The following is a 56399-nucleotide window of genomic DNA, read 5'->3' on the forward strand; positions in this document are numbered from 1 at the left end:
ACCTCGATCCGGACGTGGCGTGAGCTCGGCAGGATGTCGACGCGGACGCCGGGGTCGCGCGGGTGCGTGAAGATCTGTTCGTCCTCTTCGAACCAGTCGAAGGCGGCGAAGTCGAACCGGACGTGGCCCCGCAGCTCCTCGATGGGGGAATCCGGGTATTCCAGCGCGGCATCCACCGCCTCGGCTCGGTCACCCTTTATCGTCGACAGAACACCTTCTCCGCGGCTGGGCGAGTGCGACGTCCGCCCGGAGGGGGCGAGCACGCCGCTCACGACGTCCGCGCGCGGGAAGTAGTACGTGGGGTAGTACGGGACTTCCCACACCAGAAGGGGGTGCACGGTGTCCGCGACGACCTGCCCGCCGAGGAACACGCGTACCCGTTTCGCGCCTTGTGCCACGCGGACCCGGCCGCGTACCGGAGTGCTCATACCGCGGTCAACCGGTCCCGGAGCGGGCGTATTCCGGCGAAACCGGGGTGCGGGCGGCTAGCGTGGCAGGGAGAACGAGGACGACAGGAGGCGGGCACGGGTGGCCGGCGTAGATGCTCCAACGGTCGGGACCCCCGCCGGGATGCGCAAGATCAACCAGCGGGCGGTGCTCGACCTGCTGCGCCGCAGCGGCCCGGCGACCCGGCCGCAGGTCGCGAAGGACACCGGGCTGTCGAAGCCGACGGTCAGCCAGGCGTTGCTGGCCCTCGAAGCCGCCGGGCTGGCGCGCCCGACCGGGCACACGTCGACCGGCACCGGCCGCTCGGCGGTGCTGTACGAGGCCGACCCGACCGCGGGCTACGTGCTGGGCGTCGACATCGGCCGCGAGCACATCCGCGTCGCGGTGGCGGACCTCGGCGCCGCGATCGTGGCGCGCCGCGACGAGCGGAACTCGGCCCGCTCCGGCGCGGCGCTGGTCACGGCCGTCGGCAAGATCGCGGCCTCGGCCGTCGCGGACGCCCGGTTGACGGCCGCCGACATCGTTGTCCGCGTGGTCGGCTCCCCCGGTGTCGCCGACCCGGAGAAGCGCTGCTTCCGGCACGCGCCGAACCTGCCGGGCTGGGGCCGCGCCGGCCTGATCGACGACCTCGAAGCCGCGCTGGGCCCGGACCTGATGGTGGAGAACGACGCGAACCTGACGGCAGTCGGCGAAGGCGAAAGCGGCGCCGCGCGCGGAGCGTCGGTGTTCGGCTGCATCACGATCGGCACGGGCGTCGGCATGGGCCTGATGGTCGACGGCCGGGTGTTCCGCGGCGCCACGGGCGCGGCGGGCGAGATCGGCTACCTCCCGTACGGCCGCACGCGCTCGTCCTCCGAAGACGGCGCCCCACCGGCCCGCGGCCACCTCGAAGAGGCAACGGCGGCCCAGTCGGTGGTCCGCGGCGCCCGGGAACTCGGCCTGGGCACGGCCAAGTCGGCCCGCGAGGTCTTCCGCCTGGCCCGCGAAGGCGACGAACTCGCCCGCCGGGCCTTGGAGGCGGAGGCGGACCGCCTGGCGTACACGGTGGCCTCGGTGGCGGCGGTGATCGACCCGGAGCTGATCGTCCTGGGCGGCGGCATGGGCACGGCGGCCGACCTGCTGCTGGAGCCGATCGACCGGGCACTGAGGGCGTTCACGCCGTTGGTCCCGAAGGTGGTCCAGGGCGAGCTGGGCGAGGACGCGGTCCTGACGGGGGCGATCAGCGTGGGCCTGCGGGCGGCCGAGGGGCTGGTGTTCGACCGCCGCGTGGGTGCGGCCTGAGCCGCCCGCCAGGCTTCGCCGCCCGTCGATGAGGTGCTCCGCGACCTCAACGGGTTCGCCGTCTCCCTGGACCGCCTCAGTTGAGGAGGCGATCCTCGGCAGCTTCTTCGGCGACCCGGGTAGACCGCCGGGTCGTGCCCGGGATGGCGGTAGCCGAGCGGCGATCACGCCTGCGACCGTGGACTCCATGGATCCGGAGGCCGATCCGCCCGCGTTGTTCGCGCTGCCCGCGCGGCGCGAACCGTTGGCGGCGTTCCGAAGCCGGCTCACCCACCACCGCCCGGCCGACGGTCCGCCGGGGCCGCCGTCGGCTTGGCGTCAGGCCCACGCCGGCGAGCGGGGCCGCTCCCCCGCCGGAACCGTGCACCTCGTCACCGGCGAGTGGCTGCCCGCCTGCGGGGCCGGCCTGAACAGCTGGGACTACCGCGGGCTCCAGCCGACCGACGACGACGTGACCTGCGGCCGGTGCGCGGACCGCGCAGCCCGGACGCGGCCCCTTCGGGGACAGCTGCGCTTGTTCTAAGCGGCTCGCCAGGCTTCGCCGCCGGTCGATACTCGCCACGGCGTCAGCTTCAGCACCGTGATCTTCGGGTCACGGAAGTCTTCGCCGCCCAGGATTTTCGGGTCGTAGCCCACCGGCTCCGGTGCCGACGCGAAGCGGTCCCACAGGTACTTCCGCGTCGGTTCGTCGTCCCGCAGCTCCGCGCGGCACTCCGCCACCGCCACTTCGTGCCGCGGGTCCCAGTACGAGCACGACACGTACGGCGACGCCGCCAGGTGCGCCACCTTCAAGGGCGTCGGCCGCGTGAAGACCCAGCCCGTCAGGCCGGCCGGGGCCAGGTCCCAGATCGGGTGCACCACCCGGGACCGCGGGCGGCCCCGGCGGTCGACGGTCACCAGCGTGCACCACACCACGCGGTGCGCCACGCGCACGAACGCTTCGGCCAGCTCGGCCGGGACCCTGCTAGATTCCACAACCATGGTTGTGGATCCTAGCACTCTCGACCTCTCCCTCGTCACGCTCTTCGCGGGCTGGGCGATGACCGACGAGGTCCAGCGCCGGCTCACCGAAAACGACTTCGGCGACCTCCGGTTCAACGACGGCGTCGTCATCCAGCACGTCCTGGCCGCGCCGCTGTCCATCACCGCGCTCGCCGAGCGGATGGGTGTGACCCAGCAGGCCGCGTCGAAAGCCGTCGCGGACCTCGAACGCCGGGGACTGCTGAACCGCCGACCCGGCCCGGCCGACGCGCGCACGAAACTGCTGCACCTCACCGGGCACGCGCGGCGGGCCGTCGAGGCGACCCGGATTCTCCGCGAGGACCTCGAAACAGAACTGAAAGAGGAATTCGGCGCGGCACGCGTCGAGGAGACCAAAGAACTGCTGGCCGCCGTCATCGGGCGGTTCGGCGGCGACGAGGCCGTCCGCGCCCGGCGCGTCCGGCCGCCCCGCTGATCACCCGCGACGCGGCAGCCGCTCAGCGCGTGAGCACGCAGGTCCCCGACGCCGTCGCCAGCAGCTTGCCCTCGGCGTCGCGGATCTCCCCTTCGGCGAACGCGATCCGCGAGCCCTCCTTCACGACCCGCCCGGTGGCGCGGATTTCGCCGCGGCCCGCGTGGATGGCGCGCAGGTAGCTCACCTTCAGCTCCACCGACGAGTACCCGACGCCGGCCGGGAGCGTCGTGTGCACCGCGCAGCCGACGACCGAGTCCAGCATCGTGGCCGCCACGCCGCCGTGGACCATCCCGATCGGGTTGTACAGCGACTCGTCCGGCTCGGCGACCGCGACGACCTCGCCGTGCCCGATGTGCTCCCAGCGCATCCCGAAGTGCGCGGAAATCGGCGGCGCGGGCACGCGGCCCTCCGCGATGGCCGTCAGGTACTCGAAACCGGACATCGTGCCGCCGAGCCGCGCGGTCGGCAGCGGGTCCTGCCAGGTGATGGTCTTCGAGCGGGTCTGCGCGTCGGCGGCCACGTCGGTCATCTCGGCTCCTCGATTATGACGACTGTCTTAATCGCAGCCTCGCCCGGGAACCGGACGGCGTCAAGCGCGGCGTGACCCAGGCCACCGGACCCGGCACCCGAGGTGGAATCATCGCGGGGGTGGACATCGACCCCGGCCGCAAGCTCATCGACCCCGAACGGGTGGCCGCGGCGGTCGACGGGCTGGGCGACCGCGCCGTCATCGACGAGTGGGCGCAGCGGTTCTCCGTCGTCGCCGACCCGTCGCGGCTGGCCCTGCTGGTCTCCATCCACTACGCCCGCGAAATCAGCGTCACCGACCTCGCCGTGGTCACCGGCATGACGGACACCGCCGTTTCACAGGCCCTGCGGCTGCTGCGGGCGCACGGGCTCGTCACCACCCAACGCACCGGACGGGTGGTCCGGTACCGGCTCGCGGACGCGACGGTGCACGAACTCATCCATCGGGTGCGTCCCCACCGCGAACAGACCGCTGTGACAAGCGAGACCGCGCCTCGCGCCGGGGGCTCCGCCACCCGGACCCCCGCAAAGCCCGCGAACAAAGACGCCGACCGGTAGCCTGCGGCCCATGACGGGATTGCCCGAGACCATCACCGCCTGCCTGTTCGACCTCGACGGAGTGCTGACCGGCACGGCGGTTCTGCACCGCGAAGCCTGGAAACGGACGTTCGACGAGTTTCTTCGCGCCCGGGACGGGGCCGGCTTCCGCGAGTTCACCGACCAGGACTACGCGACCTATGTGGACGGCCGCCCGCGCGCCGACGGAGTCCGTGAATTCCTGCGCTCGCGCGGCATCGAGCTGCCCGAAGGCAGCCCCGACGACCCGCCGGACGCCCCGACGGTCAACGGCGTCGGCAACCGCAAGAACGATCTCGTCCTCAAGATCATCGACGAGCGCGGCGTGAACCCCTATCCGGGCTCGATCCGCTACCTCGAAGCGGTCAAGGCGGCCGGGCTGCGGATCGCCGTCGTGACGTCGTCGGCCAACGGCGCCAAGGTGCTCGACGCCGCCGGCCTCAGCAAGTACGTCGAGGCGCGCATCGACGGCATCGTGATCCGCGAGCGGCACCTGAAGGGCAAGCCGGCACCGGATTCCTTCCTCGCCGGCGCCGAGGCGCTCGGCGTCGAGCCCGCGCACGCCGCCGTGTTCGAGGACGCCCAGTCCGGCGTCCAGGCCGGGAAAGCCGGCCATTTCGGCTACGTGGTGGGCGTCAACCGCGCCGACCAGGCCGCCGAGCTCAAGGCCCACGGGGCCGACATCGTGGTCGACGACCTCGCCGACCTGCTGGAGGATCAATGACCGAAGAAGAACCCCGCGGCTACGAGTGCTCGCCGTGGGAGCTGCGCTGGCGCGGCATGGACGTCGACGCCCTGCAGCGCACCGAATCGGCGTTCGCCGTGTCGAACGGCCACATCGGCCTGCGCGGCACCCTCGAGGAGGCCGAGCCGCGCGGGCTGCCCGGCACCTACCTCAACGGCTTCTACGAGCAGCACGAACTGCCCTACGCCGAGGCGGGTTACGGCTACCCCGAAGAGGGCCAGACCGTCGTCAACGTGACCGACGGCAAGATCATCCGGCTGCTCGTCGAGGACGAGCCGCTGGACATGCGCTACGGCGCGGCCACCAAGCACGACCGGGTGCTCGACTTCCGCAAGGGCACGCTGTGCCGCAGCACCGAATGGTCGTCGCCGACCGGGCGGCGCGTGCGCGTGCGCACCGAGCGGCTGGTGTCGTTCACCCAGCGCGCGATCGCCGCGATCCGGTACGAGGTCGAGCCGCTCGACGAGGACCTGCAGCTGGTCGTCCAGTCCGACCTGCTGGCCAACGAGCCGATCGAGTCCGACACCAGCGACCCGCGGGTGGCCGCCGCGCTGAACTCGCCGCTGGTCGGCGAGTTCCACCGCGCGTCGGACTACAACGCCGTGCTCGTGCACCAGACGCGCCGGTCCGGGCTGCGGATGGCCGCGGCGATGGACCACAAGATCGAGGTGGACGACGGGATCCGCGCCCGCATCCACTCCGAGGAGGACCTCGCGCGGCTCACCGTCGCGGTCGACGTGCCCAAGGGCGGCCGGCTGCGCATCACGAAGTTCCTCGCCTACGGCTGGTCCGCGCAGCGCTCGGTGCCGGCCCTGCGGTCGCAGGTCGAGGCCGCGCTCGCGGGTGCGCGCCAGACCGGCTGGAAGGGCCTGGTCACCGAGCAGCGCCAGTTCCTCGACGACTTCTGGGCCACCTCGGACATCGAGATCGACGGCGATCCCGAGCTGCAGCAAGCGGTCCGCTTCGCGCTGTTCCACCTCCTGCAGGCCGGGGCCCGCGGCGAGAGCCGCGCGATCGCCGGCAAGGGGCTGACCGGCCCGGGCTACGACGGGCACGCCTTCTGGGACACCGAATCCTTCGTCCTGCCGGTGCTCACCTACACGATGCCGGACGCGGCGCGCGACGCCCTGCGCTGGCGTCACTCCACAATGGACAAAGCGCGGGAACGCGCGCACCAGCTGGGGTTGCGCGGCGCGGCGTTCCCGTGGCGGTCGATCAACGGCGCCGAGTGCTCGGCGTACTGGCCGGCGGGCACGGCGGCCTTCCACGTCAGCGCGGACATCGCCGACGCCGTGCTGCGCTACCTGAACGCCACGGGCGACGAGGAGTTCGAGCGCGACTACGGCGCCGAGCTGCTGGTGGAGACCGCGCGGCTGTGGGCGTCACTGGGCCACCACGACCGGCACGGCGCCTTCCGCATCGACGGCGTCACCGGGCCGGACGAGTATTCGGCGGTGGCCGACAACAACGTCTACACGAACCTGATGGCGCGGCGGAACCTGCTGGCCGCGGCGCAGTCGTGCGAGCGGTTCCCGGACGTGGCGGCACACCTGCAGGTCGACGCCGTCGAGCTGGACTCGTGGCGCGCGGCGGCCGAGGCGATGTTCTTGCCCTACGACGAAGAACTCGGCGTGCACCCCCAGTCGGAAGGCTTCCTCGACCACGACGAGTGGGACTACGAGCACACCGACATCGCGCACTACCCGCTGCTGCTGCACTTCCCGTACTTCGACCTCTACCGCAAGCAGGTCGTCAAGCAGGCGGACCTGGTGCTGGCGCTGCACCTGTGCGGGGACTCGTTCAGCCCGGAGGAGAAGGCGCGCAACTTCGCCTACTACGAAGCGAGGACCGTGCGCGACTCCTCGCTCTCGGCGGGAACGCAGTCGGTGGTCGCGGCCGAGGTGGGCCACCTCGAGCTGGCCTACGACTACCTCGCCGAAGCCGCGCTGACGGACCTGCACGACGTGCACAACAACGTCCGCAACGGCCTGCACATGGCTTCCCTGGCCGGGGCCTGGCAGGGCGCCGTGGCCGGCTTCGGCGGCCTGCGCGACCACGGCGGCACGCTGTCCTTCGCGCCGCGGCTGCCGCCGCAGCTGGACCGGATCACGTTCCGCCTGATGTTCCGCGGCACCCGGTTCCAGGTGGAGATCGACCGCGACCAGGCGACCTACCACGTGCTGGACGGCGAGCCCCTCGAAGTGCTGAACCACGGCGAGCGCGTCACGCTCACCGCGGAGCCCCAGCGGTTCGCGATCCCGAAGATCGACGCGGGCGACCCGCCGAAGCAGCCCCCGGGCCGCGCCCCGATGCGGCGCGACTCCGAAAAGGTGCGCCAGTACGCGGAACCGGCCAACCCGATCAGCGAGGTCTACACCACCCAGCCCGGCGTCACTCCGGTAGGTCGCTGACGGCGTCGCGCCCGGGCGGGGCCGGGATCTCCTCAGTCCCGCCCGGGCTCACGTCGGGGTCCGGCGCGGTCGGCACGTCGTGCGTCAGCCGGCCGGGGGTCGGCAGCTTGGGGAGCTCGTCGTCCTCGTCGTCGTGGGCGTGGATGCGCTGCTGTTCGCTCATGCCTTCCGGAATACCCGGTTTTCGCGGTGGCGACCAGGGGTCAGGCCGCGACGAACCCGTCGCCGGCCTTTTCCCGCGCCTTGTCCTGCAGCGCCAGCAGCAGGCCGTCCCGGGTCGACCACGGGCAGATCGCCACCTTGCCGCCCGCGACCGTCAGCAGCGCTTCCGCCACGATCGCGCCCGCCAGCGCCTGGTGCGCGCGGCTGCGCGAGATGCCCGGCAGTTCCGCGCGCTTCTGCGGCGGCAGCCCGGCGAGCCGAGGAATCCAGGCACGGAGGTCGTCGAGGCGCAGCTCCTTGCGCCGGTTCGGGCGGGCCCCGGCCAGCCGCGCGAGCTGCTGCAGCACCTTCGAACAGCCGACGACCCGCGGGTTGTCGACGTCCGCGGCGCCCAGCGTGGTGGTCACGACGTCGAGTGCGTGCGCGCGCAACGCCTTGACCTGCTTGTTCGACACGCGTTCGCTCGGCAGCCAGTCGCGGGTCATCGACCGCGCGCCCAGCGGCAGCGACCGCGCGAACGTGGCCTGGTCGCCGCAGCCGGCGGCCAGCTCGACCGTGCCACCGCCGATGTCGAGGACCAGCAGCGGCCCGGCCTCCGCGCCGTACCAGCGGCGGGCGGCGAGGTAGGTCAGCTCGGCTTCGCACCGGCCCGAGAGGAACCGCAGCTCTACCCCGGTTTCGCCGGCGACGTGGCGGACGACCTCCGTCGCATTGGCGGCGTCGCGGATGGAGGACGTCGCGAGCGGGTAGATGCCGCCGACGCCGTGGCGATACGCGGTGGTCATGCCCGCGGCGACGGCGGCCGTGACGGCGGCGATGCCCCGGCGGGAGAGGCGGCCGCGGACGTCGAGCTCGCGGTCGAGGCGCAGCCGCGTCTGGTGGTTCAGCACCGGCTCACGGGGCGAGCCGTCGACCGGAACCACCACCAACCGGGCGCTGAACGATCCGACGTCCAGTACGCCCACAGCGGGCTCTTCGATTTTTCGCACTGCTCGGCGCACCTCACTTCCACCTCGTGGATATCCCCAGTTCCACTAATCGAAACACATAATTATGCCCGAATTCATCAAAATTAGCCGGTCATTGACGTATTGGTCTCACCGGACGAACTTTTTTGACGCGAAGGTCACATTCAGGTGGCCCGTTCGAGTGAAGCACCCCACGCCTGGACACGATTCGGTAACGCCAGCTCTTCGGAGCCCGACCTTACCGGCATGGGGCAGGGGACGACCGAGCGGCGCTCGGAGCTCGTGCGGCCGGCCGCCGCGGTGCTCGCGGTGGTGGCCGGGCTCGGCTGCGTCCTGCTCGGCGTCACGACCGTGCTTGCCCCGGGCGTGTCGGTCACCCCCGGCGCCGCGGCCCAGGAGCGGCCCGTGACGGCCGGCGTCCTGCCCGCGTCGCTGTCGATCCCCGACCTGGACCTCACGCTCGGCCACGTGGTGGAGCTCGGCCACGTCGGCGGCCGCCGGGAGCAGCCGGGCACCGCGCTCGGCGTCGGCTGGTTCGCCGACGGACCGGCTCCCGGCGCCCCGGGGGTCGCCGTGCTGTCCGGGCACTCGGGCTTCGGTTACGCCGGCGGCGCGTTCGCCCACCTCGGCCGGCTCAAGCCGGGCGCGGCGGTCGTCGTGCGCGACGACCAAGGCCGCGAGGCCCGGTTCGCGGTCCGCAGGACGGCGACGTTCCTGCCCGGCGAGCCGGACAGCACGCTCGTCGCCCCGGAGGGCCCGGGCCCGCAGCTGCGGCTGATCACCAGCGACGGCACCCTCGACACCGCCGGGATGAACTCCCCGCGGGTCGCGGTCTACGCCACGCCCGGCTGAGGCACGCTCAGCCGAGCAGCTCCCGCAGCTGCGAGACCGCCGCGACGCGCGCCTCGCGGCCGGGCAGCAGCGGGTTGACCACCAGCGTCGTCGCACCCGCTTCGCGGAAGGCGGCCAGCCGCTCCTTCACGTACCCGGCGGGGCCGACCAGCGAGATCGAGCGCAGCAGCTCGAGCGGCACTGCTGCCGCGGCCTCTTCCTTCTTGCCGTCCAGGTAGAGGTCCTGGATCAGCTTCGCCTCGGCCTCGTAGCCGTAGCGGCAGGCGAGGTCGTTGTAGAAGTTCTTGCCCCGCGCGCCCATCCCGCCGACGTAGAGGGCGACGATCGGGCGCAGGTGGTCGAGCAGCGGCTCGACGTCGTCGCCGATCGCCAGCGCGGCGCTGACGAACGTGTCCAGCTCGCCCAGCGCCGGGTCGCGCTTGGCCTTGCCCGCGGCCAGGGACTCGCCCCAGACGTCGTTCGCCTTCTCCGGGTGGAAGAAGATCGGCTGCCAGCCCTCGGCGATCTCGGCGGTGAGCGCGACGTTCTTCGGGCCGAGCGAGGCCAGCAGCACCGGGATGCGCTCGCGCACCGGGTGGTTGATCAGCTTGAGCGGCTTGCCCAGGCCGGTGCCCTGCTCCGGCGGCAGCGGGATCGTGTAGTGCCTGCCGTCGTGCACCACGCGCTCACGGCGCCAGACCTGGCGGCAGATCTCGACGATCTCGCGGGTACGGCCCAGCGGCGCGTCGTACTTCACGCCGTGGAAGCCCTCGATGACCTGCGGGCCGGAGGCGCCGAGGCCGAGGATGAAGCGCCCGTCGGAGACGAAGTCGAGCCCCGCGGCGGTCATCGCGGTGAGGGTCGGCGTGCGGGTGTAGATCTGGAAGATGCCCGACGCGAGCTGGACGCGCTCGGTCTTCGCGGCCAGGTAGCCGAGCTGGCTGACGGCGTCGAACGAGTACGCCTCGGGCACGAAGGCGACGTCGAGACCGACCTTCTCCAGCTCGACGATGTCCGCGACGCTGTCGGCGAAGCCTCCGGCGTAGTTGATCGCGGTCCCGATCCGCATGTCCACCTCCGTTGCTGAGCAAGCGCTTAGTCGCGCATCTTAACGAGCCCGCGCGAGCCGTGCGGGACTATGTGCGCGCCGCCACTCAGCGGCCGGTGAGGGTGCGGACCACCAGCTCCGCCGAGGCGCCGGCGCCGAGCGTCGTGCCGGCGTAGCGGACGTCGGCGGCCAGCGTGCCCGGTGGGGGCTCGTCCCGGACCGTGATCCACACCGTGACCATCAGCAGCCAGCGGACCACCAGGTAGACGAACAGCAGCACGCCGACGAGCGTGCCGAACGCGGCGACCGCCGGCGAGCGGCCGAGCAGGTGCAGGTAGAGCCCGCCGGCCTGCTGGAGCGCGGCGAGCCCGACGGCGGCGGCCCCGGCCGGGCGCAGCGTCGAGCGCAGCGGCAGGGGCCGGCGCGGCAGGCGGGCCAGGCACCAGGCGATGACCAGCCAGTTCGCCGCGAGACCGAGCAGGAGCGAGCCAGCGACCAGCAGGAAGTGCGCGAACCCGCCGGTCAGCCCGGTCAGGCCGAGCAGCCAGGTCCCGGCCGCGCCGGTGAGCGCCGCCAGCCCGAACGACACGCTCATCGCGAGCCCGACCCCGGCTAGCGCGACGACGTCGGCGAGGATCCCGCGCAGCAGCGGCCGCGGCGTCCGGTCTTGGCCGAGCATCGCGGTGACGGCGTCGCGGACGTTGCTGATCCAGCTCCAGCCCGAGTACCCGGCGACCGCGAGGGCCAGCAGCCCGATCCGGCCGCGTTCGCCCACGACCGTGTGCACGATGTCGGTGACCCGCCCGGCGATCTCGGGCGGCAGCGCGCCGTCGATGACCCGGTCCAGCTCGGTCGCGAGCAGCCGGTCCCCCGCCAGCACGAACCCGATCACCGAGACCGTGACCATGATCAGCGGCACCAGCGCGAGCAGGCTGAAGAAGGTGACGGCGGCGGCGTAGTGGTCGCCGTCGCGTTCCCGGTACCGGGCGAGGGTGGCCCCGGCCCGCCGGAACGGCTTCCCCACGACGGCCTTCACCGCTCCACGTCCCACCGGCCGACCCTCTCATCCGCGCGTGTTCCCCGCAGTCCGGACACCCCGGCGGCCCGATCGTCACGGCCGGCCGCGGAACCCGCGGGTCAGCCGGGGACCACCGTGCCCCGGACGTCGCCGAACCCGATGCGGCTGCCGCCCGGGCCGGGGGCCGTCGCGCTGATCACCACCTCGTCGCCGTCCTCCAGGAACGTCCGCGTCTCGCCGCCCGGGAGCTCCAGCGGCTCGCGGCCGCCCCAGGACAGCTCGAGAAGCGAGCCTCGCTGGTCGGGCTCCGGGCCGGTCACCGTGCCGGAGGCGAACAGGTCGCCGGTGCGCAGGCTCGCGCCGTTGACGGTCAGGTGCGCGAGCTGCTGCGGCGCCGTCCAGTACTGGGTGGCGAACGGCGGGCTCGACACCAGGTGACCGTTGAGCCGGACCTCCATCGCCAGGTCCAGGCCCCACTTCCCGCCGCCGCGCAGGTACTCGAACGGCTCCGGGTCCTGCGGCGGGCCGTCGACGCGCGCGTGCTCCAGCGCCGCCAGCGGGACGATCCACGGCGACACCGACGTCGCGAACGACTTGCCGAGGAACGGGCCCAGCGGCTGGTACTCCCAGGCCTGGATGTCGCGCGCCGACCAGTCGTTGACCAGGCACACGCCGAAGACGTGGTCCGCGAAGTCCTCAGTGGGCACCCGCGTGCCCGGCGCGGACGGGACGCCGACGACGAACCCGACCTCCGCCTCGATGTCCAGCCGCTTCGACGGGCCGAACGACGGCGCGTCGGCGTTGCGCGGCTTCCGCTGGCCGTGCGGGCGGACGACCGGCGTGCCCGACGCCACCACCGTGCCCGCCCGGCCGTGGTAGGCGATCGGCAGGTGCTTCCAGTTCGGTGGCAGCTCGGTCGCGTCCGGCCGGAAGATCCGGCCGGCGTTGAGGGCGTGCTGCTCGCTCGAGTAGAAGTCGACGTAGTCGGCGACCTCGAACGCCAGGTGCGTGGTCACCTCGGCCCGCGGCACGAGGTGCGGGCGCAGCTGGTCGGCGTACCGGGGTTCGGTCAGCCACTCCCGGACGCTCTCCCGCACCTCCCGCCACGTGTCCGGCCCGGCCGCCAGCAGCGGGTTGAGCACCCCCGCGGTGAGCAGCGGGGCGAACGCCGCCGCGGTCCCGGCCGCGGCGGCGGTCAGGTCCAGCACCTCCGCGCCGACCGGCACGCCGATGCGGCGGTCCGGCGCGCCGCCCACGGAAACCACGCCGTAGGGCAGGTTGTCCAGGCCGAACGGCGTGTCGTCGGCGAGGTCGAGCCAGGTCACGGCCCCTCCTCGGCGCGGTGGTCCGAAGTGGACGGTGGACGGGTCATTCCGCACCCCGCGCGGCCACCCAGTCGGCCACCACGTCCGCCAGCACCGGGAGCGGCAGCGTGCCGCTGCCCAGCACCGTGTCGTGGAACTCGCGGATGTCGAACCGCTCGCCCAGCGCCGCCTCGGCCTCGGCCCGCAGCCGCTCGATCTCCAGCCGCCCGACCATGTAGCCGAGCGCCTGGCCGGGGTGCCCGGCGTAGCGGTCGATCTCCGCCTCGATCTCGATCTGCGCCATCGGCGTGTTCTCGACGAGGAAGTCCACCGCCCGCTGCCGGCTCCAGCCCAGCGCGTGCAACCCCGTGTCGACGACCAGCCGGGCCGCCCGCATCGAGTCCTGCGTCAGCAGGCCCAGCCGCGCCACGTCGTCGGAGTACAGGCCCATTTCGTCGGCCAGCCGCTCCGCGTACAGGCCCCAGCCCTCGGCGTAGGCGTTGAACATCGCGATCCGCCGCAGCAGCGGGACGCCGGTGAGCTGCTGCGCGAGTGTCAGCTGGAAGTGGTGCCCCGGCACGGCTTCGTGGAACGCGACCGACTCGCCGAGCGTCCGCTGCCGCTGGTCGGCCTCGTGCGTGTTGGCGTAGTACGTGCCCGGCCGCGAACCGTCGAGCGACGCGTCGATGTAGTACGCGATCGAGCCGCTCTCGGCTTCGGCGGCCGGCACCGGCGCGACCTCGCACTTCTGCTCCGGAACGCGGGAGAACCACTGCGGCGCAACCGCTTCGGCCCGGGCGATCGTCTGCCGGGCGGCGTCCAGGAGCTCGTCGCCGTCACGCCAGCGCAGCGCCGGATCGGTGCGGATCTTCTCGAAGATCCCGGCGAGATCGGTGGTGCCGAACACCTTCTGCCCGAGTTCGCGGTACTCCTCGGCGAGCTTCTCGATGATCGCCAGCCCGGTGTCGTGCAGGTCCTGGGCCGTGCGCTCGGTCGTCGTCTCGGCGCGGATCAGCGCCCGGTACCGGGCCGGCCCGCCGGGCAGGTCGCCGATGCCCGGCGACGTCTCCGGCCGCGCGACCGGGACCACCTCGTCGGCCAGGAAGTCGCGGTACCGCGCGTACGCGGGCCACACGACCTCGGCCAGCAACCGGTCGCGCTCGGCCTCGAGCCCCTGGACCGGCACCTTCAGCGGATCGGCGTCCGGGGCGGCCAGGTAGCGCTCGACATACCCGACGCCGATGCGCGCCAGGAACTCCGGCGGCGTGAGGCCTTCGGCCAGCGCCGCCCGCTGCCGCTCGATCACCTGGTCCAGGTACGTGCCCACGGCCGCGAGCCGGCTCAGGTAGCCGCGGGCCTTGGCCTCGTCGTCGACCACCGTCTGCGGCAGCAGCATCAGCAGCTCCAGCGCCGGCGCCGCGAGCCCGTCGCTCACCGCGATGTCGGCCCGGCCCGAGTCGAGCACGTCGATCATCGTGCGGGCCTGCCAGACCACGACGTCCCGCGTGACGCGCTCGGCCGAGGACAGCGGACCGAGCGCCTCGGCGCGCGTGATGAGGGCGCCGAACGCGGCGCGCTGCCGCGAGAGCGCTTCGGCGGACTGGTCGGCGAGCTTGTCGTGCGTGCCGGGCAGGCCGTAGAGCGACGGCAGCAGCGGCTGCGCCTCGAACATCAGCTCCAGGCACTCGTCGGCCAGCGCGTCGGGCGTGTCCGTGCCGGCCGCGACCCAGTCCGCGACGACCTTGGCCAGCGCCGGCAGCGGCAGCATGCCGTGGCCCAGCACGACTTCGTGGAAGTCCCGGATGTCGAACCGCTCGCCCAGGGCCGCCTCGGCCTCGGCCCGCAGCCGCTGGATCTCCAGCCGCCCCACCATGTAGCCCAGGGCCTGGCCCGGCCAGCCGGCGTACCGGTCGATCTCCGCCTCGATCTCCAGGCGCGCCATCGGCGTGTGGTCGACGAGGTAGTCGATCGCCTGCTGCCGGCTCCACCCGAGCGCGTGCATCCCGGTGTCGACGACGAGCCGGCCCGCCCGCATCGAATCCTGCGTCAGCATGCCCAGCCGCGCGACGTCGTCGGAGTACAGGCCCATCTCGTCGGCCAGCCGCTCCGCGTACAGGCCCCAGCCTTCCGCGTAGGCGTTGAACATGCCGATCCGCCGCAGCAGCGGCAGGTTCCGCAGCTCCTGGGCCAGGCTCAGCTGGAAGTGGTGCCCCGGCACGGCTTCGTGGAACGCGATCGCCTCGCTCGTGAACCGCGGGCGCTTGCCGGCCTCGTGCGTGTTGGCGTAGTAGGTGCCCGGCCGCGAACCGTCGAGCGACGGCTGCATGTAGTACGCGATCGTGCCGCTCGCCGCGTCGGCCTCGGGCACCGGCGCGACCTCGCACTTCTCCGCCGGGATGCGCGAAAACCACTGCGGGGCCACGGCTTCGGCGCGGGCGATGGCGTCGCGGGCCGCCGACAGCAGCTCCTCGCCGTCACGCCAGCGCAACGCCGGATCGGTGCGCAGGCGCTCGAAGATCTCGGCGAGATCGGTGGTGCCGAACACCTTCCGCCCCAGCTCGCGGTACTCCTCGCCGAGCTTCTCGATCAGCGCCAGCCCGGTGTCGTGCAGGTCCTGGGCCGTGCGCTCGGTCGTCGTCTCCGCGCGGATCAGCGCGGCGTACCGCTCCGCACCGCCCGGCACGTGCCCGATGCCGGGCGCGGTGTCGGGCCGGCCGGCCGGTTCGACCTCGGTGCGCAGGAAGTCGCGGTACCGGGCGTAGGCCGGGTGGACGACCTCGGCGAGCAGCCGATCGCGCTCGGCCTCGAAGCCCTCGACGTCGGCCGTCGTGCCGACCTTCAGCGGGTCGCTCTCCGGCGCGGCGAGGTAGCGCTCGACGTACTCGATGCCGACGCGGGCCAGGTACGCCGGCGGTACCAGGCCGTCGGCCAGGCTTTCGCGCTGGCGCTCGGTCAGGTCCGCCAGGAACGGCTCGATCGCGGCGAGCCGGGCGAGGTAGCCGCGGGCCTTCTTCTCGTCGTCGAGCTTGTAGAACGGCAGGAACAGCAGCAGACCCAGCGCGGGGGCGGTCAGCCCGTCGCTGACCGCGATGTCGGCGGACCGCGCCGCCAGCCGGTCGGCCTCGACCTCGGCGGCGGCGATCACGACCTCGCGCGTCACGGCCTCTTCCGGCGACAGGTCCCCGGCGGACAGCGCCCGGGCGCGGGCGGCGAGCGCCCGGTAGGCGGCGAGGAACCGCTCCTGCGCTTCCCGGGTCTGGTCGGCGAGCCGGTCGTGGTCGCCCGGCAGCCCGTGGATCGACGGTGCCACGGGCTCCTGCTCGAACGTCAGCTCGACGAGCTCCGCGGCCAGCCCGTTGACCGTGTCGCCGTGCCCGGCCACCCAGTCGTCGACGGCGGACGCGAGCGCCGACAGCGGCAGCGCGCCTCCGGCGAGCACGAGGTCGTGGAACGCGCGGATGTCGAACCGCGAGCCGAGGCGCTCTTCCGCGCCGGCGCGGATCCGCTGGATCTCCAGGCGCCCCACCATGTACGCCAAGGCCTGCCCCGGCCACGCGATGTAGCGGTCGGTCTCGGCCTCGATCTCGACGCGCGCCATCGGCGTGTGCTCGGCCAGGTAGTCGACCGCCTGCTGCCGGCTCCAGCCCAGCGCGTGCAGGCCCGTGTCGACGACCAGCCGGCCCGCCCGCATCGAGTCGGCGGTGAGCATGCCCAGCCGCGCGACGTCGTCGGAGTACAGGCCCATCTCGTCGGCCAGGCGCTCGCTGTAGAGGCCCCAGCCTTCGGTGTAGGCGGTGAAGCTGCCGATCCGGCGCAGCAGCGGCAGCTCGGTGAGCCCGGTCGCGACGCTGAGCTGGAAGTGGTGCCCCGGCACGGCTTCGTGGTAGGCCGTCGACTCGGCCGAGTGCCGGAACCGCTCGGTGGCCTCGTGGGTGTTCGCGAAGTAGATGCCGGGCCGGGAGCCGTCGGCGGCCGGGCGCAGGTAGTACGCCGGGGGCGCGCCGGGCGCGGCCTCCTCCGGCACCGGCTCGACCAGGCACGGCTGCGACGGCACGGTGCCGAACCACTTCGGGGCTTCGGCGGTCGCGCGGGCGACGGCCGTGCGGGCGGTCTCCAGCAGCTCCTCGGCGCTGGTCCACCGCAGCGCCGGGTCGGTGCGCAGGCGCCGGAAGATCTCCGCCAGGTCGTCCGTGCCGAACACCCGCTGCCCCAGCTCGCGGTACTCGGCGGCCAGCGAGTCGATGATGTCGAGCCCGGTCCGGTGCAGCTCTTCCGGGGTGCGGTCGGTGGTCGTGTGCACCTTCGCGAGCCGCGCGTACGTCTCTTCGCCGCCGGGCAGCCACTTCAGGCCGGGCCGGTCGGCGGGCCGCCCGTGCGGCTTCACCTCGGTGACGAGGAACTCGCGGTACTCGGCGAACGCCGGGCGCACGACGTCGGCCAGCAGTTCGTCGCGCCGGCGGCCGAACTCCTCGTCCGGCGCCGGCTGGCGGCGCAGCGGGTCGGCGGCCGGGTCGGCGAGGTAGCGGTCGAGGTGCGCGACCGCCGCGTCGACCAGGTGCGCCACCGGGACGAGCCCGCGCTCGATGCCCTCGGCGTGCCGCCGCGCGGCCTGGCGCAGGAACTCCGGGACCGCGGCGAGCCGGCCGAGCTGGGCCTCCGCGGCCTCCCCCGCCGTCACGGTCGTCATCGGGAGGGCGACGAGCAGGGAGGCCGCGGGCGCGACGAAGACGTCGGTGACCGTGAACTCGGCCATCCGGCTGTCGATGCCCGCGATGCGGTCTTCGGCCGTGGCGATCAGGACGTCGCGGGTGACGCGGTCCTCCGCCGACAGCCCGGCGGTGTCCAGTGCGCGGGCCCGCTCGGCGAACTCCGCGAGCCGCGCGCGGTGCGCGGCCTCGGCTTCGGCGGACAAGTCGGGCAGGCCGGGTTCCGCCGGCCGGATGCCCAGCAGGGCAGGCGTCAGCGGATCGGCGGCGAACAGCGCTTCGACGAACTCGTCGGCGAGTTCGGTGACCGCGGTCATGGGCAGGACCCCCAGCTTCGATGGTGTGCTCCCGGCCGACCCTAACGGAGATCACCGACAAGAACGGTGAAGCCGCGGACGGCCTCGGCACGGGCGTTCGGCGAGGCGGTAGCGTTCAGCAGGTGGCCGTGACCGATCCCGTGGATACCCGACTGCTCGCCGCGCTCGCCGACCTCGGCAAGGCCGCGGTGCACGAGCTGGCGGCCAAGGTCGGCATGGACCCGCGCGAGGTCGCCTACCGCCTGGTCGCGCTCTCCGGCAGCGGGCTGCCGCTGCTCGTGGGCGTCGAGAGCGACCCGAACGGCCTGCGCGCGGCCATCGCCGGCGCCCCGCCGTCGTGGGCGAACCGGCCGCAGTTCCCGCCCCCGCCGTCGCAGCCGGTCCCCCAGCAGTCCGCGCCGCCGATGCCGATGCCCGCGCCGCCCGTCCAGGGGACGCCGTCGGGCCCGCACAACGTGCCTTCGGGCCCCTACAACGTCCAGGGTGCGCCGTCCGGGCCGTACAACGTCCAGGGCACACCGTCCGGGCGGTACCCGGGCCCGCCGCCCCGGCCCCCGCAGCAGCGCCCGCCGCAGCCGCCGTTCCCGGCGCCGCCGCTCGACCCGGCCGTGAGCACGTGGGGCCTGCCGCAGACGGCGTCCTGGGCCCGCGGCGACGAGCAGGCCAAGCCCGCGGCCGCCCCCACGGGCAAGCGCGGCCGGCTCGGCGAGGTCCTGGAGACCCAGGGCCTCGAGGGCGAGCAGCTGTCGGTGCAGCTGCTGGAGGTCCAGGACCCGGCGGACTACCTGTTCAGCGCGGCGGGCTACCGCCTGGAGGACGGCGAACGCGCGGTCGTCGTGCACACGGAGATCACCAACCGCGGGCAGCTCCCGTTCGTCTCGCTGCCGGACAACTACCTCGAGCTCCTCGCCGCCGACGGCGCCGCGATCGGCAAGGCCCCGGTGTCGCTGACGTCCCGGCCCCCGCACAAGATCGGCGTCAACCCGGGCGAGACCCTGGGCGGCCACACGGTGTACGTCCTCCCGGAGGCCACGCGGGTGGTGTCGGTCCGCTGGAGCCCGCGGCCGGAGCCGGACGAGCGCACGCTGACCTGGTCGATCGAGGACTAATAGCTTTCCTCGCGCAGGATCTCCAGAGCCTTCGCCAGGTCGTCCGGGTACTCCGACTCGAACTCGACCCACCGGCCGTCCGCCGGGTGGGCGAACGCCAGCGTCTTGGCGTGCAGCCACTGGCGGCTCAGGCCGAGGTGGCGCGCGAGAACCGGGTCCGCACCGTAGGTCAGGTCGCCGACGCACGGGTGCCGCAGCGCCGAGAAGTGGACGCGGATCTGGTGCGTGCGCCCGGTTTCGAGCTTGATGTGCGCGAGCGACGCCGCGCGGAACGCCTCGACGACCTCGTAGTGCGTCACGCTCGGGCGGCCGCCCTGGACGACCGCGAACTTGTAGTCGTGGCGCGGGTGGCGGTCGATCGGGGCGTCGATCGTGCCGCGCGTCGGGTCCGGGTGGCCCTGGACGATCGCGTGGTAGCCCTTGTCGACCGTTCGTTCCTTGAAGGCACGCTTCAGCACGGTGTAGGCGTGCTCGCTCTTGGCCACCACCATCACGCCGGTGGTGCCCGCGTCGAGCCGGTGCACGACGCCCTGGCGCTCGGCCGCGCCCGACGTCGCGATCCGCAGGCCGGCCGCGGCGAGGCCGCCGACGACCGTCGGGCCGGTCCAGCCCGGGCTCGGGTGCACGGCGACGCCGACCGGCTTCGAGAGCACGACGATGTCGTCGTCGTCGTGCAGGATCTGCATGCCTGCGACGGGCTCGGCGACGACCTCGACGGGGTTCGCGGGCTCCGGCAGCGTGATCTCCAGGAGGCCGCCGCCGGAGAGCCGGTCGGACTTGCCCGCCGGACGGCCGTCGAGCAGCACGTCGCCGGCCTCGGCCAGCTCCGCGACGACTGTGCGCGACAGGCCGAGCAGCTTCGCGAGGCCGGCGTCGACGCGCATCCCGTCGAGCCCGTCGGGCACCGGGAGCATCCGCGCGCTCACGCCTGTTCCTCCTGCTGCTTCTTCTTGTCCTTGGTCGACGTACCGTCGTAGTCCTTGCCCAGCAGGGAAAGCAGCACGATCAGGGCACCGCCGACACAGATCGCCGAGTCGGCGATGTTGAAGATCGCGAAGCCCTTGCCGTTCGGCGCGAACGCCGAGATGAAGTCGACGACGTGGCCCTGCAGCCCGCCCGGCGCGCGGAAGATGCGGTCGGTCAGGTTGCCGGTGGCCCCGGCGAGCACGAGGCCGAGGCCGATGGCCCAGCCGATCGAGCGCAGCCGCCGCGACAGCCAGACGATCGCGATGACGACGGCCAGCGCGACCAGCGCGAGCACCCACGTCATGCCGGTGGCCATCGAGAAGGCCGCACCCGGGTTGCGGATCACCTGCAGGTAGATCAGCCCGCCGAGGATGCGGACCGGCTCCTTGCCCTCCAGGTTCGCGGTGACGAGGTTCTTCGTCACCAGGTCGATCACCCAGAACACGACCGCGACGGCGAACACCCAGCCGACCCGGCGCTTCGGCAGGGGCTTGGCCGGGGCTTCCGGCGTCTCCGGCCCGGCTTCGGGCGGCGCCTCGGCGGCGTCGGGTTCGGTGTCGGGTTCGGAGTGGCTGGGCTCGGTGCTCACGGCTCCATTGTCCACGGCCCTGGTCAGGGCGCCCCGGCAGTGTCGCGGGGACGCAGCAGAAGGGCGGCGAACGCGACGGCGAAGAGCACCCCCGCGGCGGCGAGCGCACCGGCGACCGGAGGCAGGAAAACGACGGTGAGCAGGGCGAACACCACGGCGACGGCCAGCAGGAGCAAGCTGCGCTCGAACCCGGCCAGCAGGACGAGCCCGAGCGTGGCGATCAGGGGCCCGCGCACGTCGCCGTCGAGCCGGAACTGCAGCGCGCCGACCAGGTCGAGCACGGGGACGGCGGCCAGGGCCCCGAGCGTCCCGAGCACGAACCGGCCGGTCCGCGGGGACGTGCCGGCACGGCGCAGGCTCAGCCAGTACCACCCCGCCGCGACGAGCACGACGGACGCGAGCCCGGCGAGCCAGCCGAGGGCGGCCGGGTGCACGGCCGTGGCAGTGGTGGCCGCGGACAGCCCGGTCCCGCCGACGCCGCCGGTGCCGTACAGCTGGTTGTCCGGGGTCATCGGGACCGCGTGCAAGGAGACGAACGAGCCGGTCACCGGGGTCTCCGGCACCAGCTCGACGACCACCATGACCAGCAGCGCGAAACCCAGTGCGGCCACCGGGAACCAGGACCGTCGGACATCCCCCATCGGGTCAGGGTATCGCCCGGGGCCGGAGCACGGCGGCGAAGGCGGCGGCAATCAGCACCGCCGCCGACAGCAGCGCACCCGCCAGGTCCGCCGACAGCACCACCGCGAGCACCGCGAACGCGACCGCGGTGAGCAGGACGAGCAGGCTGCGCTCGTACGCGGCGAGCACCAGCAGACCGAGCGTGGCCAGCAGCGGTCCGCGCAGCCCGTCGGCGAGCCGGAACTGCCACGACCCGACCAGGTCGAGCAGCGGGACGGCGAGCAGCGCGCCGGCCGTGCCGAGGACGAACCACCCGGTGCGGACGGGCCGCAGGACGACCGCGTACCAGACGGCCGTGCCGAGCACCGCCACGCCGAGCGCGACCTGCCACGCCGGCCCGGCCGGCAGCCCCGGCCCGGGGGTGAACAGCGGATCCTGGGTGAGGAACTGCAGGGCGCCGTACCCGGCCGGTTGCGGGCGGAGCAAGACGTCGGGGGACTGCCACTCGGCCGGGCTGCGGCGGGCCAGCAGCTGTGCCGCCACCATGCCGACCTGCGCGAACCCCAGCAACGCCACCGGAAACCAGTACCGCCCTCGCCCCATCCGCCTAGGTTAGCGCCTCAGCAGAAGGGCGGCAGCTCCCGCGGGTCGCCGACCGGGGCCCAGCGGCCGTCCACCTTCGCGTACTCCCAGCGGGCGCCGCGCGCGACGATCTGGCGCAGGGCCAGCACAACGCGGTCGACGTGCTCCTCGGTGCTGCCCAGCCCGAGGCTGACGCGGACCGCCTGCTGCCCCTCCCCGCCGGTGACGCCGATGAGGCGCTTCGCCGCGATGTGGGCGCAGAACGCGCCGTCGCGCACGCCGATGCCGTACTCGGCCGACAGCACGGCCGCCAGCCAGCCCGGGTCGAAGCCGTCGACGACGAAGCTGACCGTACCGACGCGGTCGACCGGCGCGTCGAACAGGCGCAGCTCGGCGCAGCCCGGGATACCCTCGAGTCCCTTGCGCAGCCGGGAAAGCAGGGCCTGTTCGTGCGCCACGACGGCGTCCCAGTTCTCGCTGAGGGTTTCGCACGCGACGCCGAGCGCGTACACGCCGACGGTGTTCGGCGAGCCCGCTTCGTGGCGCTCCGGACCGGTGTTCCAGACCACCGCGTCTTCGGTGACGAGCTTCGTCGCGCCGCCGCCGGCGAGGTACGGCCGGGCGGCGCGCAGCCAGTCGGCGCGGCCGATCAGCGCGCCCGCCCCGAAGGGCGCGTACAGCTTGTGGCCGGAGATGGCGACGTAGTCGACGTCCAGGTCCTTGACGGAGATCCGCCGGTGCGGGGCGAGCTGGGCGGCGTCGAGCGCGACGCGGGCGCCGTGCTTCCTTGCCACGGCGGCGATTTCGGCGACCGGGAGCAGCTCACCGGTCACATTGGACGCTCCGGTGACGACGACCAGCCGCGGCCCCTGCGGCGCGTCCGCGAGCGCTTCGTCCACAGCGGACACCGCGGCGAGACGCGTGCGCGGGGTCGGGATCCGCCGGACGTTCGGGCCCTGCCACGGCAGCAGCGCGGCGTGGTGCTCGGTGTCGAACACGATCACCGTGGTGTGGCGGGGAAGGCTGCGCGCGAGCAGGTTGAACGAGTCGGTGGTGTTGCGGGTGAACACGACCGTGTCCGTCCGGCGGGCGTCGACGAAGCGGCGCAGGACGTCGCGAGTGCGTTCGTAGAGCTTGGTGGAGACCTGCGACGCGAAGCCGGCGCCGCGGTGGACGCTGGCGTACCAGGGCAGGAACTCGTCGACCTTGGCGCGGACGGCGTCGAGGCACGGGGCGCTCGCGGCGTGGTCGAGGTTGGCGTAGCCGATGGTGTCCCCGGTGACGAGCGGGACCCGCAGCGCGGCGCCGGCGACGGCCGGGATGCCTTGCACGGCAGGGGTGATCGCGGTGGTGCGGTCGAGGGCGAGAGTCATCGGGGTGCCTCCTCGGCGGTCCGGGGGACCCCGGCGAGGGGCCCGCGCTTGCCCGTCGCACGACGCGACCGGCCCGGTCTTCACCCGGGGCACCCCACCGCGGTAGGAGGGTTGCCGGCCAGCAAGCCGGGGCTTCGCGCTGGCACTCATGACCTGGCACAGAAGGTAACCGAGAACGCGCCCGGCGGCCAACCCCCGGCTCACATTCTGAGACGCCGCTCACAGCCGACGCCGGGTGTTTCCCGCGTCGTTCGCGCTGGTCAGAGCTTCGCGCGGAAGTGCCCCGGCAGCTGCGTGACCGCATGGTCGGAGAGGTGCGTCGCGGTGCCCGCGTACTGCTCGGCACCCGCGGTGAACAGCCACCCGCCGATGGTCTTGCCGTCGACGGGCTCGCCGTGGGCCGCCGCCGAGGCGTCCGGCAGGGTCCAGAGCGTGAAGTGCACGTGGGCACCGGTGCTGCTGCCGCCGCAGGGCAGCGCGTTGCCGGTCGACCCGAGCACGGCGCCGGCCTCGACGTGCTCGCCGTCGCTGACCTTGATGCCTTCCATGTGGTAGTACCCGGTCCGCCAGCCGCCGGCGTGGTCGATGGTCACCCAGTCGCCACCCGCGCAGTGCTGCAGGCGGACGGTGCCGGCGAGCGGCGCGCGGACGGTCCGGTCGGCCGGGCTGAAGTCGATGGCGTTCTCGACGCCGGTGCTGCCGTCGTCGGAGTGGATACCGGCGGAGTAGACCTGCTGACCGGCCTTGAACGGCAGGGCGAGCGCGGGGAACGGCGCGACTTCGGCGGTCGCGGCCGGCGCCGAGACGAGCCCGAGGGCGGTCGTGACGGCGGCGACGAGGAGCGCCCCGCGAACATGCAGTTTCGTCACCCTGCGTACTCCTTTGGCCTAACGCTCACCCATTCGAACTAACCCGATCGAGCGCACAGTAGGCCAAAGGTTGGATCACTGGGAAGATCGCGTGAGATTTTCGTGAGGCGCCCCTCACCCTTGCGGGAAAAGATCACCAGGTCGGCACCGAGACCGGACAAGGACCGGACAAGCGCTGTTCACGGCCTTGCCCTGCCGAAAACGGCATCACGCGTGACGGGGCGGGCATCACGCGTGATTGGAGGGGCATCACGTGTGATTGGGGGGTCGGCACGAAGTCGTCCGACCGGTCACGCCGCGGGGGCGACCACGAACGGGCTAACGGCCCGACTCGCCCTTCCAGCGGGCCAGGCGGCCGGCGCGGTCCACCGCGCGGATCCGGCGCTCGGCGGCGTCGCGGACGCCGCTCGTCGTGACCACCAGCAGCTGGTCGTTCTCCTGCAGCCGGCTGGTCTTCTGCGGGGTGAAGCCGGCGCCTTCGCGCACGACCAGGCTGACCGTCGCGCCGGTCGGCAGGCGCAGCTCGGACAGGTACACGCCGTGCAGCTTCGACCCGGGCTGGATGCGGACCTGCAGCAGCTCGGCACCCAGCTCGTCCAGCGGCGCGGAGTCGACCTCGATCTCGTGCGCCTCGGACTTCTTGGCCAGCCCGAGCCGGCGCCCGAGCGGCCCGAGCGTCGCGCCCTGCACCAGCGTCAGCACGATGACCAGCACGAACACCGCGTCGACCAGCCGTTGCGCGCCGGGCACCCCCTCCGACAGCGGGATCATCGCGAGCACGATCGGGACCGCGCCGCGCAGCCCGGCCCACGACAGGAACGCCTGTTCCCGCCACGGCAGCCGGAACGGCAGCACCGAGAGCACGACGGAGATCGGCCGCGCCAGCAGCAGCACGACGGCCCCGGCGACCAGGCCCGGCACGATCGTCTCGAACAGCCGGCCGGGCGAGGCGAACAGCCCGAGCAGCACGAACAGCCCGATCTGCGCCAGCCAGCCGAGGCCTTCGGCGAACGACAGCGTGTCCGAGCGGTGCGGCAGCCGCGAATTGCCCAGCACCAGCGCGGCGACGTAGGTGGCGAGCAGCCCGGACGCGTGCAGCAGCTGGCCGGAGGAGTACGCCACGACGCACACCGCGACGGTGGCCAGCGGGTAGAGGCCGGTCGCCGGCAGCGCGGCCCGGCGCAGCGCGATGCCACCCAGCCAGCCGAACCCGAGCCCGATGGCCAGGCCCGCCGCGAGCTCGTAGACCACCAGCAGCGGCAGCGTCCAGTCCACAGTGGTGCCGGCGGCGAGCACGACGACGGCGATGTACGCCGGTGCGTCGTTGATGCCGGACTCCAGCTCCAGCGCGCCGACCAGGCGTTTCCCGATCCCGGCGGTGCGCAGCACGGAGAACACCGCGGCCGCGTCGGTCGAGGCGAGCACGGCGCCCCACAGCAGGGCGAACCGCCAGTCCAGGCCGAGCAGCCAGTGCAGGGCCGCGCCGGTGACCGCGACGCTCACCGCGACGGCCACTGTGGACAGTGCGATGCCGAGGCCCAGCGCGGGTTTCACGGCCGACCACCGCGTGGTCAGCCCGCCTTCGGCGAGGATCATGACGAGCGCGGCGAGCCCGAGCGACTGGGTCAGGCCGGGGTTGTCGAACCGGATGCCGAAGCCGGCTTCGCCGAGCACGACGCCGATCGCGAGGTACAGCAGCAGCGAGGGCAGGCCGAGCCGGATCGAGACGCGCACGGCGAGCACGGAGGCGAGGAGCACGACGCCGCCGACGCCGAGCAGGACCGGAAGCTGGTCCATGCCGCCTCCCTCCCGAGTGCCGTGGGGCACTCAGAATAGTGAAGCGGGTGGGTTAACTCGTTCGTGTACCGCTGCCGCGAGTCGGACAACCGGTGTGTTAAGGCGCACTCAGCGCGTCGAGATCGACACCGAGAGCGGCGAACGGCCGGGCGGCGGCCGGCAGGACCTTGACCGCGCGGTGGCCGTCCCGGCCGACCCAGCCCGCGTCGACCGCCCGCTCGAGCAGGGCCGCGGGCACCGCCCCGGCGAGGTGGTCTCGGCGTTCCGTCCAATCCAGACAGTCGCGCAGCAGCGGCCGCCGCGGCCCGGCGGCGACCGGCACGCCGAGACCGGCCAGCACTTCGCGGCCGCGCGCGGTCAGCGTCAGCCCGTCGGCGGTGTCGACCAGGCCGGTCGCGAGCATGCCGTCGCGGACGGCGACGCCGAGCGAGCCGGCGAGGTGGTCGTAGCAGGTCCGCGCGAAGCCGAGCCGCTTCACCCGCAGCGACGACTTCAGCCCGGTCACCGGCCGGTGCTCGGCGTGCTGGGCCAGGTGCTCGATCAGCTCGGCCACGCGCGGGTCGGCGATCCGGACGTAACTGGCCCGGCCCTGCTTCACCCGCGCGACGAACCCGGCGTCGACCAGCCGGGTGACGTGCTCACTGGCCGTGGAGAGGGCGATCCCGGCCGCCTTGGCCAGCTCGCCGACGGTCCACGCCCGCCCGTCGAGCAGGGCGAGGCACATGGTGGCGCGGCTCGGGTCGGCGAGCACCGCGGCCACCTCGGCGAGAGCGATCGTCTCCATGCGCCCACGGTACGACGGCCACGCTTCGCCCACGGCCGAACCGACACGGCCCTTTCCCGGGAAAGCGCCGCCGGTGCGGAGACTTCAGAGGGCCTTGAGGAACTGGGCGGCCAGGGTGACCGCCGGACCCGAGTCGTTCGAGTTCTCCAGGACCACCGCGAAGGCGACGTTCCCGCGGTAGCCGACGAACCAGCCCGTGGCGTTCGACCCGTCGCCGAACTGGGCCGTGCCCGTCTTGCCGAACACGTCGCCCGCGCTCGCGGCGCCACGCCCGGTCCCGCTCTGCACCACCGCGCGCATCATCTTCCGGACTTCGCCGAGCACCGACGCGGGCGGCGGCGAGTACCCCTTGACGACCTGCGTTTCCAGGTCGTGCCACAGCCGCGGCGTGATCGCCCTGCCGGACGCGACCGTCGCCGCCATCACGGCGCCACCGAGGCAGCTGGCCTGGATGCGGCCCTGGCCGAACCCGTCCTCGACCTGCTCGTCCTTGCTCGCCGCGGGCTCGACCTTGCCCAGCTCGGTGGGGATGCCCGGGATGTCGTAGTCGGCGTTGAGCCCCAGCTCGTTCGCCGCCTTCACCAGCCCGTCGGCGGGCAGGGCCAGCGCGAGCCGGCCGAACGTCGTGTTGCAGGACCGCGCGAACGCCGTCTGCAGGTTCGTCGCGCCCAGCTCGAAGCCTTCGTTCTTGACCGTCCGCGTGCCGATCGTCGCGACACCCGGGCAGTCGACCGGCGACGCCGACGTCAGTCCGCTCTGCTGGATCGCCGCCACCGACGTCGCGATCTTGAACGACGAGCCCGGCTCGTACAGGCCGTTGAGCGCCTTCGGCTGGTTCCCGGCGGCCGCGTTCTGCGCGACGGCCAAGATGTCCCCCGAACCCGTGTCGAGCGCGACCACCATGGCCGAGCCTCGGTAGCCGTCGACCGCTTTCTGCGCCGCGTTCTGCGCGGCCAGGCTCAGGCTCGACGTCAGCGGCTTGGCCTCGCCCGCGGCAGCCTTCCCGAAGAGCGTCTCGAGGCTCTTTCCGCTCGTGTCGACGCGCTCGACGGCGAACCCGGTGCCCGCCGCGGCCGTGACCTGCCCGGTGAGCGCGGACCGCAGCAGCGGCGCGGGATCGCCCTCGACCGGGCGCGTGCCGCCGGCCCCGCTGATGAGCAACGGCTTGCCGTCGCGGTCGACGACGGCCGTCGTGTCCCGCACCGCCGTGCTGACCACCAGCCGCTGCCCGGCCTCCAGTTTCGGGTGCAGCAGCGAAGGTGCCCAGTGGACCAGCCACTTGCCGTCGGCCTGGACCAGCTGGAACGGAACGTCGTAGGCCCACGGACCGCCCTTGAGCGACCACGACACGGCGAACGTCCCGCCGGTCGTCTTCGCCCCGGCCGGCGTCGGCTGCAGCACGGTCAGCTTGGCCGTCACCGACGACGGGTTGAGCGTGTTGCGCGCATCCCGCAGGGCGACGGCGGCCGCGGCGTTGTCGTCGGTCAGCCGGCCCGCCGCGTCGGGGTTGTTCTCGGACACGTCCTGCAGGTATTCGGTGATCGCCGAATGCGGGTCGATGGCCCCCGGGCTCTCGACGCTCGTGGCCCCGGCGGCCGCCTCGGGCGACGACCCGCCGTTCAGCACGAAGAACGCCGCCACCACGACCACGACGACCAGCAGCGCGCCGCCGATCAGGATCCCCCGTCTGCCGGCAGGACTCATTTCGCGTACCCCTCCCCCAAAGCACGCCACCCGCCAACGGAGGTGGCCAGTCGGTTCACACCATACTGGCCACCTCCGGCAGTCAGGCCTTTTCGACCGAGACGGTGACCTTCGTGCCGTCGCCGACCGTGCCGGCGGACCCGCCGTCCACCGGGCCGTAGGTCACCGACGTCGCCAGCGTCTCCGACGCCAGGAACTCCTGGTGCGTCCGGGCCGCGTCGACGACCTCGGCGGGCGCGTCGACGGTCAGCGAGATCCGGTCGGCCACGTCCAGCCCGGCGTCGCGGCGGGCCTGCTGCACGACCCGGACCAGGTCGCGGACCAGGCCTTCGGCCGCGAGTTCCGGCGTCACCTCGGTGTCGATGAGCACCAGCCCGGACCCGCCGGGCAGTTCCGCCGCCGCGCCGCCGCCCTTGGCGACCAGCCGCCGCTCGAACTCGCCTTCGCGCAGCGCGATCCCGGCCGCGACCACGGCGCCGCCCTGGAACGACCAGTCGCCCGCCTTGACGGCCTTGATCACGGTCTGGACGTCCTTGCCCAGGCGCGGGCCGGCGGCGCGGGCGTTGACCGCGACCTCGAACCCGCCGTGCGCGGCGACGTCGGTGGTCAGCTCGACCGCCTTGACGTTGACCTCGTCGCGCAGGATGTCGGCGAAGGGCGCCAGGGACTCGGCGTCCTCGGCCGCCACGACCAGCGACGACAGCGGCAGCCGCACGCGCAGCTTGTTCGCCTTCCGCAGCGACAGCGCCGACGACGCCACCTGCCGCACCCGGTCCATCGCGGTGACCAGCGCCGCGTCCGCGGGCAGGTCGTTCGCGTTCGGCCAGTCGGTCAGGTGCACCGAACGGCCGCCGGTGAGCCCGCGCCAGACGACCTCCGTGGTCAGCGGCAGCAGCGGCGCCGCGACCCGCGACGTCACCTCGAGCACGGTGTGCAGCGTGTCGATCGCGTCCCGGTCGCCCGCCCAGAAGCGGTCGCGCGAGCGCCGGACGTACCAGTTCGTGAGGACCTCGAGGAAGTCCCGCACGGTCTGGCACGCGCCCGCGACGTCGTAGTGGTCCATCGCGTACTCGACGTCGGTGACGAGCTCGTGCGTCTTCGCCAGCACGTACCGGTCGAGCACGTTCGGCGAATCCGTGCGCCACTTGCCGTCCACGCCCTCGGCGTTCGCATACAGGGCCAGGAAGTAGTACGAGTTCCACAGCGGCAGCACGGCCTGGCGGACGGCGTCGCGGATGCCCTTGTCGGTGACGACCAGGTTGCCGCCGCGCAGGATCGGGCTCGCCATCAGGTACCAGCGCATGGCGTCGGAGCCGTCGCGCTCGAAGACCTCGTTGACGTCCGGGTAGTTGCGCAGCGACTTGGACATCTTCGCGCCGTCGGAGCCCAGCACGATGCCGTGCGAGACGCAGGTGCGGAACGCCGGCCGGTCGAACAGCGCCGTCGCGAGCACGTGCAGCAGGTAGAACCAGCCGCGGGTCTGCCCGATGTACTCGACGATGAAGTCGCTCGGGTAGTGGTGCTCGAACCAGTCGGCGTTCTCGAACGGGTAGTGCACCTGGGCGTAGGGCATCGAGCCGGAGTCGAACCAGACGTCCAGGACGTCCTCGACGCGGCGCATCGTGGACTTGCCGGTCGGGTCGTCCGGGTTCGGCCGGGTCAGCTCGTCGATGTAGGGCCGGTGCAGGTTGTCCAGCCGCACGCCGAAGTCCGCCTCCAGCTCGTCGAGCGAGCCGTAGACGTCGATGCGCGGGTACTCCGGGTTGTCGCTGCGCCACACCGGGATCGGCGTGCCCCAGTAGCGGTTGCGCGAGACCGACCAGTCGCGCGCGTTCTCCAGCCACTTGCCGAACTGGCCGTCCTTGACGTTCTCCGGGTACCAGGTGATCTGCTGGTTGAGCTCGACCATCCGGTCCTTGAACTGCGTCACCGCGACGAACCACGACGACACCGCGCGGTAGATCAGCGGGTTGCGGCAGCGCCAGCAGTGCGGGTACGGGTGGTCGTAGGTCTCGTGGCGCAGCAGCAACGCGCCCTGCTCGGCCGCGGATCCGGTGCCGTTCTTGAGGTCGCGGATGATGTTCGGGTTGGCGTCGAACACCTGCTGCCCGGCGTAGTCCGGCACGGTCGCGTCGAACTTGCCCTGCGCGTCGACCGGCGTCACCGGCGTGATGCCGGCGGCGTCGGTGACGACCTTGTCCTCTTCACCGTAGGCGGGCGCGATGTGCACGACGCCGGTGCCGTCTTCGGTGGTGACGTAGTCCGCGGCCAGCACGCGGTGCGCGTTCTCGGTGCCGGTGAAGTACGGGAACGGCGGCGCGTAACGGGTTCCGAGCAGCTCGGCACCGGTGTAGTGCGCGACGACCGCCGGCTCTTCGCCGAGTTCACGCGCGTACGCGCCGACGCGCGCTTCGGCGAGCAGGAACCGCTTGCCCGGGAAGTTCTCGCTCTCCACGACGACGTACTGCACCTCGGGGTGCACGGCGGTCGCGAGGTTCGACGGCAGCGTCCACGGCGTCGTCGTCCAGATCAGCAGGTAGGTGCCGTCGAGGTCGTTGTCGTTGTCCTGCAAGCGGAACCCGACCGTGACGGCCGGGTCCTGGCGGGTGGCGTAGACGTCGTCGTCCATCCGCAGCTCGTGGTTGGACAGCGGCGTCTCGTCGCGCCAGCAGTACGGCAGGACGCGGTAGCCCTCGTAGACGAGTCCCTTGTCCCACAGGCGCTTGAACGCCCAGAGCACCGACTCCATGTACGTGACGTCGAGCGTCTTGTAGTCGTTGTCGAAGTCGACCCAGCGGGCCTGGCGGGTGACGTAGTCGCGCCACTCGTTGGTGTAGCGCAGGACGGACTCGCGCGAAGCCTCGTTGAACTTCGCGATGCCCATCTCTTCGATCTCGGACTTCTCCGTGATCCCGAGCTGGCGCATGGCTTCGAGCTCGGCGGGCAGGCCGTGGGTGTCCCAGCCGAAGCGGCGCTCGACCTTGCGGCCCTTCATCGTCTGGTAGCGCGGCACCAGGTCCTTGACGTACCCGGTGAGGAGGTGACCGTAGTGCGGCAGGCCGTTGGCGAAGGGCGGGCCGTCGTAGAAGACGTACTCGTTGTCGCCGTGCTCGCCCGCCGGGCGGGCGTCGATGGTCGCCTGGAACGTCCGGTCCGTCTCCCAGTAGGCGAGGACCTGCTTCTCCAGCGCGGGGAAGGACGGCTGCGACGGAACTCCCGCGCCGTCGTCCAGTTGGGCCTGGGGGTACATCCCGGTGCTCCTCGGTTCGTCGCTCTCGTACGGACGACCGGGTTCCCGGTCACCCACACGGGGACGAGACGCCTTGACGGCGTACCGCGGTACCACCCCGCTTGCCCGCTCGCGCAGGCCGCTTCGTTGACGGCTGTCACGGGCCGCACCCGTCCGGTTCTACTGAGAGCGGTGACGCTCGGTTCTTCCGGAGGCTCCCCGGTGATGGCCGGATCGACGCCGTGTTGCCTACCAGATTAACGGGCCCGCGCAACCGGGTTGTCACGAGGGGCACGTACCCCGGCCAGCGTCACGCCGATGGCCGTCAGCCACAACGCCGCCGCGATGACACCCACCGTCGGCAGCCCCGCACCCGAGACCGCGCCGAGCACGGCCACCCCGAGCGCGCCGCCGGCCTGGCGGGCGGTGTTGTTGATGCCGCTGGCGACGCCCGCCCGCTCGGCCGGGATGTCGCTGACCGCCGCCGTCACGACTGCCGTCGTCAGCAGGCCCATCCCGACGCCGAGGCCGAGCAGCGTCGGCAGGAGGGCCGGGTAACCGCTGGTTTCGTTGATCAGCACCAGGTTCAGCATCCCGAGCACGCCGAGGGCGAGCCCGGACACCATCAGCGGCCGCGGCCCGAACCGGGCGACGAGCCGGCCGGTGACCGGCGCCAGCACCGACAGCGGCCCGAACAACGGCAGGACTTCGAGCCCGGCCTGCAACGGCGTCGCGTGCCGGACGCCCTGCAGGTAGAGCGTCAGCACGAGGATCGAGCCGATGCCGACGAAGTTCATCGCGGCCGAGACGAAGTTCGCGGGCAGGGTCCGCCGGGCGACGTCGAGGGGCAGCATCGGGTGCGCCGACCGGCGTTCGACGACCAGGAACGCCCCCAGCAGGACGACCGCGAGCACCCCGGCGACGACACTGCCGCCGATGACCGCGTAGACCGCGGCGCCGAGCGCGGGCGCGGCCGTCGCGATGCCGGCGAAGTCGACCCTCCCGGGCCTGCGGTCGCCGCGCGGCACGAGCCGCCGGGTCGCCAGGGCGGCCACCAGCACGACGGGGACGTTGAGCCAGAACACCGGCCGCCAGCCCGCCGCGGTGACGAGTGCGCCACCGAGGACCGGGCCCGCCGCCAGCGCCAGGGCCGACACCCCCGCCCAGACGCCGAGGGCCCGGGCACGCTCGGCGCGTCCCGGGTAGGCGCCGGTGATCACGGCGAGCGTCCCGGGCAGCAGCAACGCGGCGCCCAGGCCCTGGCCGGCGCGGGCGGCGACGAGCCACGGCGCGGCGCCGGCGAGCCCGCACGCGGCCGAAGCCGCGCCGAAGAGCGTGAAGCCCGTGACGACGACCCGGCGGTGTCCGAGGAGGTCACCGAGAGCGCCGCCGGTGAGCAGGAACGCCGCCAGGACGACCGCGTAGCCGTCGACCACCCACTGCAGCGCGGTGAGGTCCGCGCCGAGGTCGGTGCCGATGGCGGGCAGCGCGACGTTGACGACCGTCACGTCGAGCTGCACCAGGAACATCCCGGCGCACATGGTCAGCAGGAGCATGCCCCCAGTGCACCGCGCGGACGCTTCCGTCGCGGTGGAAGTGTGCCGGGGGCATCCTGGGGGCATGGAAGGCGACGCCGACATCGCCCGCACGGCCGCGCTGTTCGCCGACCCGGCGCGCGTCCGCGTGCTGCTCGCGCTGGGCGACGGCCGGGCGCTGGCGGCGTCCGTGCTGGCCGCCGAGGCCCGGCTGTCCGCCCAGGGCGTCAGCGCGCACCTGGCGAAGCTGCGGGACGCCGGCCTGGTCGTCGCGGAGAAGTCGGGGCGGCACCGGTTCTACCGCCTGGCCGGTCCGGACACCGCGGAGCTGCTGGAGACGCTGGCGCGGTTCTCCCCTTCGCAGCCCGTGACGTCCCTGCGGGAGGGCACGCGTGCGGAGGCGCTGCGCACGGCGCGCACCTGTTACGACCACCTCGCCGGACGGCTCGGCGTTGCGGTCACCTCGGCACTGCTGGCGCGGGGTGCGCTGACCGGGGCCTCCGACACGCGACGACGTCCGGGCGACCGGATTTCGGCTCCGTTGAGCGAACACCCGTACACGCTGGGTCCCGCGGCCCGCGAGGTGTTCGGCGAACTGGGCGTGGACGTCGACGCGGCCGCGGCCGGCCGCCGTCCGCTGCTGAAGTTCTGCCTGGACTGGAGTGAGCAGCGCCACCACCTGGCGGGCGCCCTGGGCGCGGCGGTCGCGACCCGGTTCGTGGACGCGGGCTGGGTGCGGCGGCGCGGCCAAGCCCACCGCGCGCTGCGGCTCACCCCGGAAGGAGCCGACGCCGTGTCGTCCCTTCAATCACGCGTGTCGTCGCTCTGATCACGCGTGTCGTCCCTCCCGCACGGCCTCACACGTGATTGAAGCGGCATCTCGCGTGATTGGAGGGGCATCTCGCGTGATTGGAGAGGCATCACGGGGGTCAGCGGTGGGCGGCCACCAGGGTCGCGTCGGGGCGGCAGCGGTTGCACGGCGTGAAGCCGAGCTGACGGGCTTCGCCGACGCCGATCGGGATCGTGTCGCGCTTGCCCAGCCAGACGCACGTCCTGAGGTGGTAGCGCGGGTGCTCGTCGACCACCACGACCTCGTCCTCGAGGTCGGCCAAGACGGCGAGGTCCGCCGACGTGGTCTCTTCTTCGCCCGGCTCGGCGTCGGACTCGGGCTTCGCCGGTGCGGGGTCTTCCGCGACTGGTTCTTCGGCCGGGGGTGCTTCGGGCTCGGGCGTGTCGGCCGGGTCACCCAGGTCGCCCGCCGCCGGGATCAGGGCGGTCTGTTCCTCTTCCACCGGCTTCTCGTCGGCGGGTGGCTCTTCGGCCGGTGGCTCTTCCTCGGCCGGAGGTTCCGCGGGAGGTTCGGGAGCCGGAGCCGCGGCACGACGACGGCGGCGCAGCCAGTCGGCGACCAGGATCAGCCCGGCCAGCACGGAGAGACCGATGGAAACCCAGGCCCACAGCGAAGAAGCCGTGATGAGCGCCGTGACGAGCAACCCCAGAGCCGCCAGTACCAGTACCAGCACGATGTAAAGCACGCTGAATTACAGCACGAACCGCTCAAGATCGGCCGTCGACCCGCCCACGTGCGGTACCGGATCGACTCCGAACCGTGGCCCACCCCGCCGACGTCGCCGGCGGGGTGGGCCCGGGGAAGAAAACTCAGCCGGCCTCGGCGCGCGGGCCGAACGAGTAGCCCTGGCCGCCGCTCGAGGAACCGGACGACTGCCCGGAGTTCGAGGACGCCGACGCCGGGGCCGCGGAGCCGCGGTCGTCGAGCTCGCGCAGCTGGGACTCGAGGAACCCGCGCAGCCTCGTGCGGTACTCCCGCTCGATCGTGCGCAGCTCTTCGATCTTCTTGCCCAGCCCGCCCTTCTCGGCGTTGAGGCTGTTCATCGTCTCGGTGTACTTGCGCTGGGACTCGCGCTCCAGCGTGGTCGCCTTGTCACGCGCCTGGCGCTCCAGGGTCTCCGCCCGGGTCCGCGCGTCGTTCAGCATCGTGTCGACGCGCGTGCGCGCCTCGTTGACCATCGAGTCGGACTTCGCCCGGGCGTCCGAGAGCAGCTGCTCGGACTTGGTGCGGGCCTCGGCCAGCATCCCGTCGGACTCGGTCTTCGCCTCGGCGGTCAGCCGGTCGGCCATCTCCTGGGCCAGGCCCAGGACCTTGGCGGCCTGCACGTTCGGCTCGGCGCTGTCGCCGACCATCGAGTGCGCCTGGGTCTGCTCCATGGCCGACTGCGGCGGCGGCACGGGGGCCAGGCGGCGCGACGGCTCTTCACGCATCGGAGGGGCTCCGACGTTCGCCTTGGCGTTTTCGAGCTCGCCTCGGGTCGACTCGAGCTCGGCGTCGAGCTGCTCCATCTGCTGGCGCAGCTCGTTGTTGTCCTCGATCAAGCGGGCCAGCTCGGTCTCCACCAGGTCGAGGAACGCGTCCACCTCGTCCTCGTTGTAGCCCCTCTTGCCGATGGGCGGCTTGCTGAACGCGACGTTATGCACGTCAGCGGGGGTCAACGACATCAGATCACCTCACGCACTCCATGGCCTGCAGGGTCCACCCAAGTCTCCCCGATCAACTTGGAGTCGCCAGTTGCATCGCGAAGAACACAACCAACAGCAGCACCATAATCGACAAGTCCAGTCCGACGCCGCCGATCCGAACCATCGGAATGATTCGCCTGAACAACCTGACCGGCGGGTCCGTCACTGTGTAGATGGTCTCGAGCGTCACCGCAACCCCCCCGGCGGGATGCCACTCACGCGCGAAGGTGCGAACGAGTTCGATCACGATCCGCGCCGTCAGCAGCAGCCAGAAGGCGAACAGCACGTACCAGACGACCAGCCACACAGCTTCCACGCACCTACTCTAACCATGCGCCCCCGTAGAAGACGCTGTTGAGGGGGTCGACGCGGCATCGGGTCGACAAAATCACGTCTGCTTGCGCTCAGCGGTAAGCGCGACTTCAGCCGCGCAGGAACAATCCGCCCTCGGCAATCCGTCGGCGGTCTTCCGCCGTGACGTCCACATCGGGCGGTGAGAGAAGGAACACCTTGTTGGTGACCTTGTCCATCGACCCGCGCAGCGCGAAGGCGAGCCCGGCGGCGAAGTCGACGAGCCGCTTGGCGTCCGCGTTCTCCATCTCGGTGAGGTTGATGATCACCGGGATGCCCTCGCGGTAGTGCTCGCCGATCGCCCGTGCCTCCACGTAGCTCGTGGGGTGCAGCGTGGTGATCCGGCTGAGCGGGTCGCGCAGCGGCGGCCGGGCCGGCTCGGTGACCGGGCGCAGCCGCGCCACGGGCTCCGGCTGCCGGTCGACCGCGAGCGCGCCGTGGACGGCAGGCTCGGAACCGACCACGGAGCGTGATCGGCTGCGGCTGACGGGCTCGTCGTACGTGTCGTCGACGTCGCGGTAGCGTGAGCGCGACGACCGGGGAGCCGGCTCCTCGTAGGAGTCGTACTCGTCGTCGTAGCCACGCCGGTAGTCGTCTTCGACGTCGTAACCGTCGTCGTCCGCGGGCACCATCCCGAAGTAGGCCTTCAGCTTCTGCAGCGCGCTCATGCCTCTCCCTAGCCCTAGCCGCTCCCGCACCGACGTTTCTCCACGCCGTCAGTGCCCCGTACGGCCGACCACTAAACGTGACCGGGTACGGGCTCCCTACGGCGAGGCTAAACCGCGCCCACCGAGCAACGCGGTTCCGACACGCACACAGGTCGAGCCGTGCGTGATCGCCTGCTCGAGATCATGGCTCATCCCGGCGGAGACTTCTGCGGCATTCGGGTGATCTTTGCGAAGCGCCTCACCCGCGCGAGCGAGTCGTTCGAAGGCCGCCGCCGGGTCCGCGCCGAGCGGCGCGACAGCCATCAGGCCGCGAAGCCGCAGTTCACCCATGTGAGTGACGTGCTCGGCGAGCTGGCCCAGCTCGTCGAGGGGGCAGCCGCCGCGCTCCGGGTCGTCGTCGAGGCTCGCCTGGATCAGCACGTCGAGGGGTTCGTCACGTATCTGCGCGTCCTGGGCCGCACGCACCGCCTTGGCGAGCGCGTCGGCGAGCCGGGCCGAGTCGAGCGACTGCACTTCGTGCGCCCACCCGACCACGGAACGTGCCTTGTTCCGCTGCAGCCGGCCGACCATGTGCCACCGGAGGCCGGGAACCTCGGCGGCTTTCGGGCCGGCCTCCTGGTCGCGGTTTTCCCCCACGTCGGTGACGCCCAGCTCGGCCAGCAGCGCGGCGTCGGAGGCGGGGAAGGTCTTGGTGATCGCGATCAGCTTGACCTCGTCCCGGGCGCGCCCGGCGGCGCGACAAGCGGCGGCGATCCGCGCCTCGACCTCGGCCAGGTTCGCGGCCAGCTCGGCCTTGCGGTCGGTCATGCCTCGACCCAGGTGATGCCCGCGATCCGCCCGGTCGTGCCGTCGCGGCGGTAGCTGAAGAGCGTCTTGTCCTCGTTGGTGCACCGCGGGTCGACGCCGATCTTGCCGACGCCGAGGTCCGCGAGCTGCTGCCAGAGCCCGGCGCGCAGGTCGAGCCCGGGCGTGCCCTTCCGCGTCTTGCAGGCGCTGCCCGGCACGTGCTTCTCGACGTCGGCGGCCATGGCGGCCGGGACCTCGTAGCAGTCGCCGCAGATCGCCGGGCCCAGCAGCGCCTCGATGCGGCCCACCTCGGCACCCGCTTCTCGCATCGCGGAAACCGCTGCCTTGGCGACGCCGACGCGCGTGCCGACGCGCCCGGCGTGCACCGCGGAGACCACCCCGGCCTCGGCGTCGGCCAGCAGGATCGGGACGCAGTCGGCGACCAGCACCACGAGCGCCACGCCCGGGGTCGCGGTCACCAGCGCGTCGGTCGCCTCCGCCGCGCGGGTCTCCGAGCCGTCGACGATCGTCGCCGTGCGGCCGTGGACCTGCTCCATCCAGGCCAGCCTGTCCTCGGCCAGGCCGAGTTCCGAAGCGAGCCGCTTGCGGTTGGCGAAGACGTCCCCCTCGTCGTCACCGACGTGGTCACCCAGGTTGAAGGTGTCGTACGGCGGCCGCGACGCGCCGCCCGCCCTGGTCGTGACCACTCGCCGAACCCGCACGAATCCTCCTGAACATCGATGAAGGCCACCACCCACGACTCTAGTTCGCGGGTGGTGGCCTTCAGCAGGTGTGGCTAGCGCCGCATGAACGGCGGGACGTCGACCTCGTCGTCGGACGGGTCGTCGTGCACCGGCATCGCGCGCCCCGGCAGGCTGCCCTGGGTCGCGTTGGAGCCGATCGGCGAGTAGCCGCGCGAACCGCCGCCGGGCTGCGGGAGCCCGCCGGACGGCTGGCCGCCGGTGGCCGAGGGCAGCGGCGAGTGCGACCGCGGCGGCGCCACCGGGTAGCCGGAGCTGCCGGCCGGCGGCACCGGGGTGGCGCCCGACGGCGGCGTCGGCGGGTTCGAGACCTGCCCGGCCGAGGCGGACGCCGTGCTGCCCGACGAAGACCGCGAGCCGAACGCCGGCGGGTCGAGCTTCTTGTGGGTCGGCGCGCCCGCGTCGAACCCGGCCGCGATCACCGTGACGCGGACCTCGTCGCCGAGGGAGTCGTCGATGATCGTGCCGAAGATGATGTTGGCGTCCGGGTGCGCGGACTCCTGCACCAGCGAAGCGGCCTCGTTGATCTCGAACAGGCCCAGGTCGGAGCCGCCCGCGATGGACAGCAGCGCGCCGTGGGCGCCGTCCATGGACGCCTCCAGCAGCGGCGAGTTGATCGCCTTCTCCGCGGCCTGGATGGCCCGGCCCTCTCCCCGGGCCGACCCGATGCCCATCAGCGCGGACCCCGCACCGGACATGACGCTCTTGACGTCGGCGAAGTCGAGGTTGATCAGACCCGGCGTGGTGATCAGGTCGGTGATGCCCTGGACACCGGAGAGCAGCACCTCGTCCGCCGAGCGGAACGCGTCCATCAGCGAGACGCCGATGTCACCGAGCTGCAGCAGCCGGTCGTTCGGGATCACGATGAGCGTGTCGCACTCGTTGCGCAGCGACTGGATGCCGTCTTCGGCCTGCTTGCCGCGGCGTTTGCCCTCGAAGGTGAACGGGCGGGTCACGACGCCGATGGTCAGCGCGCCCAGCTTGCGGGCGATCTGCGCGACGACCGGGGCGCCACCGGTGCCGGTGCCGCCGCCTTCACCGGCCGTCACGAACACCATGTCGGCGCCCTTGATGACCTCTTCGATCTCTTCACGGTGGTCTTCGGCGGCCTTCTGGCCGACCTCGGGGGCGGCGCCCGCGCCGAGGCCGCGGGTCAGCTCGCGGCCGATGTCCAGCTTGACGTCGGCGTCGGACATGAGCAGTGCCTGGGCGTCGGTGTTCACCGCGATGAACTCGACACCCTTGAGGCCGACCTCGATCATGCGGTTCACGGCGTTCACGCCGCCACCGCCGATGCCGACCACCTTGATCACCGCAAGGTAGTTGTGCGGGGGCGTCATCGAAGTCCGCCTTCCTGATCGTTGTGCCCGTACAGCCCGCCGGCGGGTGATCAACTCTCAACCTCAACCCCAGATTGAGAGTTATGTCAACTGCCGACGTTAGGCAGGACGGTAGGCACCAGGCAGGCTCTAATCCAGTAGGCACGCCGTGTGTCGCAAAGGTGTTTTGCCACAACACGTTCGAGCGCGCAAGAGCGGAAGGCCGCGATCACCTGCCCGGCCCGCTCTGCTATGGCGGAAGATCAGGCCGGCACGGGCATGCTCATGAGCACGTCCGTGGGCGCCCCGCTGGGCGATCCGCCCGCCTGCTCGAGGCTCACCGCGAGCCGGTCGGCGGCCCCGACGCCGTCGGCCACGACCAGGCCACCGTCGTCGGCGGCGGCGATCACCCCGGCCGAGCGCGGCGCGCTGCCGCCGGTGATCAGCCAGGCCTCGTAGACCTTCCCGCCGGGCTGCGCCGGAAGGCCCGCGTCCATCACCATCACGCGGTTCAGCGACTTCGACAGGACGACCGTGACCCCGCCGCCCCCGGGCGCCTCACCGTGCGCGGTCTTCGAGTCCGGGGCCGCGAGCAGGGCCGCCACCGGCTCGTAACGCTGTTTCGCCTGGTCGAGCCGGCTCTGCGCGGTCTGCAGCTCCTGCTGCTGGGTGAGCGCGATCCCGCCGAACACGCCGCCGGCGGCCAGCCCGACCACCGCGGCGGCGGCCGCCACCAGAACCGCCCAGCGCGGTGCGCGGGACGGGGGGCGGTGGCGCTCGTGCGCGCCGGCCCGCGTCCGCGGCGGCAGCTGGCGCGTCGCGTGCATGGCGGCCATGACGCGGTCCTTGAACTCCGGCGGCGGCTCCTCGGCCATCGCCGCGCCGAGCCGGGCGGCGGTCGCGCGCAGCTCGGCGACCTCCTGCGTGCACGACTCGCACTGCTCGAGGTGCCGGGCGAACTCGGCGCGCTCGATGTCGGAGACGGCGTCGAGGGCGAAGGCGCCGGCGAGGGTGTGCATCTCGGGGGTGCTCACGCGGTCACCCCCAGGCAGTCCCGCAGGCGGATGAGCCCGTCCCGCAGCCGCGTCTTGATGGTTCCTTGCGGCGTCGACAGCACTTCGGCCACCTCGCGATAGGTATAGCCCTGGTAGTAGGCGAGCAGCACGGATTCGCGCTGCAGATCGGTCAGGAAGGACAGGCACCGGCGCACCTGGGAGCGTTCGAGCCGCGCGGTGACGGACTCGGCGACCTCGTCGAACGGGCGGCCGCGGGCCGCTTCGAAGGTCGCCTTCTGTTCGCGCTCGGTGCTGGCGCGCGCCGAGCGGACGCGGTCCACGGCGCGGCGGTGGGCCAGCGTCATCGCCCAGTTCAGCGCCGAGCCGCGCTCGGGCGAATACCGCGTCGCGGTGCGCCAGAGCTCGACGAGCACCTCCTGCGCGACCTCTTCGGACTGGGCCGCGTCGCGCACGATCCGCCGGACCAGCCCGAAGATCGGCCCCGCGAACTGGTCGTAGAGCAGTTCGAACGCCCGCTCGTCGCCCTTGGCGACGCGCACCATCAGCTCCTCCGCCGTCGGGCCCGCCGGGACTTCGGCGGGCACGGGCGCGAGGGAGCGCTGGCGGGCCTGCTCATCCATGCAGCTGTCCTCCGGCGTTCTGCGGGGTGCGCGGCACGACCGCCGCCTTCCGCAGCCACAGGGCGACGCCGTGGCGGCGGATCAGCGCGGACACCCGCTGCGGGAGCAGCGGCCGGGCCAGCACGAGCCGGGCCAGCCACCGCGGGTTCACCGGGCGGCGAACACCCCGCAGCGTAGCGACCAGCGGCGTCGAGTTCTCGCGGCGCAACGCGACGGTGAGGTCGAGCAACGCTTCCGGGTGGGGCAGCCGCATCCGGTACTCGCCGTCCATCTCCTGGAACGGCGAAACGTAGAACTCCTTGGCCGCGCGGGCGCGGCCGTGCTCGTCCGGGTGCAGCAGGTACGCGTGCCGGCCGCCGTAGGTGTTGTGCACCTCGGCGACCACGCAGGCGAGGCGGCCCTCGGCGTCGTGGCACCAGTAGACGCTGATCGGGTTGAACACGTACCCGAACACGCGCGCGGCGGCCAGCATCACGACCTTGCCGCCGCGCAGGTCCACGCCGCGCTCGGCGAGCCAGCCGTCCAGCTTCTCGCGGATCCCGCGGGGATCGCTCGCGACGAAGTGGTCCCGGCTGTCGAAGCGGGCGAACGGCCGCAGCCACGCCGGCAGCCGTGGCGGCGCGTCGAGGTCGACCAGCCACAGGTACACGCGGTGCGCGAAGGCGTGCGGCGGGTCGATCCGCCGCACGTGCGCGACGGTCGCGTCGTAGAGCGCGTTGGTCACCAGGCGACTCCCAGGCTTTCGGCGGCACGGGCACCCGAGGAACAGCCGTCTTCGTGGAAGCCCCAGCCGTGGTAGGCGCCCGCGTACGCGAAGACGCCGTCGTTCAGCTCGGGCAGCCGGCGTTGCGCCGCAACGGATTCCGGCGTGTAGACCGGGTGCTCGTAGTTCATCCGCGCGACCAGGCGGTCCGGGCCCGGGCCGTCGCCGGGGTTGAGCGTGACGACGTAGCCGGTCGGCTCGTCGAGGCGCATCAGGCGGTTCATGTCGTAGCTGACCTGGACCGCGCCGGTCGGCGCGCCGCACTCCGGGGCGCGGTAGTTCCACCCCGCGCGGGCGTCGGCCAGCGACGGCAGCACGCTGGTGTCGGTGTGCAGCCAGGCTTCGTTGGCCGAGTAGCGGAACGCGCCGAGCACTTCGCGCTCGGCCGTGGTCGGGTTGGCCAGCAGGGACAGCGCCTGGTCGGCGTGCGTGGCGACGACGACCTTGTCGACCCGGTGCGGGGTGTCGGCGTCGTCGCGGACCTCGACGCCGCTTCCCGTCCGCAGCACCGACCGCACTGGCGTCGACAGGTGCACGGCCGTGAGCTGCTTCGCCGCGCGTTCGACGTATTCGCGGGACCCGCCGACGACGGTCCGCCAGGCCGGCGAGTTCTTCACCGAGAGCATGCCGTGGTTGCGGAGGAACTCGAACAGGTACCCGGCCGGGTAGCGGAGGGTGTCGCTGCGGTCGGCCGACCAGACCGTGGACACCAGCGGCAGCATGAAGTGGTCGGTGAAGTAGCGGGTGTAGCCGCCGATGGCCAGGAACGCGCCGAGCGTGACGTCCCCGGCGTCCTTCGCCGCCAGCAGCCGCTTCGCGTGCCGGTGGAACTTCTTCACCTCGGCCAGCATGCGCAGGTAGCGGGGCCGGGCGAGGTTGCCGCGCTGGGCGAAGAGCCCGGGCAGCCCCTTGGCGCCGGCGTACTGCAGGCCGCAGCCGTCGCAGCGGATGCTCATCGACATCTCGGTGTCCCGGGTGCGCACCCCGAGCTCGCCGAACAGCTTCAGCAGCGTCGGGTAGGTGCGCTCGTTGTGGACGATGAAGCCGGAGTCGACCCCGACGGTCCCGCCGTGCGCGCTCGGCACGTCGTGGGTGTGCGCGTGCCCACCCAGGCGGTCGTCCGCCTCGAAGAGCAGCACCTCGTGCTTGCGTTGCAGCAGGTATGCCGCGGTCAGCCCGGCCACCCCGCTGCCGATGACGGCGATGCGTTCTCCCGTGATCTCCACACCGGTACTTCGCCGCCGCCCCGGGTTCGGATTGGCTGGGGGTGGCACCAATCCACCGCGCGGAGCGGAGCGAATCCCGGACATGCCGAACAGCACCGCGCACCGCCTCGCCTCGTTCGCCGAAAAACTCCTCGGCGGGCAGCTCCCCGTCGGCCTCCGGACCTGGGACGGAACCCGCGTCGGCCCAGTTGACGCGCCCACCGTCGTGCTGCGCAACCGCCGCGCGCTGCGCCGCCTGCTCTACGCGCCGGGTGAGCTGGGTCTCGCCCGCGCCTACGTGACCGGTGACCTGGACGTCGAAGGAGACCTCGCGGACGGCTTCCGCCGGATCTGGGCCCTCACCCGCACGGGGGAGCTGAACCGGGCGAAGCTCGGCCCGCGGGAGTGGGCCGAAGCCGTCCGGCTCGCGGCCCGGCTGAGGGTCGTCGGACCGCCTCCGCGGCCACCGGCCGAAGAAGCCCGCCTGACCGGCAAGCTGCACAGCCTGCTGCGCGACAAGTCCGCCATCGCCCACCACTACGACCTCGGCAACGCCTTCTACCAGCTCCTGCTCGACGAGTCGATGGCGTACTCGAGCGCGTACTTCACCGCCGAGTCGCAGAGCCTCGAACAGGCCCAGCACGACAAGCTGGAGCTGATCTGCCGCAAGCTGGGCCTGCGGCCCGGGATGCGGCTGCTCGACATCGGCTGCGGCTGGGGCTCGCTGCTGGTCCACGCGGCCAAGCACCACGGCGTCGAGGCCGTCGGCATCACGCTCTCGGCCGAGCAGTTGCAGCACATCCGCGGCCGCCTCGCCCAGCACGACCTCGAAGACCGCGTCGAGGTGCGCCGCCAGGACTACCGCGAGCTGCCCGACGCGCCGTTCGACGCGGTGGCGTCGATCGAGATGGGCGAGCACGTCGGCGAGATCAACTACCCGACGTACGCGGCGACGCTGCACAAGATGGTCAAGCCCGGCGGCCGGGTGCTGATCCAGCAGATGTCGCGCGGGAACGTCGCCCCCGGCGGCGGCGCGTTCATCGAGCGGTACATCGCCCCCGACATGACGATGCGCCCGGTCGGCCGGACCATCGACCACCTGGAGTCCGCGGGCCTCGAGGTGCGGGACGTGCACGCGATGCGCGAGCACTACGTCTGGACGGTCCGCGCCTGGGCCGACACCCTGGAGGAGAACTGGGCCGACGTCGTCGCGCTGATCGGCGAGACCGGCGCGCGGGTCTGGCGGCTGTACCTGGTGGGCGGGGCGTTGGCGTTCGAGGAGAACCGGATGGGCGTGGACCAGATCCTCTCGGTGCGACCGCACCCGGACGGCACCAGCGGCATGCCGGCGACGCGGGAGTGGTGCTGATGCCGCAGCTGCTCGTCACGGCCGCCGTCACGCTCGTGGCGGTGGTCGTGACCTTCGGGATCGCGCGGGCGCGCAAGCGCTACGACACGATCGACACGTTCTGGGGGCTGGGCTTCGCGATCGTCGCGGTCGCCGCCTTCCCGTTCGGCGACGGCCCGCTGTCCCTGCGGCTGGTGGTGGTGCTGCTGACGGTCGTCTGGGGCGTGCGGCTCTCGGTGCACCTGCACCTGCGCAACCACAAGTTGCCGGAGGACCCGCGGTACGCGCGGATGGGCTACGGGCCGCTGAAGATGTTCGTGCGGATCTACCTGTTCCAGGGCGTGGTGCTGTACTTCGTCTCCCTTCCGGTGCAGTTCGCGGTGGACGGCACCGGGATCGGCGTCCTGGGCTGGCTCGGCATCGCCGTGTGGCTGGTCGGGTTCGCGTTCGAGACGGTCGGCGACGACCAGCTGCGCCGGTTCAAGGCCGACCCGGCCAACAAGGGCAAGGTGCTCGACACGGGGCTGTGGCGCTACACGCGGCACCCGAACTACTTCGGCGACGCGTGCGTGTGGTGGGGCCTGTACCTGCTGGCCTGCTCGACGTGGCCGGGCGCGCTGACGATCCTCTCCCCCGTCGCGATGACGTTCACGCTGGCTCGCGGAACGGGCAAACCCATGCTGGAGAAGGGAATGGCGCGCACGCGCCCGGCGTACGCGCACTACGTCGAGCGGACGAGCGGCTTCTTCCCGTTGCCGCCCAAGAAGGTCACTCCCCGGTGACCCCGTCGGTCAGCTCGCGCAGCAGGTCGAGGTGGCCGACGTGCCGCGCGGTCTCCTCGATCATGTGCGTGAGCACCCAGCGGACGTTGAACGTCTCGTCCTTGTACGTCACCTGGTCGTCGAGGCCGCGCGCGGCGACGATCTCGCGGCTGCGGGCGCACTGCTTCTCGTAGTCGGCGAGGAGCTGCGGCACCGGCGTCTCCGCGGCGAAGCGGAACTCGGCGTCCGGGTCGGCCTTCAGGCGCTCGTCCCACGTGTCCTCCTCGCCGTCGAGGACGACGGCGAACCAGAACCACTCGTTGAGCGTCAGGTGTCCGACCAGCCCGGCGATCGTGGTCAGCTCGCTGGGCAGGTGGACGCGCCGGGCCTGCTCGTCGGTCAGGCCGCCGGCCTTCCACTCGACGGTGGCGCGGTGGTGGTCGAGCATCGTCGTGAGGATTTCGCGCTCGCCACCGGTGAGCGGCGCCCGGGGGCGCTCGGGTCGTTCGGTCATGCCCGGGAGTCTGCCAGGCGGCACCGACAGTTTTCCGGAATACCTTGCGCACGATGTAATCGGGGACTAGGTTTGTGGGCGTGCCGGATGAGTTCCTGTTGGACGAGCAAGCCTGCTTCGCGCTCTACGCGGCGTCGCGCGCGGTGACGGACACCTACCGTCCCCTGCTGGGCGAACTGGGCCTCACGTACCCGCAGTACCTCGTGCTGCTGGTGCTGTGGGAGTCCGACGACCGGCCGGTCAAGGAGATCGGCGAGGCGCTGCACCTGGACTACGGCACGCTTTCCCCGCTGCTCAAACGACTCGAGGCCAACGGGCTCGTCACGCGGACGCGGTTGCCCGCGGACGAGCGCACGGTGGTGGTCAGCCTGACCGGGAAGGGCCGCTCCACGCGCACCCGCGCGGCGGGCGTCCCGTCGGCCATCGGCTGCGCGCTGGGCCTCGACGACACCGAGCGGCGGACCCTGATCGACACCCTGCGGCGGCTGACGGCGTCGGCCGCCGCCTACTCCCTTGGAGGCTCGGATGCCCAGCCGTGACGCGACCACCCACTGGGTCGGCGGACTGCAGAACGGGAAGGGCGAGGTCACCCTGGACTCGTCCAACGCCGGCACGTTCTCCGTCTCGTTCCCGACCCGCGCGGGCAACCCCGACGGCCAGACCAGCCCGGAGGAGCTCATCGCGGCGGCGCACTCGTCGTGCCTGGCGATGAACCTGTCGGGCGTGCTGGAGGCCCAGAAGCTCACCGCGGACTCGATCGACGTGAGCGCCGAGGTCACCCTCGGCCCGGCCGCCGGCGGCGGCTTCGAGATCAGCGGCATCGCGATCACGCTGCGCGCGTCCATCGAGGGCGTCACGGCGGAGCAGTTCGCGGAGTACGCGGAGACGGCGGAGAAGACGTGCCCGGTGTCGAAGGCCCTCGCGGGCACGACGATCACCCTGGACGCCGCGCTCAACTGACGCTTCCCGGAACGGCCCCTTCGGACTCTCCGAGGGGGCCGTTCCACGTCAGTGCGCCTTGGCTCGATAAGTCGACTTCTTGGCCTGGTTCCCGCAGATCTCCATCGAGCACCACCGCCGCGTCCCCGGCCTCGACGTGTCCAGGAACAGCGCCCCGCACGACGGCCCGGCGCAGCGGCGGACCTTCGCGAACTCCGGGGACGTCACCAGCTCCAGCGCGTCGCGGGCCAGCGACGCCAGCATCGCCTCCGCGGGATCCGCCGCCTGCCACCGCAGTTCGCCGGACGTCGTCAGCGAAGGGGCGGGCACCGGCAGCGCCGCGACGCGGTTCAACCGTTGACGGGTGGCCGGCCGCACTTCACGGGTGAGCAGCTCGTGGATCGCCTCGCGCACGGTCCGGGCGTCGTCCGCCGAGGTGGGCCGCACCGGGGCGGGGAACGGGCCCAGCTGGTCGATCCACGCTCCCCACGCCGCCGCGTCGGGCAGCTCCTCCTGCTCCTCCGGCGTGCCCCGGTAGCGCAGCGTGCGGACGAAGTCGAGGCACAACCTGCCCGCGCCTTCGCGGAATCGGTCCGTCATACGGGTCACAGTACGCCAGAACCGGTTTGACTGGTACCGTCGGGAACCGATCAAACCGGTTCGACAAGCGGGGGACGCATGACCGAAACCGAGCAGAAAGCCCCACCGGGGTGGCTCGTGCTGCTGCTGGCCGTCTCCTGTGGACTGACGGTCGCCAACCTCTACTACGCGCAGCCGCTGCTCGCGGAGCTGCGCCAGACGTTCGGCGTCGGCGAGGCCGCCGCCGGCGGGGTCGTCACCGCCACCCAGATCGGCTACGCCGCGGGGATGCTGCTGCTCGTCCCGCTCGGCGACCGCCTCGAGAACCGCGGCCTCGTCGCGACGCTGCTCGCGGTCGCGTGCGCCGGCCTGGTCGCCACCGGCGTCGCCCCCGGGTTCGCGGTGCTGCTGATCGCCTCGCTGGTCGTCGGGGCGACGTCCGTCGTCGTGCAGATCCTCATCCCGTTCGCCGCCGACATCTCCCCCGACGCCATCCGCGGCCGGATCGTCGGGCGCGTGGTGAGCGGGCTGCTCTTCGGCATCCTGCTGTCCCGCGTCGTCGCCAGCTTCCTCGCCGAGGTCACCAGCTGGCGCGTCGTGTTCCTGATCTCCGCCGCGGCGATGGCCGCGCTCGCCGTCGTGCTGCGGTTCATCCTGCCGCGCCGGGCACCGAAGACGGACGTCCACTACGGACAGCTCCTGCGCTCGACCTTCGCCATGTGGGCCAAGCACCCCGCGCTGCGCCACCGCGCGCTGTACCAGTCGGCGATGTTCGGGGCGTTCAGCGCCTTCTGGACGACGATCGCGTTCGTGCTGACGGCCCCGCCGTTCAACTACTCCCAGCTCGGCGTGGGCCTGTTCGCGCTGGCCGGGGCGGCGGGCGCCGCGGTGGCGCCGCTGGCCGGGCGGTGGTCGGACCACGGCCACGGCCGCCGGCTCACCGCGGCCGCCTTCGTGCTGTGCGCGGCGGCGTTCGCGCTCGCCGGGTTCGGCGCGCACAGCGTGGTGTTGCTCGCGATCGCCGCGATCGCGGTCGACATGGCCGTCCAGGCGACGCTGGTGACCGGTCAGCACGTGATCTACCAGCTCGACCCGGCGGCCCGCGCCCGGGTCAACAGCGTCTACCTCGGCACGTTCTTCATCGGCGGCGCGATCGGCTCGCAGGCGGGCTCGGTCGCCTTCCACCTCGGCGGCTGGACGGCGGTCGTGGTGTTCGCCGGCGTCCTCCCGCTGATCGGCCTGGCCGGGATGACCCGCACCCGCGTCTAGCCGAACACGTCCCGGTTCGCCCCGACCCACTGGGCGTACGTCGTTCCCTTGCGGCCCAGCAGGTCCTCGACGACCCCGGTCGGCACCTGCGGGTGCCGCAGGGTTTCCTCGAAGCCGTCGAGGATCCAGTCGACGGCCTGTTCCGGGACGCCGGAGCCGATCCACTGCGCCCGCTGGTCCGCCCGGGTCAGCTCGCGGAACCGGATGTCCTTGCCCAGCACGGATGCCAGCGTCTCCACCTGCTCGCGCAGGCTGATCGCCTCCGGTCCACTGAGGACGTGCGTCTTCCCGACGTGCCCGTCCCCGGTCAGCACCCGGGCGGCCACGGCGGCGATGTCGCCGAGGTCGATGGGCGTCTGCCTGGCGCCGGGGCAGGCCATCGCGACCTCGCCCGCGCGCACCATGCCGGCCCAGTCGAGGGTGTTGTTCATGAAGGCGCCCGGACGCAGGAACGTCCACGCGAACCCGGCTGCCCGGACGGCCGCCTCGACGGCGGCGTACTCGTTGCCGCTGGAGCCCTCGTGGCCGTCACCCACGCTGCTGCCGGAGAGCGCGACGACCCGCTCGACACCCGCCGCCCGGGCCAGCTCGCAGAACCGGCCCACGGTCCGCGCCATCGGAGCCAGGTAGACGGCGTCGACCCCGGCCAACGGCAGGGTCGACGGCCTGGCCAGCGACCCGACGACGACTTCGGCCTCGGGCGGCAGTTTCGCACGTGCCGGGTCGATGGTCAGGGCCCGCACGGTTGCCCCCGTGGCCAGCAGTTCGTCGACCACCAGCCGGCCCACGCTGCCGGTCGCTCCGGTCACCAGGATCGTCATCGAGCACCCCTCTCGTTCTCGTATGCCGTACGAGATCGTACGGCATACGAGAACCCGGGTGCATGCGTTTTCCGGGAAAGCTCAGGACGAGATGGTCGGCAACTCCGGCGCCGCGACGTCGTAGACCTTGCCGTCCTGGGTCAGCAGCGCGGCCAGGACCTTGGCCTTGCGGTCGGTCTGCTCCGCGGTCCCCCAGCGGACGATCTTGCCGCTCGACAGCGTGAACTCCACGCTCGCCGGGGTCTTGGCCGTCGCCGTCGTGACCTGCTTCAGCAGCTGCTCCGGGATCACGCCGAGCACCGCCGTCACCGCGCGGGTCACCGGGTCGTCCGCCGACACCTTCGGCAGCTTCAGCTCCGGCAACCCCGCCGGGCGCGCGTGCACCGTCTTGAACACCACGCCGCCGCCGTCGACCAGGTGGACCCCGTCGCCGCCCGGGCCGCTGTCGAAGAATGCGATCGCCGTCCGCTCGGTCACCGCGATCTCGACCGTGTTCGGCCACGAGCGCGACACCTCGACGGTGGCGATGCCGGGCATCTGCGCCACGCGGTCGCGGATCTCGTCCGTGCTCAGCCGCAGCATCGGCTTGTCCACCGGCACCGCCGCCACCGCGCGGATCTGGTCGGCGGGCACCGTGCGCGAGCCGGTGACCGCCACGTCCTGGGCCCCCAGCATCGAGCTGAAGAACAGCAGGTACACCAGCGCGATCACGGTCAGCACCGACAGCAGCGCCACCCAGCGGCGGCGGATCTCCACCCGCCGGTTCGGCCGGGTGCGCGGCGCGGACCGCGTGGCGCGGGTGCGGCGGCGCTCCTCTTCCGAACGCCGCCCCCGCCGTTCCCGCGCCAGGGCAGCACGATCCCGTTCGTCCTCTTCGGACGGACGGCGGCGTTCCCTGGTCGAACTCATGGGCTCAGCGCTTGTCCAGCTCGGCGAGGATCTCCGGGCCCAGCTGCGTCACGTCGCCGGCGCCCATGGTGATGACCAGGTCGCCGGGCTTGGCCAGCCCCGCCGCCAGGCCGGCGGCGACGTCGAACGCGGGCTCGTAGTGCACCGGCACGGTCACCGCGTCGGCGATCAGCGCCCCGGTCACCCCCGGCTCGGGCTCTTCGCGCGCGCCGTAGACGTCGAGCACGACGACCTCGTCGGCCTGCGACAGTGCCGCCGCGAACTCCGAAGAGAACATCTTCGTCCGCGAGTACAGGTGCGGCTGGAACACCACGATCACCCGCCCGGACCCGGCCGCCGTCCGCACCGCGCGCAGCTGCGCGGACACCTCCGTCGGGTGGTGGGCGTAGTCGTCGTAGACGCGCACGTCGCCGGCCCGGCCCTTGAACTCGAACCGCCGCCGCACCCCGCCGAACGCGGCGAGCCCGTCGGCCAGCTCGGCCGCGGGCGCGCCCAGCTCGATCCCGGCGAGCAGCGCGGCCACGGCGTTCAGCGCCATGTGCTCACCCGGCACCGCGACCCGCACCGACAGCTCGGCGCCGTCCATCTCGAGCCGCACGACGCCGCCGTCGGGCGCGGGGTCGTACTCCAGGATCCGCGCGTCGGTCGCCGTGCGGCCGTAGCGGCGCACGCGGACGCCGAGGTCGGCGGCCTGCTTGCCCAGTTCGTCCGCCCCGGGGTCGTCGGCGCAGACGATCAGCAGCCCGCCCGGCACGATCCGGCTCACGAAGTCGGTGAACACCTTCGTGTAGGCCTCGGCCGTGCCGTGGTGGTCCAGGTGGTCCGGCTCGACGTTCGTCACCACCGCGACCGACGGCGAGTAGGTCAGGAACGAGCCGTCGCTCTCGTCGGCCTCGGCGACGAAGATGCCACCCTCGCCGTGATGGGCGTTGGCACCGGACTCGTTGAGGTCGCCGCCGATGGCGAACGACGGGTCGAGCCGGCACTGCTGCAGCGCCACGGTGAGCATCGACGTGGTCGACGTCTTGCCGTGCGTGCCCGCGATGCAGGCGACGCGGTGGCCTTCCATCAGCCCGGCCAGCGCCTGCGCCCGGTGCAGCACCGGGATCCCGGCGGCCCGCGCCGCGGCCAGCTCGGGGTTGGTCTCCTTGATCGCCGTGGAGACGACCACCGCGGACGGCGGCTCGGCGAGCGCGGAGATGTTCTCGGCGCTCTGGCCGACGAACAGCTGGGCGCCCTGGGCCCGCAGCGACAGCAGCGCGCGCGACTCCTTGGCGTCCGAGCCCGACACGAAAGCCCCGCGGGCCAGCAGGATCCGCGCGATGCCGGACATCCCGGCGCCGCCGATCCCGATCAGGTGCGCCCGGCGCAGTTCTTCAGGCAGTTCAGGCACCGGCGGCCTCCAAAACGATCCGGGCGAGGGTCTCGTCGGCTTCACGGTGGCCCATGCCGACCGCGGCGGCGCCCATCTTGGCGACGCGGTCGGCGTCGGTGACCAGCGGGACGACCAGTTCGGCGACCTTGGCCGGGCTCAGCTCGGCGTCCTCGACCATCAGCGCGGCACCCGCGTCGACCGCCGGGCGCGCGTTGGTGGCCTGCTCGCCGTTGCCGATCGGCAGCGGGACGAACACCGCGGGCAGCCCGACCGAGGTCACCTCGGCAACGGTCATCGCGCCCGACCGGCAGATCGCGACGTCCGCCGCCGCGTAGGCCAGGTCCATGCGCTCCAGGTACGGCACCGGCACGTACGCCGGCCTGCCCAGGAACTCCTGGACGACCAGGGTGTTCTTCGGGCCGTGCGCGTGCAGCACGCCGACGCCGGCGTCGGCCAGCTCCTTGGCCGCGCCGGACACGGCGGCGTTGATCGACTGCGCGCCCTGCGAACCCCCGAAGACCAGCAGCGTCGGCGCGTCCGGGGCCAGCCCGAAGTGCTCGCGGGCTTCGGCGCGCAGCGCGGCGCGGTCCAGCGACGTGATCGACCGCCGCAGCGGGATCCCGACGACCTCGGCCTTCGGCAGCGGCGTGCCCGGGACGGCGACCGCGACCCGCTTGGCGAACCGCGCGCCGACCTTGTTCGCCAGGCCCGGCGACTGGTTGGCCTCGTGCACGACGATCGGGACGCGCCCGCGCGCCGCCAGGTAGGCGGGCAGGGCGACGTACCCGCCGAAGCCGACGACGACGTCCGCGCCGACCCGGTCCAGCACCTCGCGGGTGCGCCGCACGGAGTCGCGGACCTTCAGGGGCAGCCGCAGCAGCTCCGGCGTCGGCTTGCGGGGCAGCGGGACGGGCGGGATCAGCTCGAGGTCGTACCCGCGGGCCGGGACGAGCTTGTTCTCCAGGCCGCGCTCGGTGCCCAGGGCCACGACCGTCGCGTCCGGGCGCAGCCGCTTGACGGCGTCGGCCAGGGCGAGGGCGGGCTCGATGTGTCCTGCGGTGCCACCTCCGGCGACCACGACCACGGGCGCCTTGCCCGCGGCGGCTCGCTCGGGACCCTTGACGGGGTTACTCACCAATGACCTCTCCGGTTCGCGGTACTCCGGGTACCACGGCTCGCTGTTGACCGCGCGGCCCCGCCGCGAGACGTGGCCGTGCTCGTCCGTGCCGCGCTGCGGCGCACCGGTTCGCGGACCGACCTGCGTCGTTCCTGCGCCGGGGCGGGCCGCGCCGCACGGGGCGCCGGCCTGGCCGCCTTCGCCCCACTTCGCGCCGCCGCCTTGCGGGTGGCGGGCGGGCGGTACGGGTCGGGCGCGGGCAGCCGCAGCAGGCGTCCGAATTTACCCGGCCCCTGTGTGCGCAGTGCGGCCACCGCCTCCGGTTCGTGCCGGGCGGCGTTCGCGAGCACCCCCATGATGAGCATGGTGATCACCAGCGACGTCCCGCCGTAGGAGATCAGCGGCAGCGTGACCCCGGTGACCGGCAGCAGGCCGACGACGTAGCCGATGTTGATGCCGGCCTGCGCGACCAGGAAGACGGTCAGCGTGCCGGAGACGATCCGGATCCACGGGTCGATGTTCCGGGTGGCGATCCGCAGGCCCACGATCGCGACGCCGGCGAACAGCGCGAGCACCACGACGCAGCCGATCAGCCCGAGCTCCTCGCCGATCAGGGCGAAGATGAAGTCGTTCTGCACGTTGGGCAGGTAGCCCCAGTTGGACGCGCCCTGGCCGAGCCCCTTGCCGAAGAAGCCGCCGTCGGCCAGCGCGAGCTTGGCCTGGTTGGCCTGGAAGCCCTCGGCGGAGGTGTCGGCGTCCGGCGAGAGGAACGACATGACGCGCTGGAGCCGGTAGGGCGCGATCAGGGCGAGCACGAGCACGCCGGCGAGGCCGCCCGCGAGGATCACGCCGAACAGCCGTTTCGGCGCGCCGGCGAACCACAGCAGCGCCAGCAGGACGACCGCGAGGGTGACCGTGCCGCCGAGGTCCGGCTGCAGCATGACCAGGGCGAACATCAGCAGCGCGATCGGCACCACGGGCACCAGCAGGTGCCGCCACTGGTGGATCACGTTGTACTTGATCACCAGGATGTGGGCGCCCCAGAACGCGAGCGCGACCTTTGCCGCCTCCACCGGCTGGAAGGTGAACTCGCCGAGCTTGAACCAGCCCTGCGAGCCGTTGACCGTCGAGCCGAGCGGCGTCAGCACGAGCACCAGCAGGCCCAGGCAGACGACGGTCGCGGTGGCCGAGACCGACCGGATGCGCTCGAGCTTCACGCGCAGGCCCAGCCAGAACACGACCGAGCCGATCGCGACGAACACCAGGTGCTTGATGAACAGCGAGTACACGCCGCTGCCGGTCTTCGGGTTGTAGGACGCCACCGAAGACGCCGAGAGCACCATGACGACGCCGATGACGGTGAGCACGCCGGTGAGGGCGAGCACGAGGTGGAACGACGCGAGCGGGCGCGAGAGCCACGCGGTCAGCGCGGTCCGGAAGGCGACGAACCCGCTTTCCTTGCGCTCGCGGCGCGGCCGCTTCGGCGGTGTCTTGGGCTTGGGCTCAGTGACCGTCACTCGGCTCCCCCGCTGCGTCGTCGCGGAGGACGCGCACCGCAGCGGCGAACGCGTCGCCGCGCTCGCCGTAGCTGCGGAACATGTCCAACGACGCCGCGGCGGGTGCCAGCAGCACCACGTCACCTGGCCGGGCCATCGCGCTGGCCGCACTCACCGCCGCAGTCATGGGTTCATGGTCACCCGGACGGAGGCTGTTCACCGGGACATCCGGCGCGTGTCGCGCGACCGCGGCGGCGATCACGGGTGAATCGACCCCGAGTAGCACAACTCCGCGGAGACGCCCGGCGATGCTGCTCACGAGTTCGTCGACCGAAGCGCCCTTGAGCTGGCCCCCGGCGATCCACACGATCGACTCGTGCGCGCGCAGCGACCCGGCGGCGGCGTGCGGGTTGGTCGCCTTGGAGTCGTTGACGTACCGGACGCCGGCGACCTCGGCCACCTCGACGGCCCGGTGCGGGGCCGGCTGGTACTCGCGCAGGCCCTTCAGGACGGCGTCCGGTGTGACGCCGTGGGCGCGGGCCAGCGAGGCCGCGGCGAGGGCGTTCGAGACGTTGTGCGGGCCCGCCGGGCGGACGTCGGAGAGCGTGGCCAGCTCCTCGGCGCTGGTCGCCGGGTCGGCGACGAAAGCGCGGTCGACCAGCAGGTCTTCGACGATGCCCAGCTCCCCGGCCCGCGGCGTGTCGAGCCGGAACCCGACGCGACGGGCGTCCGCTCCCGCGTGTTCGAAGGCGATCCGGGTGGACCACTCGTCGTCGGCGTTGTGCACAGCGACCTTGGCCCGCGTGTAGACGCGGCCCTTCGCGGCGGCGTACTCCTCCATCGAGCCGTGCCAGTCGATGTGGTCCTCGGCCAGGTTGAGCACCACGGCCGCGTCCGGGGCGAGGGTCGAGGACCAGTGCAGCTGGAAGCTCGACAGCTCGACGGCCAGGACGTCGTAACCCGCGCGGACCGCGTCGAGGGCCGCGTAACCGATGTTCCCGCAGGCCACGGCGTTGGCGCCGGCCGCCTTGAGGATCGACTCCAGCATGCCGGCGGTGGTCGTCTTGCCGTTGGTGCCGGTGACCACCAGCCACGACGGCGGGTGCTCGCGCAGCTGCCCGACGCGCCAGGCCAGCTCGACGTCGCCGATCACCTCGACGCCCGCCTCGGCCGCGGCGACCAGCAGCGGCGCCGTCGGCCGCCAGCCGGGGCTGGTGACGACGAGGACGACGTCTTCCGGCGGTTCGCTCAGCCCGGGTACCAGCTCGGCGCCCAGGCCCTCCAGCTCGGCCAGGCGCTCGGCGTTGCCGTCCGTGACGGTGACCCGAGCACCCAGCTCGGTGAGCACGGGCACGATCGACTTGCCGGTGACCCCCGCACCGGCGACCAGGACGTGACGACCGGCGATATCCACGTCAGCCGCCGAAACCGAGCTGCTCGCTGTAGAACAGGCCGAGCCCGAACATGCAGCAGATCGCCGACAGCAACCAGAACCGGATGATGACCGTGGTTTCCGCCCACCCGGCGAGCTCGAAGTGGTGGTGGAAGGGCGCCATCCGGAACAGCCTTCGCCGCGTGGTCCGGAAGACCGCGATCTGCGCGACCACCGAGATCATCTCGACCATGAACAGGCCGCCGATGACGATGGCGAGCAGCTCGGTGCGGGTGGTCATCGAAAGCCCGGCGACCAGGCCGCCGAGGGCCAGCGAGCCGGTGTCGCCCATGAAGATCTTCGCCGGGGCCGCGTTCCACCAGAGGAACCCGACGCAGGCGCCGGTGGCCGCGGCGGCGACCACGGCCAGGTCCAGCGGGTCGCGGACGTCGTAGCAGGCGGGCGCCGGGCCGTTGGCGCAGTTCAGCCGCTCCTGCCAGAACGCGATGACGACGTAGGTCGCGAGCACCATCGCCGCCGAGCCGCCCGCGAGGCCGTCGAGGCCGTCGGTGAAGTTCACCGCGTTCGACCAGCCGGAGATCACGATGTAGCAGAAGATCACGAAGAACACCGCGGGGAACGTGATCAGCGCGAGGTCGCGGACGTAGGAGAGGCTCTCCGACGCCGGCGTGATGCCGCGCGAGTCCGCGAAGTTCAGCGCCAGCACCGCGAACGCGACCGTGACGACCAGCTGGCCGACCAGCTTCGCGGTCTTGTTCAGCCCCAGGTTGCGCTGCTTGCGGATCTTGATGAAGTCGTCGAGGAACCCGACGACCCCGAGGCCCACCGCGAGCATCAGCACGAGCAGCCCGGAGGCCGTCGGCGCGCCGCTGCGGGAGTTGAACATCCAGTTGATCAA

The 56399-nt window shown here is 72.5% G+C and carries 53 protein-coding genes, 1 pseudogene and 1 riboswitch (2 of these 55 cut by a window edge); of the genes and pseudogenes, 14 read left to right on the top strand and 40 right to left on the bottom strand.

The window, feature by feature from the left end:
• Positions 1–428 carry the 5' portion of a DUF427 domain-containing protein gene (locus ACWEN0_RS34655; protein ID WP_451983377.1) on the bottom strand. It extends 313 nt beyond the left edge of the window, so the window shows 428 of its 741 coding nt (coding positions 1–428); the start codon lies at positions 426–428; its stop codon lies beyond the left edge, outside the window.
• A gap of 142 nt (positions 429–570) precedes the next feature.
• On the opposite strand from ACWEN0_RS34655, the gene ACWEN0_RS34660 reads away from it, so the two are divergent.
• Entirely contained in the window at positions 571–1728 is a 1158-nt protein-coding gene (locus ACWEN0_RS34660; protein ID WP_451983379.1) for an ROK family protein, read from the top strand.
• Between the two features lie 187 nt (positions 1729–1915).
• Positions 1916–2251 (top strand): hypothetical protein, encoded by a 336-nt coding sequence (locus ACWEN0_RS34665; RefSeq protein WP_451983381.1) that lies wholly within the window; start codon positions 1916–1918, stop codon positions 2249–2251.
• Here ACWEN0_RS34665 and ACWEN0_RS34670 read toward each other — a convergent pair.
• Positions 2248–2709, bottom strand: a complete 462-nt coding sequence (locus ACWEN0_RS34670; RefSeq protein WP_451983383.1) for a pyridoxamine 5'-phosphate oxidase family protein — start codon at positions 2707–2709, stop codon at positions 2248–2250. The genes ACWEN0_RS34665 and ACWEN0_RS34670 overlap by 4 nt on opposite strands.
• On the opposite strand from ACWEN0_RS34670, the gene ACWEN0_RS34675 reads away from it, so the two are divergent.
• Positions 2708–3184, top strand: a complete 477-nt coding sequence (locus ACWEN0_RS34675; RefSeq protein WP_451983385.1) for a MarR family winged helix-turn-helix transcriptional regulator — start codon at positions 2708–2710, stop codon at positions 3182–3184. The two genes, ACWEN0_RS34670 and ACWEN0_RS34675, sit on opposite strands and share 2 nt — an antisense overlap.
• Before the next feature lie 22 nt (positions 3185–3206).
• Here the strand turns inward: ACWEN0_RS34675 and ACWEN0_RS34680 are convergent, their stop codons facing one another.
• On the bottom strand, positions 3207–3713 hold the full coding sequence (locus tag ACWEN0_RS34680; protein WP_451983387.1) for a PaaI family thioesterase: 507 nt from the start codon (positions 3711–3713) through the stop codon (positions 3207–3209).
• A gap of 125 nt (positions 3714–3838) precedes the next feature.
• On the opposite strand from ACWEN0_RS34680, the pseudogene ACWEN0_RS34685 reads away from it, so the two are divergent.
• From ACWEN0_RS34685 to ACWEN0_RS34695, 3 genes and pseudogenes are all read left to right on the top strand, one after another.
• Positions 3839–4171 (top strand): annotated as a pseudogene (locus tag ACWEN0_RS34685) (ArsR/SmtB family transcription factor); the annotation flags it as partial.
• A 109-nt stretch (positions 4172–4280) separates the two neighbouring features.
• Positions 4281–5012: an HAD family hydrolase gene (locus ACWEN0_RS34690; protein WP_451983389.1), complete on the top strand. Its 732-nt coding sequence runs from the start codon at positions 4281–4283 to the stop codon at positions 5010–5012.
• Positions 5009–7444 carry a glycoside hydrolase family 65 protein gene (locus tag ACWEN0_RS34695; RefSeq protein ID WP_451983391.1) on the top strand — a complete coding sequence of 812 codons (2436 nt, stop codon included), beginning with the start codon at positions 5009–5011 and terminating at the stop codon, positions 7442–7444. The genes ACWEN0_RS34690 and ACWEN0_RS34695 overlap by 4 nt, the downstream gene beginning before the upstream one ends.
• On the opposite strand, the gene ACWEN0_RS34700 is transcribed toward ACWEN0_RS34695, so the two are convergent.
• Together ACWEN0_RS34700 and ACWEN0_RS34705 are read right to left on the bottom strand one after the other, a co-directional pair.
• The gene (locus tag ACWEN0_RS34700) at positions 7425–7607 is read right to left on the bottom strand and encodes a hypothetical protein (RefSeq protein ID WP_451983393.1); all 183 of its coding nucleotides are present in this window, start codon (positions 7605–7607) and stop codon (positions 7425–7427) included. The two genes, ACWEN0_RS34695 and ACWEN0_RS34700, sit on opposite strands and share 20 nt — an antisense overlap.
• A 40-nt stretch (positions 7608–7647) precedes the next feature.
• Positions 7648–8595 (bottom strand): Ppx/GppA phosphatase family protein, encoded by a 948-nt coding sequence (locus tag ACWEN0_RS34705; protein WP_451983395.1) that lies wholly within the window; start codon positions 8593–8595, stop codon positions 7648–7650.
• A 225-nt stretch (positions 8596–8820) separates the two neighbouring features.
• Between ACWEN0_RS34705 and ACWEN0_RS34710 the strand changes: the two genes are divergently transcribed.
• Complete coding sequence (locus ACWEN0_RS34710) at positions 8821–9426, top strand: class F sortase (RefSeq protein WP_451983397.1); 606 nt, start codon at positions 8821–8823, stop codon at positions 9424–9426.
• Positions 9427–9433: 7 nt separating this feature from the next.
• On the opposite strand, the gene ACWEN0_RS34715 is transcribed toward ACWEN0_RS34710, so the two are convergent.
• The 4 genes from ACWEN0_RS34715 to ACWEN0_RS34730 all read right to left on the bottom strand — a co-directional run bounded on the left by ACWEN0_RS34715 (position 9434) and on the right by ACWEN0_RS34730 (position 17798).
• Positions 9434–10474 carry an LLM class F420-dependent oxidoreductase gene (locus tag ACWEN0_RS34715; RefSeq protein WP_451983399.1) on the bottom strand — a complete coding sequence of 347 codons (1041 nt, stop codon included), beginning with the start codon at positions 10472–10474 and terminating at the stop codon, positions 9434–9436.
• An 85-nt stretch (positions 10475–10559) separates the two neighbouring features.
• Positions 10560–11489 carry a YhjD/YihY/BrkB family envelope integrity protein gene (locus ACWEN0_RS34720; RefSeq protein WP_451983401.1) on the bottom strand — a complete coding sequence of 310 codons (930 nt, stop codon included), beginning with the start codon at positions 11487–11489 and terminating at the stop codon, positions 10560–10562.
• A gap of 101 nt (positions 11490–11590) precedes the next feature.
• Complete coding sequence (gene fahA, locus ACWEN0_RS34725; RefSeq protein ID WP_451983403.1) at positions 11591–12796, bottom strand: fumarylacetoacetase; 1206 nt, start codon at positions 12794–12796, stop codon at positions 11591–11593.
• A 43-nt stretch (positions 12797–12839) separates the two neighbouring features.
• Complete coding sequence (locus tag ACWEN0_RS34730) at positions 12840–17798, bottom strand: DUF885 domain-containing protein (protein ID WP_451983405.1); 4959 nt, start codon at positions 17796–17798, stop codon at positions 12840–12842.
• 122 nt (positions 17799–17920) lie between these two features.
• On the opposite strand from ACWEN0_RS34730, the gene ACWEN0_RS34735 reads away from it, so the two are divergent.
• Complete coding sequence (locus tag ACWEN0_RS34735; protein WP_451983407.1) at positions 17921–18907, top strand: AsnC family protein; 987 nt, start codon at positions 17921–17923, stop codon at positions 18905–18907.
• Here ACWEN0_RS34735 and ACWEN0_RS34740 read toward each other — a convergent pair.
• From ACWEN0_RS34740 to ACWEN0_RS34790, 11 genes are all read right to left on the bottom strand, one after another.
• Positions 18904–19833 (bottom strand): RluA family pseudouridine synthase, encoded by a 930-nt coding sequence (locus ACWEN0_RS34740; protein ID WP_451983409.1) that lies wholly within the window; start codon positions 19831–19833, stop codon positions 18904–18906. The two genes, ACWEN0_RS34735 and ACWEN0_RS34740, sit on opposite strands and share 4 nt — an antisense overlap.
• Entirely contained in the window at positions 19830–20462 is a 633-nt protein-coding gene (lspA, locus tag ACWEN0_RS34745) for a signal peptidase II (protein WP_451983411.1), read from the bottom strand. Before lspA ends, ACWEN0_RS34740 begins: the two co-directional genes overlap by 4 nt.
• A 23-nt stretch (positions 20463–20485) precedes the next feature.
• The gene (locus ACWEN0_RS34750; protein WP_451983413.1) at positions 20486–21103 is read right to left on the bottom strand and encodes a hypothetical protein; all 618 of its coding nucleotides are present in this window, start codon (positions 21101–21103) and stop codon (positions 20486–20488) included.
• Between the two features lie 4 nt (positions 21104–21107).
• A complete protein-coding gene (locus ACWEN0_RS34755) occupies positions 21108–21686 on the bottom strand; it encodes a hypothetical protein (RefSeq protein WP_451983415.1) in 579 nt (192 codons plus the stop codon).
• 17 nt (positions 21687–21703) lie between these two features.
• Positions 21704–23038, bottom strand: coding sequence for an aminotransferase class V-fold PLP-dependent enzyme (locus ACWEN0_RS34760; protein WP_451983417.1), 1335 nt, complete (start codon positions 23036–23038; stop codon positions 21704–21706).
• A gap of 39 nt (positions 23039–23077) precedes the next feature.
• Positions 23078–23192, bottom strand: a riboswitch (SAM riboswitch).
• Between the two features lie 106 nt (positions 23193–23298).
• Positions 23299–23907: a M23 family metallopeptidase gene (locus ACWEN0_RS34765; protein ID WP_451983419.1), complete on the bottom strand. Its 609-nt coding sequence runs from the start codon at positions 23905–23907 to the stop codon at positions 23299–23301.
• A 318-nt stretch (positions 23908–24225) separates the two neighbouring features.
• Positions 24226–25704 carry a potassium/proton antiporter gene (locus tag ACWEN0_RS34770; RefSeq protein WP_451983421.1) on the bottom strand — a complete coding sequence of 493 codons (1479 nt, stop codon included), beginning with the start codon at positions 25702–25704 and terminating at the stop codon, positions 24226–24228.
• Positions 25705–25801: 97 nt separating this feature from the next.
• Entirely contained in the window at positions 25802–26488 is a 687-nt protein-coding gene (locus ACWEN0_RS34775) for an ArsR/SmtB family transcription factor (protein ID WP_451983423.1), read from the bottom strand.
• 84 nt (positions 26489–26572) lie between these two features.
• Positions 26573–28192, bottom strand: a complete 1620-nt coding sequence (locus ACWEN0_RS34780; protein WP_451983425.1) for a penicillin-binding transpeptidase domain-containing protein — start codon at positions 28190–28192, stop codon at positions 26573–26575.
• Between the two features lie 82 nt (positions 28193–28274).
• Complete coding sequence (gene ileS, locus ACWEN0_RS34785; protein WP_451983427.1) at positions 28275–31442, bottom strand: isoleucine--tRNA ligase; 3168 nt, start codon at positions 31440–31442, stop codon at positions 28275–28277.
• 236 nt (positions 31443–31678) lie between these two features.
• Positions 31679–32977: an MFS transporter gene (locus ACWEN0_RS34790; protein ID WP_451983429.1), complete on the bottom strand. Its 1299-nt coding sequence runs from the start codon at positions 32975–32977 to the stop codon at positions 31679–31681.
• A 64-nt stretch (positions 32978–33041) separates the two neighbouring features.
• Between ACWEN0_RS34790 and ACWEN0_RS34795 the strand changes: the two genes are divergently transcribed.
• On the top strand, positions 33042–33785 hold the full coding sequence (locus ACWEN0_RS34795; RefSeq protein ID WP_451983431.1) for an ArsR/SmtB family transcription factor: 744 nt from the start codon (positions 33042–33044) through the stop codon (positions 33783–33785).
• 100 nt (positions 33786–33885) lie between these two features.
• Here ACWEN0_RS34795 and ACWEN0_RS34800 read toward each other — a convergent pair whose 3' ends face one another.
• The 11 genes from ACWEN0_RS34800 to ACWEN0_RS34850 all read right to left on the bottom strand — a co-directional run bounded on the left by ACWEN0_RS34800 (position 33886) and on the right by ACWEN0_RS34850 (position 43001).
• Positions 33886–34491, bottom strand: coding sequence for a hypothetical protein (locus ACWEN0_RS34800; protein WP_451983433.1), 606 nt, complete (start codon positions 34489–34491; stop codon positions 33886–33888).
• Between the two features lie 124 nt (positions 34492–34615).
• Positions 34616–35470 carry a DivIVA-like cell division protein Wag31 gene (gene wag31, locus ACWEN0_RS34805; protein ID WP_086670198.1) on the bottom strand — a complete coding sequence of 285 codons (855 nt, stop codon included), beginning with the start codon at positions 35468–35470 and terminating at the stop codon, positions 34616–34618.
• Positions 35471–35522: 52 nt separating this feature from the next.
• Positions 35523–35798, bottom strand: coding sequence for a YggT family protein (locus ACWEN0_RS34810; RefSeq protein ID WP_072477845.1), 276 nt, complete (start codon positions 35796–35798; stop codon positions 35523–35525).
• Positions 35799–35913: 115 nt separating this feature from the next.
• Positions 35914–36510 carry a cell division protein SepF gene (locus ACWEN0_RS34815; protein ID WP_451983435.1) on the bottom strand — a complete coding sequence of 199 codons (597 nt, stop codon included), beginning with the start codon at positions 36508–36510 and terminating at the stop codon, positions 35914–35916.
• 96 nt (positions 36511–36606) lie between these two features.
• Positions 36607–37317: a YggS family pyridoxal phosphate-dependent enzyme gene (locus ACWEN0_RS34820; RefSeq protein ID WP_451983437.1), complete on the bottom strand. Its 711-nt coding sequence runs from the start codon at positions 37315–37317 to the stop codon at positions 36607–36609.
• Complete coding sequence (gene pgeF, locus ACWEN0_RS34825) at positions 37314–38018, bottom strand: peptidoglycan editing factor PgeF (protein WP_451983439.1); 705 nt, start codon at positions 38016–38018, stop codon at positions 37314–37316. The genes ACWEN0_RS34820 and pgeF overlap by 4 nt, the downstream gene beginning before the upstream one ends.
• A gap of 74 nt (positions 38019–38092) precedes the next feature.
• Positions 38093–39397 carry a cell division protein FtsZ gene (gene ftsZ, locus ACWEN0_RS34830; RefSeq protein WP_451983441.1) on the bottom strand — a complete coding sequence of 435 codons (1305 nt, stop codon included), beginning with the start codon at positions 39395–39397 and terminating at the stop codon, positions 38093–38095.
• A gap of 242 nt (positions 39398–39639) precedes the next feature.
• Positions 39640–40410 carry an anti-sigma factor gene (locus ACWEN0_RS34835; protein ID WP_451983443.1) on the bottom strand — a complete coding sequence of 257 codons (771 nt, stop codon included), beginning with the start codon at positions 40408–40410 and terminating at the stop codon, positions 39640–39642.
• On the bottom strand, positions 40407–41012 hold the full coding sequence (gene sigK / locus ACWEN0_RS34840; protein WP_451983445.1) for an ECF RNA polymerase sigma factor SigK: 606 nt from the start codon (positions 41010–41012) through the stop codon (positions 40407–40409). The genes ACWEN0_RS34835 and sigK overlap by 4 nt, the downstream gene beginning before the upstream one ends.
• Positions 41005–41739, bottom strand: coding sequence for a DUF1365 domain-containing protein (locus ACWEN0_RS34845; protein WP_451983533.1), 735 nt, complete (start codon positions 41737–41739; stop codon positions 41005–41007). Before ACWEN0_RS34845 ends, sigK begins: the two co-directional genes overlap by 8 nt.
• Positions 41733–43001 (bottom strand): NAD(P)/FAD-dependent oxidoreductase, encoded by a 1269-nt coding sequence (locus tag ACWEN0_RS34850; RefSeq protein ID WP_451983447.1) that lies wholly within the window; start codon positions 42999–43001, stop codon positions 41733–41735. Before ACWEN0_RS34850 ends, ACWEN0_RS34845 begins: the two co-directional genes overlap by 7 nt.
• 82 nt (positions 43002–43083) lie before the next feature.
• On the opposite strand from ACWEN0_RS34850, the gene ACWEN0_RS34855 reads away from it, so the two are divergent.
• Together ACWEN0_RS34855 and ACWEN0_RS34860 are read left to right on the top strand one after the other, a co-directional pair.
• On the top strand, positions 43084–44349 hold the full coding sequence (locus ACWEN0_RS34855) for a class I SAM-dependent methyltransferase (protein WP_451983449.1): 1266 nt from the start codon (positions 43084–43086) through the stop codon (positions 44347–44349).
• Complete coding sequence (locus ACWEN0_RS34860) at positions 44349–45110, top strand: DUF1295 domain-containing protein (protein ID WP_451983451.1); 762 nt, start codon at positions 44349–44351, stop codon at positions 45108–45110. Before ACWEN0_RS34855 ends, ACWEN0_RS34860 begins: the two co-directional genes overlap by 1 nt.
• Here ACWEN0_RS34860 and ACWEN0_RS34865 read toward each other — a convergent pair.
• Complete coding sequence (locus ACWEN0_RS34865; protein ID WP_451983453.1) at positions 45097–45603, bottom strand: DinB family protein; 507 nt, start codon at positions 45601–45603, stop codon at positions 45097–45099. The two genes, ACWEN0_RS34860 and ACWEN0_RS34865, sit on opposite strands and share 14 nt — an antisense overlap.
• Before the next feature lie 80 nt (positions 45604–45683).
• On the opposite strand from ACWEN0_RS34865, the gene ACWEN0_RS34870 reads away from it, so the two are divergent.
• Together ACWEN0_RS34870 and ACWEN0_RS34875 are read left to right on the top strand one after the other, a co-directional pair.
• Positions 45684–46142, top strand: a complete 459-nt coding sequence (locus ACWEN0_RS34870) for a MarR family winged helix-turn-helix transcriptional regulator (RefSeq protein ID WP_451983455.1) — start codon at positions 45684–45686, stop codon at positions 46140–46142.
• On the top strand, positions 46129–46563 hold the full coding sequence (locus ACWEN0_RS34875; protein ID WP_247024743.1) for an OsmC family peroxiredoxin: 435 nt from the start codon (positions 46129–46131) through the stop codon (positions 46561–46563). The genes ACWEN0_RS34870 and ACWEN0_RS34875 overlap by 14 nt, the downstream gene beginning before the upstream one ends.
• Before the next feature lie 48 nt (positions 46564–46611).
• Here ACWEN0_RS34875 and ACWEN0_RS34880 read toward each other — a convergent pair whose 3' ends face one another.
• Positions 46612–47142 carry a CGNR zinc finger domain-containing protein gene (locus ACWEN0_RS34880; protein ID WP_451983457.1) on the bottom strand — a complete coding sequence of 177 codons (531 nt, stop codon included), beginning with the start codon at positions 47140–47142 and terminating at the stop codon, positions 46612–46614.
• A gap of 78 nt (positions 47143–47220) precedes the next feature.
• Here ACWEN0_RS34880 and ACWEN0_RS34885 point away from each other — a divergent pair, with 78 nt between their 5' ends.
• On the top strand, positions 47221–48390 hold the full coding sequence (locus ACWEN0_RS34885; RefSeq protein WP_451983459.1) for an MFS transporter: 1170 nt from the start codon (positions 47221–47223) through the stop codon (positions 48388–48390).
• Here ACWEN0_RS34885 and ACWEN0_RS34890 read toward each other — a convergent pair.
• From ACWEN0_RS34890 to mraY, 7 genes are all read right to left on the bottom strand, one after another.
• Entirely contained in the window at positions 48387–49211 is an 825-nt protein-coding gene (locus tag ACWEN0_RS34890; RefSeq protein WP_451983461.1) for an NAD(P)H-binding protein, read from the bottom strand. The genes ACWEN0_RS34885 and ACWEN0_RS34890 overlap by 4 nt on opposite strands.
• An 81-nt stretch (positions 49212–49292) precedes the next feature.
• Positions 49293–50120 (bottom strand): cell division protein FtsQ/DivIB, encoded by an 828-nt coding sequence (locus ACWEN0_RS34895; RefSeq protein ID WP_451983463.1) that lies wholly within the window; start codon positions 50118–50120, stop codon positions 49293–49295.
• Positions 50121–50124: 4 nt separating this feature from the next.
• Positions 50125–51513 carry a UDP-N-acetylmuramate--L-alanine ligase gene (gene murC, locus ACWEN0_RS34900; RefSeq protein WP_451983465.1) on the bottom strand — a complete coding sequence of 463 codons (1389 nt, stop codon included), beginning with the start codon at positions 51511–51513 and terminating at the stop codon, positions 50125–50127.
• A complete protein-coding gene (gene murG / locus ACWEN0_RS34905) occupies positions 51506–52630 on the bottom strand; it encodes an undecaprenyldiphospho-muramoylpentapeptide beta-N-acetylglucosaminyltransferase (protein WP_451983467.1) in 1125 nt (374 codons plus the stop codon). The genes murC and murG overlap by 8 nt, the downstream gene beginning before the upstream one ends.
• Positions 52627–54129 (bottom strand): putative lipid II flippase FtsW, encoded by a 1503-nt coding sequence (gene ftsW, locus ACWEN0_RS34910; protein WP_451983469.1) that lies wholly within the window; start codon positions 54127–54129, stop codon positions 52627–52629. Before ftsW ends, murG begins: the two co-directional genes overlap by 4 nt.
• On the bottom strand, positions 54116–55522 hold the full coding sequence (gene murD, locus ACWEN0_RS34915) for a UDP-N-acetylmuramoyl-L-alanine--D-glutamate ligase (RefSeq protein WP_451983471.1): 1407 nt from the start codon (positions 55520–55522) through the stop codon (positions 54116–54118). Before murD ends, ftsW begins: the two co-directional genes overlap by 14 nt.
• A gap of 1 nt (position 55523) precedes the next feature.
• On the bottom strand, positions 55524–56399 hold the 3' portion of the coding sequence (gene mraY / locus ACWEN0_RS34920; RefSeq protein ID WP_451983473.1) for a phospho-N-acetylmuramoyl-pentapeptide-transferase. It continues 207 nt past the right edge of the window; only the last 876 of its 1083 coding nucleotides appear in the window; the start codon falls outside the window, past its right edge; its stop codon occupies positions 55524–55526.

Source organism: Amycolatopsis sp. NPDC004378, from assembly GCF_053602455.1.

Coding starts and splice junctions, on each gene's coding strand:
- ACWEN0_RS34895 (WP_451983463.1), bottom strand. CDS start 50,120: ATGAGTTCGACCAGGGAACGCCGCCGTCCGTCCGAAGAGGACGAACGG.
- ftsZ (WP_451983441.1), bottom strand. CDS start 39,397: ATGACGCCCCCGCACAACTACCTTGCGGTGATCAAGGTGGTCGGCATC.
- ACWEN0_RS34710 (WP_451983397.1), top strand. CDS start 8,821: ATGGGGCAGGGGACGACCGAGCGGCGCTCGGAGCTCGTGCGGCCGGCC.
- ACWEN0_RS34880 (WP_451983457.1), bottom strand. CDS start 47,142: ATGACGGACCGATTCCGCGAAGGCGCGGGCAGGTTGTGCCTCGACTTC.
- ACWEN0_RS34755 (WP_451983415.1), bottom strand. CDS start 21,686: ATGGGGCGAGGGCGGTACTGGTTTCCGGTGGCGTTGCTGGGGTTCGCG.
- ACWEN0_RS34665 (WP_451983381.1), top strand. CDS start 1,916: ATGGATCCGGAGGCCGATCCGCCCGCGTTGTTCGCGCTGCCCGCGCGG.
- ACWEN0_RS34760 (WP_451983417.1), bottom strand. CDS start 23,038: ATGACTCTCGCCCTCGACCGCACCACCGCGATCACCCCTGCCGTGCAA.
- ACWEN0_RS34885 (WP_451983459.1), top strand. CDS start 47,221: ATGACCGAAACCGAGCAGAAAGCCCCACCGGGGTGGCTCGTGCTGCTG.
- ACWEN0_RS34675 (WP_451983385.1), top strand. CDS start 2,708: ATGGTTGTGGATCCTAGCACTCTCGACCTCTCCCTCGTCACGCTCTTC.
- ACWEN0_RS34660 (WP_451983379.1), top strand. CDS start 571: ATGCGCAAGATCAACCAGCGGGCGGTGCTCGACCTGCTGCGCCGCAGC.
- ACWEN0_RS34780 (WP_451983425.1), bottom strand. CDS start 28,192: ATGAGTCCTGCCGGCAGACGGGGGATCCTGATCGGCGGCGCGCTGCTG.
- ACWEN0_RS34865 (WP_451983453.1), bottom strand. CDS start 45,603: ATGACCGAACGACCCGAGCGCCCCCGGGCGCCGCTCACCGGTGGCGAG.
- ACWEN0_RS34750 (WP_451983413.1), bottom strand. CDS start 21,103: ATGGGGGATGTCCGACGGTCCTGGTTCCCGGTGGCCGCACTGGGTTTC.
- ACWEN0_RS34795 (WP_451983431.1), top strand. CDS start 33,042: ATGGAAGGCGACGCCGACATCGCCCGCACGGCCGCGCTGTTCGCCGAC.
- ACWEN0_RS34770 (WP_451983421.1), bottom strand. CDS start 25,704: ATGGACCAGCTTCCGGTCCTGCTCGGCGTCGGCGGCGTCGTGCTCCTC.
- ACWEN0_RS34715 (WP_451983399.1), bottom strand. CDS start 10,474: ATGCGGATCGGGACCGCGATCAACTACGCCGGAGGCTTCGCCGACAGC.
- ileS (WP_451983427.1), bottom strand. CDS start 31,442: ATGTACCCCCAGGCCCAACTGGACGACGGCGCGGGAGTTCCGTCGCAG.
- ACWEN0_RS34875 (WP_247024743.1), top strand. CDS start 46,129: ATGCCCAGCCGTGACGCGACCACCCACTGGGTCGGCGGACTGCAGAAC.
- ACWEN0_RS34670 (WP_451983383.1), bottom strand. CDS start 2,709: ATGGTTGTGGAATCTAGCAGGGTCCCGGCCGAGCTGGCCGAAGCGTTC.
- sigK (WP_451983445.1), bottom strand. CDS start 41,012: ATGGATGAGCAGGCCCGCCAGCGCTCCCTCGCGCCCGTGCCCGCCGAA.
- ACWEN0_RS34815 (WP_451983435.1), bottom strand. CDS start 36,510: ATGAGCGCGCTGCAGAAGCTGAAGGCCTACTTCGGGATGGTGCCCGCG.
- ACWEN0_RS34790 (WP_451983429.1), bottom strand. CDS start 32,977: ATGCTCCTGCTGACCATGTGCGCCGGGATGTTCCTGGTGCAGCTCGAC.
- ACWEN0_RS34700 (WP_451983393.1), bottom strand. CDS start 7,607: ATGAGCGAACAGCAGCGCATCCACGCCCACGACGACGAGGACGACGAG.
- ACWEN0_RS34775 (WP_451983423.1), bottom strand. CDS start 26,488: ATGGAGACGATCGCTCTCGCCGAGGTGGCCGCGGTGCTCGCCGACCCG.
- ACWEN0_RS34855 (WP_451983449.1), top strand. CDS start 43,084: ATGCCGAACAGCACCGCGCACCGCCTCGCCTCGTTCGCCGAAAAACTC.
- ACWEN0_RS34695 (WP_451983391.1), top strand. CDS start 5,009: ATGACCGAAGAAGAACCCCGCGGCTACGAGTGCTCGCCGTGGGAGCTG.
- ACWEN0_RS34730 (WP_451983405.1), bottom strand. CDS start 17,798: ATGACCGCGGTCACCGAACTCGCCGACGAGTTCGTCGAAGCGCTGTTC.
- ACWEN0_RS34820 (WP_451983437.1), bottom strand. CDS start 37,317: ATGACCGACCGCAAGGCCGAGCTGGCCGCGAACCTGGCCGAGGTCGAG.
- ACWEN0_RS34890 (WP_451983461.1), bottom strand. CDS start 49,211: ATGACGATCCTGGTGACCGGAGCGACCGGCAGCGTGGGCCGGCTGGTG.
- ACWEN0_RS34860 (WP_451983451.1), top strand. CDS start 44,349: ATGCCGCAGCTGCTCGTCACGGCCGCCGTCACGCTCGTGGCGGTGGTC.
- wag31 (WP_086670198.1), bottom strand. CDS start 35,470: ATGTCGTTGACCCCCGCTGACGTGCATAACGTCGCGTTCAGCAAGCCG.
- ACWEN0_RS34680 (WP_451983387.1), bottom strand. CDS start 3,713: ATGACCGACGTGGCCGCCGACGCGCAGACCCGCTCGAAGACCATCACC.
- ACWEN0_RS34690 (WP_451983389.1), top strand. CDS start 4,281: ATGACGGGATTGCCCGAGACCATCACCGCCTGCCTGTTCGACCTCGAC.